This is a genomic window from Streptomyces sp. NPDC050418 (assembly GCF_044458745.1).
In the GTDB taxonomy this organism is placed as follows: Bacteria; Actinomycetota; Actinomycetes; order Streptomycetales; family Streptomycetaceae; genus Streptomyces.
In genome coordinates this window covers 57672-114688 of the sequence record NZ_JBITIG010000010.1, presented here as the reverse complement: position 1 = coordinate 114688, position 57017 = coordinate 57672, and the positions used below count along the sequence as shown (strand labels likewise).

49 protein-coding genes (1 of these 49 only partly in view) are annotated in these 57017 nt (G+C 71.6%); 30 read left to right on the top strand and 19 right to left on the bottom strand.

The window, feature by feature from the left end; all coding sequences use genetic code 11:
- The first annotated feature begins 117 nt into the window (after positions 1-117).
- Positions 118-714, top strand: a complete 597-nt coding sequence (locus ACIBI4_RS24605; protein WP_399206180.1) for a TetR/AcrR family transcriptional regulator — start codon at positions 118-120, stop codon at positions 712-714.
- A gap of 93 nt (positions 715-807) precedes the next feature.
- Here the strand turns inward: ACIBI4_RS24605 and ACIBI4_RS24600 are convergent, their stop codons facing one another.
- Positions 808-2166, bottom strand: a complete 1359-nt coding sequence (locus ACIBI4_RS24600) for an MFS transporter (protein ID WP_399206179.1) — start codon at positions 2164-2166, stop codon at positions 808-810.
- Between the two features lie 196 nt (positions 2167-2362).
- On the opposite strand from ACIBI4_RS24600, the gene ACIBI4_RS24595 reads away from it, so the two are divergent.
- The gene (locus ACIBI4_RS24595) at positions 2363-3550 is read left to right on the top strand and encodes a serine hydrolase domain-containing protein (protein WP_399206178.1); all 1188 of its coding nucleotides are present in this window, start codon (positions 2363-2365) and stop codon (positions 3548-3550) included.
- Positions 3551-3576: 26 nt separating this feature from the next.
- Here the strand turns inward: ACIBI4_RS24595 and ACIBI4_RS24590 are convergent, their stop codons facing one another.
- From ACIBI4_RS24590 to ACIBI4_RS24580, 3 genes are read right to left on the bottom strand one after another with little or no spacing between them, the layout of a single operon-like run.
- On the bottom strand, positions 3577-5070 hold the full coding sequence (locus ACIBI4_RS24590) for an amidase (protein ID WP_399206177.1): 1494 nt from the start codon (positions 5068-5070) through the stop codon (positions 3577-3579).
- 37 nt (positions 5071-5107) lie between these two features.
- Positions 5108-6379 carry an amidohydrolase gene (locus ACIBI4_RS24585; protein ID WP_399206176.1) on the bottom strand — a complete coding sequence of 424 codons (1272 nt, stop codon included), beginning with the start codon at positions 6377-6379 and terminating at the stop codon, positions 5108-5110.
- Complete coding sequence (locus tag ACIBI4_RS24580) at positions 6376-7662, bottom strand: MFS transporter (protein WP_399206175.1); 1287 nt, start codon at positions 7660-7662, stop codon at positions 6376-6378. The genes ACIBI4_RS24585 and ACIBI4_RS24580 overlap by 4 nt, the downstream gene beginning before the upstream one ends.
- Positions 7663-7726: 64 nt before the next feature.
- On the opposite strand from ACIBI4_RS24580, the gene ACIBI4_RS24575 reads away from it, so the two are divergent.
- Positions 7727-8815, top strand: coding sequence for an Lrp/AsnC family transcriptional regulator (locus ACIBI4_RS24575; RefSeq protein ID WP_399206174.1), 1089 nt, complete (start codon positions 7727-7729; stop codon positions 8813-8815).
- A 1-nt stretch (position 8816) separates the two neighbouring features.
- Here ACIBI4_RS24575 and ACIBI4_RS24570 read toward each other — a convergent pair whose 3' ends face one another.
- Together ACIBI4_RS24570 and ACIBI4_RS24565 are read right to left on the bottom strand one after the other, a co-directional pair.
- Positions 8817-10238, bottom strand: coding sequence for an amidase (locus tag ACIBI4_RS24570; RefSeq protein ID WP_399206173.1), 1422 nt, complete (start codon positions 10236-10238; stop codon positions 8817-8819).
- Between the two features lie 44 nt (positions 10239-10282).
- Positions 10283-11611, bottom strand: coding sequence for a D-arabinono-1,4-lactone oxidase (locus ACIBI4_RS24565; RefSeq protein ID WP_399206172.1), 1329 nt, complete (start codon positions 11609-11611; stop codon positions 10283-10285).
- A 281-nt stretch (positions 11612-11892) separates the two neighbouring features.
- Here ACIBI4_RS24565 and ACIBI4_RS24560 point away from each other — a divergent pair, with 281 nt between their 5' ends.
- From ACIBI4_RS24560 to ACIBI4_RS24550, 3 genes are all read left to right on the top strand, one after another.
- Complete coding sequence (locus ACIBI4_RS24560; protein ID WP_399206171.1) at positions 11893-13173, top strand: amino acid deaminase/aldolase; 1281 nt, start codon at positions 11893-11895, stop codon at positions 13171-13173.
- Positions 13174-13207: 34 nt separating this feature from the next.
- Complete coding sequence (locus tag ACIBI4_RS24555; RefSeq protein ID WP_399206170.1) at positions 13208-13801, top strand: TetR/AcrR family transcriptional regulator; 594 nt, start codon at positions 13208-13210, stop codon at positions 13799-13801.
- 130 nt (positions 13802-13931) lie between these two features.
- A complete protein-coding gene (locus tag ACIBI4_RS24550; protein ID WP_399206169.1) occupies positions 13932-15419 on the top strand; it encodes a SulP family inorganic anion transporter in 1488 nt (495 codons plus the stop codon).
- A gap of 26 nt (positions 15420-15445) precedes the next feature.
- Here the strand turns inward: ACIBI4_RS24550 and ACIBI4_RS24545 are convergent, their stop codons facing one another.
- From ACIBI4_RS24545 to ACIBI4_RS24530, 4 genes are all read right to left on the bottom strand, one after another.
- Positions 15446-16369 (bottom strand): NADP-dependent oxidoreductase, encoded by a 924-nt coding sequence (locus tag ACIBI4_RS24545; protein WP_399206168.1) that lies wholly within the window; start codon positions 16367-16369, stop codon positions 15446-15448.
- 241 nt (positions 16370-16610) lie between these two features.
- Positions 16611-18143, bottom strand: a complete 1533-nt coding sequence (locus ACIBI4_RS24540; RefSeq protein WP_399206167.1) for a potassium/proton antiporter — start codon at positions 18141-18143, stop codon at positions 16611-16613.
- A complete protein-coding gene (locus tag ACIBI4_RS24535; protein ID WP_399206166.1) occupies positions 18140-18442 on the bottom strand; it encodes a DUF3040 domain-containing protein in 303 nt (100 codons plus the stop codon). The genes ACIBI4_RS24540 and ACIBI4_RS24535 overlap by 4 nt, the downstream gene beginning before the upstream one ends.
- 68 nt (positions 18443-18510) lie before the next feature.
- Positions 18511-19809, bottom strand: coding sequence for an SLC13 family permease (locus tag ACIBI4_RS24530; protein ID WP_399206165.1), 1299 nt, complete (start codon positions 19807-19809; stop codon positions 18511-18513).
- Between the two features lie 202 nt (positions 19810-20011).
- Between ACIBI4_RS24530 and ACIBI4_RS24525 the strand changes: the two genes are divergently transcribed.
- The 6 genes from ACIBI4_RS24525 to ACIBI4_RS24500 all read left to right on the top strand — a co-directional run bounded on the left by ACIBI4_RS24525 (position 20012) and on the right by ACIBI4_RS24500 (position 25023).
- Complete coding sequence (locus ACIBI4_RS24525) at positions 20012-20671, top strand: response regulator (protein WP_399206164.1); 660 nt, start codon at positions 20012-20014, stop codon at positions 20669-20671.
- A gap of 199 nt (positions 20672-20870) precedes the next feature.
- A complete protein-coding gene (locus tag ACIBI4_RS24520; protein ID WP_399206163.1) occupies positions 20871-21341 on the top strand; it encodes a cation:proton antiporter regulatory subunit in 471 nt (156 codons plus the stop codon).
- A gap of 5 nt (positions 21342-21346) precedes the next feature.
- Complete coding sequence (locus ACIBI4_RS24515; protein ID WP_399206162.1) at positions 21347-22648, top strand: cation:proton antiporter; 1302 nt, start codon at positions 21347-21349, stop codon at positions 22646-22648.
- 135 nt (positions 22649-22783) lie between these two features.
- The gene (locus ACIBI4_RS24510) at positions 22784-23779 is read left to right on the top strand and encodes a histidine kinase (protein WP_399206160.1); all 996 of its coding nucleotides are present in this window, start codon (positions 22784-22786) and stop codon (positions 23777-23779) included.
- 1 nt (position 23780) lies between these two features.
- Positions 23781-24467 (top strand): response regulator, encoded by a 687-nt coding sequence (locus tag ACIBI4_RS24505; RefSeq protein WP_399206159.1) that lies wholly within the window; start codon positions 23781-23783, stop codon positions 24465-24467.
- 46 nt (positions 24468-24513) lie between these two features.
- Positions 24514-25023 carry a CBS domain-containing protein gene (locus tag ACIBI4_RS24500; RefSeq protein WP_399206157.1) on the top strand — a complete coding sequence of 170 codons (510 nt, stop codon included), beginning with the start codon at positions 24514-24516 and terminating at the stop codon, positions 25021-25023.
- Here ACIBI4_RS24500 and ACIBI4_RS24495 read toward each other — a convergent pair.
- Positions 24926-26248, bottom strand: coding sequence for an MFS transporter (locus tag ACIBI4_RS24495; RefSeq protein WP_399206384.1), 1323 nt, complete (start codon positions 26246-26248; stop codon positions 24926-24928). The genes ACIBI4_RS24500 and ACIBI4_RS24495 overlap by 98 nt on opposite strands.
- Before the next feature lie 134 nt (positions 26249-26382).
- On the opposite strand from ACIBI4_RS24495, the gene ACIBI4_RS24490 reads away from it, so the two are divergent.
- The gene (locus ACIBI4_RS24490) at positions 26383-27306 is read left to right on the top strand and encodes a LysR family transcriptional regulator (RefSeq protein ID WP_399206155.1); all 924 of its coding nucleotides are present in this window, start codon (positions 26383-26385) and stop codon (positions 27304-27306) included.
- Positions 27307-27335: 29 nt separating this feature from the next.
- On the opposite strand, the gene ACIBI4_RS24485 is transcribed toward ACIBI4_RS24490, so the two are convergent.
- Positions 27336-27959 (bottom strand): RraA family protein, encoded by a 624-nt coding sequence (locus tag ACIBI4_RS24485; protein ID WP_399206154.1) that lies wholly within the window; start codon positions 27957-27959, stop codon positions 27336-27338.
- A gap of 226 nt (positions 27960-28185) precedes the next feature.
- On the opposite strand from ACIBI4_RS24485, the gene ACIBI4_RS24480 reads away from it, so the two are divergent.
- The 3 genes from ACIBI4_RS24480 (at position 28186) to ACIBI4_RS24470 (ending at position 30302) form a co-directional block, all read left to right on the top strand.
- The gene (locus ACIBI4_RS24480; protein ID WP_399206153.1) at positions 28186-28563 is read left to right on the top strand and encodes a cell division protein SepF; all 378 of its coding nucleotides are present in this window, start codon (positions 28186-28188) and stop codon (positions 28561-28563) included.
- Between the two features lie 145 nt (positions 28564-28708).
- Positions 28709-29929 carry an AAA family ATPase gene (locus ACIBI4_RS24475; protein WP_399206152.1) on the top strand — a complete coding sequence of 407 codons (1221 nt, stop codon included), beginning with the start codon at positions 28709-28711 and terminating at the stop codon, positions 29927-29929.
- A complete protein-coding gene (locus tag ACIBI4_RS24470) occupies positions 29901-30302 on the top strand; it encodes a nucleotide pyrophosphohydrolase (RefSeq protein ID WP_399206151.1) in 402 nt (133 codons plus the stop codon). The genes ACIBI4_RS24475 and ACIBI4_RS24470 overlap by 29 nt, the downstream gene beginning before the upstream one ends.
- A gap of 59 nt (positions 30303-30361) precedes the next feature.
- Here the strand turns inward: ACIBI4_RS24470 and ACIBI4_RS24465 are convergent, their stop codons facing one another.
- Positions 30362-31285 carry an LLM class F420-dependent oxidoreductase gene (locus ACIBI4_RS24465; RefSeq protein WP_399206150.1) on the bottom strand — a complete coding sequence of 308 codons (924 nt, stop codon included), beginning with the start codon at positions 31283-31285 and terminating at the stop codon, positions 30362-30364.
- Positions 31286-31529: 244 nt separating this feature from the next.
- Here ACIBI4_RS24465 and ACIBI4_RS24460 point away from each other — a divergent pair, with 244 nt between their 5' ends.
- From ACIBI4_RS24460 to argF, 7 genes are all read left to right on the top strand, one after another.
- Entirely contained in the window at positions 31530-31742 is a 213-nt protein-coding gene (locus ACIBI4_RS24460; protein ID WP_399206149.1) for a hypothetical protein, read from the top strand.
- Between the two features lie 98 nt (positions 31743-31840).
- Positions 31841-32131: a hypothetical protein gene (locus tag ACIBI4_RS24455; protein WP_399206148.1), complete on the top strand. Its 291-nt coding sequence runs from the start codon at positions 31841-31843 to the stop codon at positions 32129-32131.
- Between the two features lie 124 nt (positions 32132-32255).
- A complete protein-coding gene (locus tag ACIBI4_RS24450) occupies positions 32256-32888 on the top strand; it encodes a hypothetical protein (protein WP_399206147.1) in 633 nt (210 codons plus the stop codon).
- Positions 32889-33063: 175 nt separating this feature from the next.
- Complete coding sequence (locus ACIBI4_RS24445; protein ID WP_399206383.1) at positions 33064-34533, top strand: 3' terminal RNA ribose 2'-O-methyltransferase Hen1; 1470 nt, start codon at positions 33064-33066, stop codon at positions 34531-34533.
- A complete protein-coding gene (locus tag ACIBI4_RS24440) occupies positions 34530-37082 on the top strand; it encodes a polynucleotide kinase-phosphatase (RefSeq protein WP_399206146.1) in 2553 nt (850 codons plus the stop codon). The genes ACIBI4_RS24445 and ACIBI4_RS24440 overlap by 4 nt, the downstream gene beginning before the upstream one ends.
- Before the next feature lie 131 nt (positions 37083-37213).
- Positions 37214-38449 (top strand): arginine deiminase, encoded by a 1236-nt coding sequence (locus ACIBI4_RS24435; RefSeq protein WP_399206145.1) that lies wholly within the window; start codon positions 37214-37216, stop codon positions 38447-38449.
- A 140-nt stretch (positions 38450-38589) separates the two neighbouring features.
- On the top strand, positions 38590-39588 hold the full coding sequence (gene argF / locus ACIBI4_RS24430; protein WP_399206144.1) for an ornithine carbamoyltransferase: 999 nt from the start codon (positions 38590-38592) through the stop codon (positions 39586-39588).
- Positions 39589-39612: 24 nt separating this feature from the next.
- On the opposite strand, the gene ACIBI4_RS24425 is transcribed toward argF, so the two are convergent.
- A complete protein-coding gene (locus ACIBI4_RS24425) occupies positions 39613-40053 on the bottom strand; it encodes an ATP-binding protein (protein WP_399206143.1) in 441 nt (146 codons plus the stop codon).
- Positions 40054-40285: 232 nt separating this feature from the next.
- Here ACIBI4_RS24425 and ACIBI4_RS24420 point away from each other — a divergent pair, with 232 nt between their 5' ends.
- Complete coding sequence (locus ACIBI4_RS24420; RefSeq protein WP_399206142.1) at positions 40286-41116, top strand: enoyl-CoA hydratase family protein; 831 nt, start codon at positions 40286-40288, stop codon at positions 41114-41116.
- A 17-nt stretch (positions 41117-41133) separates the two neighbouring features.
- Entirely contained in the window at positions 41134-43449 is a 2316-nt protein-coding gene (locus ACIBI4_RS24415) for a bifunctional salicylyl-CoA 5-hydroxylase/oxidoreductase (protein ID WP_399206382.1), read from the top strand.
- Between the two features lie 15 nt (positions 43450-43464).
- Here the strand turns inward: ACIBI4_RS24415 and ACIBI4_RS24410 are convergent, their stop codons facing one another.
- Entirely contained in the window at positions 43465-44280 is an 816-nt protein-coding gene (locus tag ACIBI4_RS24410; protein ID WP_399206141.1) for a PaaX family transcriptional regulator C-terminal domain-containing protein, read from the bottom strand.
- A gap of 4 nt (positions 44281-44284) precedes the next feature.
- Complete coding sequence (locus ACIBI4_RS24405) at positions 44285-45907, bottom strand: AMP-binding protein (protein ID WP_399206140.1); 1623 nt, start codon at positions 45905-45907, stop codon at positions 44285-44287.
- 100 nt (positions 45908-46007) lie between these two features.
- On the opposite strand from ACIBI4_RS24405, the gene ACIBI4_RS24400 reads away from it, so the two are divergent.
- Entirely contained in the window at positions 46008-47132 is a 1125-nt protein-coding gene (locus ACIBI4_RS24400; RefSeq protein WP_399206139.1) for an acyl-CoA dehydrogenase family protein, read from the top strand.
- Entirely contained in the window at positions 47129-47527 is a 399-nt protein-coding gene (locus tag ACIBI4_RS24395; protein WP_399206138.1) for a RidA family protein, read from the top strand. The genes ACIBI4_RS24400 and ACIBI4_RS24395 overlap by 4 nt, the downstream gene beginning before the upstream one ends.
- An 85-nt stretch (positions 47528-47612) precedes the next feature.
- Here ACIBI4_RS24395 and ACIBI4_RS24390 read toward each other — a convergent pair whose 3' ends face one another.
- Positions 47613-49142 (bottom strand): helix-turn-helix domain-containing protein, encoded by a 1530-nt coding sequence (locus ACIBI4_RS24390; protein ID WP_399206137.1) that lies wholly within the window; start codon positions 49140-49142, stop codon positions 47613-47615.
- Positions 49143-49327: 185 nt separating this feature from the next.
- Here ACIBI4_RS24390 and ACIBI4_RS24385 point away from each other — a divergent pair, with 185 nt between their 5' ends.
- The 3 genes from ACIBI4_RS24385 to acnA all read left to right on the top strand — a co-directional run bounded on the left by ACIBI4_RS24385 (position 49328) and on the right by acnA (position 55041).
- Positions 49328-50791: a hypothetical protein gene (locus tag ACIBI4_RS24385; protein ID WP_399206136.1), complete on the top strand. Its 1464-nt coding sequence runs from the start codon at positions 49328-49330 to the stop codon at positions 50789-50791.
- 80 nt (positions 50792-50871) lie between these two features.
- Entirely contained in the window at positions 50872-52098 is a 1227-nt protein-coding gene (locus ACIBI4_RS24380; protein WP_399206135.1) for a MalY/PatB family protein, read from the top strand.
- 228 nt (positions 52099-52326) lie between these two features.
- Positions 52327-55041, top strand: a complete 2715-nt coding sequence (gene acnA / locus ACIBI4_RS24375; RefSeq protein WP_399206134.1) for an aconitate hydratase AcnA — start codon at positions 52327-52329, stop codon at positions 55039-55041.
- A gap of 78 nt (positions 55042-55119) precedes the next feature.
- Here the strand turns inward: acnA and ACIBI4_RS24370 are convergent, their stop codons facing one another.
- Positions 55120-55512, bottom strand: coding sequence for a VOC family protein (locus ACIBI4_RS24370; protein WP_399206133.1), 393 nt, complete (start codon positions 55510-55512; stop codon positions 55120-55122).
- A 150-nt stretch (positions 55513-55662) separates the two neighbouring features.
- Positions 55663-57017, bottom strand: partial view of a VanW family protein gene (locus ACIBI4_RS24365; protein WP_399206132.1) — the 3' portion only. 445 nt of this gene lie beyond the right edge of the window; the window shows 1355 of its 1800 coding nt (coding positions 446-1800); its start codon lies beyond the right edge, outside the window; its stop codon occupies positions 55663-55665.

The following is a 57017-nucleotide window of genomic DNA, read 5'->3' as shown; positions in this document are numbered from 1 at the left end:
ACTGCTTGGAAACTGAACAGGTTGCTCAATTACAGACAGCTTGTTCAGTAACGTGTGAGGTGTCAAGAGTCCCTAGACTGGGCGCGCACGCCGAGCCGACGATCGAGGAGGGGGCCGATGGCCGAGGACAGAAGGACGAGACGGTCACGCCGTGCCCTGGGGGCCGCCTTGGTCGAGCTGGTCCTGGAGCGTGGTTTCACCGCGCTGACGGTGGAGGACATCACCGAGCGGGCGGACGTGGCGCGCGCCACCTTCTACGCCCACTTCCGCGACAAGGAGGACCTGTTCGCCCGGGTGACGGCCGACCTCCTGGACGAGCTCGGCGAGCGGCTCGCCCCCGCCGTGGCGGACAGCGTGATCGGTTTCACGGGCAAGCCGGTCCTGGAGATGCTGCGGCACGCGCGCGAGGAGCGTGACCTGTACCGGATCGTGCTGCGCGGCGACGGCGACGGCAGACCGCTGCAGATGTTCACGGACGCCTGCGCCAAGGCGACCGCGGACGAGTTCCGTGCCCGTGCGGAGCGCAACGCGGTCCAGCCGCGCATCGACCCCGACCTGCTCGCCCGGGTGTGGGTGGGTGAGCAGATCGCCGTACTGCGCTGGTGGGTCGAGCAGGAATCACCGTCCTTGCCCGCCGAGGACGTCGTGCGCATGCTGCTCGACCTGGCGCTGCACGGACGGTACTGGGCCAGCGGCTTCGAGCAGCCGGCCTGAGTCTGAGCCTGAGCCGGACGGCGGGCGGCGGGCGGCGGGCGGCGGGCGGCGGGCGGTGACGCCGACCCCGCCCCGCCGCGCCGCCCGCCCGTTTCAGCGCGAGGGTTCGGCCGGCACGGCCGTGACCAGTCGCCGGGCGTCGCGCTCCGGCCGGATGGCGACGAATGCCACCAGCCCGCATGCCGTCATGACGGCGGCGGACAGAAGGAACGACGCGGTGTACCCGGCGCTCTGCGAAGAGGCGGAGTCCAGGAGATGCCCGGTCAGATACGGGGCGATCAGCCCCGGCAGGGTCCCCGTGGCCGCCACGACGCCGAAGACCGCCCCCCGCTGGAGCGGAGGCACCACGGCGGAGGCCGTCATGTAGTGAAGGGGGAACGTGATCGCGTGCCCGCCGAAGGCCACCGTGAGCAGCACCAGCCGGGTGCCGCTGTCCGCGAAGGGGAAGGCGGCCATGGCGAGCCCCGCGACGGTGACCGCGATGCCCTGCGGGGCACCGCTCGACCACCGGCGTGAGAGGCCGCGCCGGTGCAGGCGGTCGAGGAGCGCAGGCACCGACAGCAGCAGCACGAGGCTGAACGCGGAGATGACGCTGATGAACGTGGCCGCCGTGCCGGGCGTCATGTGGAGTTGCGTCCGCAGGTAGGCGGGCAGCCAGGCGTGGCTCAGCGCCATCGCCCAGGAGGCGCCGAACGCGGCGGCGATGCTCCCGAGCACCGTTCCGTTCAGCAGCAGGCGCCGGTACGGGAGCCGTTGTCCGGCGGGACCCGCGTCCGCGGTGCCGGCGGGCGGGCGCGCGCCCCGGGCCCGGGTGTGTTCCGCTCCGTACGGGCCGTCGTGCCCCGTCCGCCACCACACCAGGCTCCAGGTCAGGCTGGCCGCCGCGAGGGCCGCGAACGCGGAGCGCCAGCCGAAGTCGGTGATCAGCCACGTCAGGACCGGTGCCGCGATCAGCATGCCCAGCGCGGCACCGCTGATCTGCAGGGCGGAGGGCAGGCCGCGCCGGTCCTCCGGGAACCACTTGTACAGGGCGTGCATCGACATCGACGCCGCCGGCCCTTCGGCCGCCCCGAGCAGCATGCGCCCCGCGATCAGGGCCGGCACCGACGCGACGAACAGGACCGGCAGCTGGGCCACCGCCCACAGGGCGGCCATGGTGAAGAGCAGGATCCTGCTGGAGACCCGCGCGGAAACGAAGCCGACGAGCAGTCCGGACAGGCTGAACAGCAGCGCGAACGAACTGGAGATCAGCCCGTAGGTGCTGTTGCTGATGCCCAGCTCGTCCATGATCGGGACGGCCGCGAGTCCCAGGACGGCCTTGTCCGCGTAGTTGACGAGCATGAAGGTCACGATCAGCGCGGTGATCAGCCAGGCCCGTCGCCGGTCGAACACCGGATGCGCTGGTGGTCCGGCGCTCTCGAGGGTCGGTGCGGGCAGAGACGGTTCGACCATGGGGAACTCCTGCGGCTCGGAGGGAAGGGCGCGGAGGCGGTGCGAACGGGCCGAACCGGTGGGACGGTCGACGGTTCACGCGGAAACGCGCATGGCAGGCGTACGGCGATCGACGTCGAGGTCTGTCGCCTGCTCCTGAACAGGTTGTACGTTAACGGCGTACTTGTTCAAGACCTCTGCGGTACGGAGTACTCACATGACCGACCTGATACGACTCGGTGATCTCTCGTGGACCCGCGGCTACACGGACCCCGCCTGGATCCGCCGCTTCACGTCCGCGGGCCGCGAGCTCACCCCGAGCCGCCGCGTGTGGCGAGGCCCCGAGCCCGCCCGGCCCCTGTCCGAGCGGCCGGCCGGCCTCGACGCACTCGACATCGAGCTCGGCGGGACCACGTTCAAGCTGGAGGACCTGTTCGCCGCGGCCCAGACGGACGCGCTCCTCGTGATGCACCGTGGCGCCGTCGTGTACGAGACGTACCGGCACGGCACCGAGGCGCACACGCCGCACTTCAACGCCTCGGCGGCCAAGTCCTATATCGGCCTGATGGCGGCGACCCTGGCGCACCAGGGGCTTCTGGACCGATCGGCCCCGGCATCCGCCCACGTCCCCGAGCTCACCGGTACCGCGTTCGGCGACGCCACGATCGAGGACCTGCTGCACATGGGCACCCAGGTCAGCTACTCGGGCCGGCCTTTCGACAAGGCGATCGAGGCCCAGCGGTACTTCGCGGTCATCGCCCCGCAACTGCGGCCGTACGGCTACAGCGGTCCCACGACCATCCGCGAACACCTCCTGACCGCCCGCGCCACCGGCCGCCCTGGCACCGAGTTCCGCTACGAGAACGGCAACGTCGAGACGCTGGCCGAGGTCCTGCGCCGGGTCACCGGCCTCACCACCTCCGCGCTGCTCAGCGAGATGATCTGGTCGAAGATCGGCGCCGAGGAGGACGCCTACTACATCCTCGACGGCGACGGCGTCGAGGCCGCGTGCGGCGGCTTCAGCGCAACAGCGCGCGACGTCGCCCGGCTCGGCGAGATGCTCCGCTGCGGCGGGGCCGTCGGCGACCGGCAGGTCGTACCCGAGGAGGTGGCGTCGACGATCGCCGGCGGTGTGCCCGACGGCTATCCCCGGCACGTACGGTTCCCCGCCGCACCGCCCGACTCGCCCGCCACGCTCTCGTACCACGACCTGTGGTGGATCCCGAACGACCCGTACGGCTCCTACCTCGCCAGCGGCATCCACGGCCAGCGGCTCTTCGTCTCACCCGGCCTGGACCTCGTCGCCGTCCACTTCGGCTCGCAGGTCATCTCCCCGGACGTGCCGGTCGCCCCGCTCGTCCAGGCGTTCCTGCGGATCGGGACCCATCTCCAAGGGGCCCGGTGAAGTTCCACTCCTGCTCCACCCGGACCTCACCGCAACCAGGCCCTCACCTCGTCATACGCCCACGGCCGCACCACCTCCAGAGCCTTCCCCACCCGAAAGACGGTCGGATCGTCGTAGGGATGCCCGACGATCTGGAGCCCTGTCGGGATGCCCCAACTCGACGTCCCCGACGGGACGTTGAGGACCGGGCAGCGGTTGTTGATGTTGAAGGGGAGGGTCATTGCGGACCAGAGGGGTTCCACCGTTTCCTCGCCGTGGACGATGGCCTTCTCGCCTGCCAGGTCGTCCCCGGCGTGCCAGCCGGGGATGGCGGTGGTGGGGCAGATGAGGGCGTCGTAGCCGGTCATGGCGGTGGCCAGTTGTTGCTGGAGGCGGTGTTCGGCGCGTAGTGCGTCGAGGTAACTCGCCTGCGTGCGGGCGTACTTCATGAGGTCCGCGTAGGCGAGGGTGTAGGAACTGAGCAGTTCGCGGTGGCGTTCCGCGGTCTCTTCGACGGCAGCCCCGAGGGTCGTGGAGAAGTGGCCGGCGATGGCGGTCAGCAAGTCGACGCGGGTCCACGGCAGGATGATCTCCTCGACCCGCGCGCCCGCGTCGGCGAGGGCCTGTGCGGCGGCCCGGGTGTTGGCCTCGACCTCGGGGTGGACCTCGTACTCGCCGAGCCGTACACAGAGCGCGACGCGCAGACCGGCCACGTCCTCGTAGGCCGTCGGCAGCGTCAACTTCGGCCCGATGGTGGTGTGGTCGCGGGGGTCGGGGCCGGCCAGGACGTTCTGGAAGGCGATGACGTCGTCGACGGTGCGGCCCAGCGGGCCGTCGCCGCGGTAGTGGTCGGCGGCGATGGGGCCGAGGCCCGGGTTGCGGCCGTACGGCGCCTTGAAGCCGACGGTTCCGGTGAACGCGGCCGGGATCCGGGTGGAGCCGCCGATGTCCGAGGCGGAGGCGAGCAGGGACGTGCCGGCGGCGAGGGAGGCGGCCGAGCCGCCGGAGGAACCGCCTGGGGTGAACTCGGGGTTCCAGGGGTTGCGGGTGATGCCCCACATGCGGGAGTGCGTGAAGGTGGCGATCGAGAACTCGGGTGTGGTCGTACGGGCGTGGATGATCCCGCCCGCATCGAGGATCCGGTCGACGACCGGGTGGTTCGCGTCGGCGACGGTGCCCTCGTTGGCGAGGGACCCTTCGGTGAGGGAGCGGCCGCGGAGGGCGTGCTTCTCCTTGGCCGCGACCGGGATGCCCTCCAGCGGGCGGGGACGGAGGCCGCCCTTGCCGAGGTAGCGGTCCTCCGCGTTCCGGGCCTGGTCCAGGGCCTCGTCGAACAGGCGCTCGCTGAAGGCGTTGACGGTCGGTTCGGTCTTCTCGGCGCGCTCGATGACCGCCCGCATCAGTTCGACCGGCGACAACTCCCGGGCGGCGAACAGGCGGAGGGCGTCGGTGGCGCTGAGGTAGCCGAGGTGACCGAGGCGACCGAGGCGACCGAGGTGGTCGAGGTCATCGGGTGAGGGCTGGGGCTCTGCGGTGTTCATGGGATTCCCCTTCTGGCGGGATTGCCTGGTCGTCCGGTCAGCGCAGCCAGTGCGCGGCCGCCGCCAGCAGCGTCGTGACGCCGATCCGGAGGGTCGGCTCGGGCATGGGGGCGTAGTGCGGCGAGTGGTTGGAGGCGACGCCTGCCGGGAGCCCTTGTTCCAGGAGGTCGGCGGGGCCGAGGCCCTCGAACAGGGCCGGGTCGGCGCCGCCGAAGTGCCACATCACGGAGGGCACGCCGAGTGCGGTGCCGAAGCAGCCGAAGTCCTCGCTGCCGGTGAGCGGTTCGGGCAGCGTGATCACCTGGTCCCGGCCGAGGACGTCCCCCAGGACAGCGGTCACGGCCGCAGTGGCCTCAGGGGTGTTGACCGTCACGGGGAACGAGGGCAGGCGGACGATCTCGGGTTCCTTCGGCGCGCCGGAGGTGGCGGCCTCGCCCCGGATGACGCGCTCGACGGCGGCGATGACCTTCTCCCGTACCGCGGGGGTGGTGCTGCGGATGTTGACCAGCAGCTCCGCGGTGTCGGGGATGATGTTCTCCTTCGTGCCGGCCTGGATCGAGCCGACCGTCACCACCGCGGTCTGCGTCGCGCCCACCTCGCGCGAGACGACGGTCTGCAGCCGCATGACGACCGCCGCGGCCATGACGACCGGGTCCACGGTCGTCTCCGGGGCGGAACCGTGCCCGCCGCGCCCGTGCAGCCGGACCCGGAGGCTGTCGGACGCGGACATGAACGGCCCCGGGCGGGTCACGGCGAAACCGACGGGGGCGGGGAACACATGCTGGCCCAGGCAGACCTCGGCCCGCGGGAAGCGGTCCAGGAAACCGTCCTCGATCATGGCCGGAGCCCCGCCGACCTCCTCCGCGGGCTGGAAGACGGCGACGACGGTGCCGCTCCAGTCGTCCGGGTGGGCCGCGAGCTGGGCGGTGGCGCCGAGCAGGCAGGCGACGTGCAGGTCGTGACCGCAGGCGTGCATCACCGGGACCTCGTTGCCGTCGCGGTCGACGGCCGTGCGCGTGGAGGCGTACGGCAGGCCGGTCTGCTCCTTGACGGGCAGGCCGTCCATGTCGGCGCGGAGCAGGACGACGGGCCCGTCACCGTTGGCGAGGACGCCGACGACACCCGTGCCGCCGACGCGCTCGGTCACCTCCCAGCCCTGCTCACGCAGCCGGGCGGCGACGATGCCCGCGGTGCGGACCTCCTGGAAGGAGAGTTCGGGGTGGGCGTGCAGATCCTCGTACAGGGCGCGCAGGCCGGGGAGTTGCTCGTCGAGGCCGCTGGTCAGCGGGGTGTGGGGTGTGGTGGTCATGACGGCTCCGGGGTGGTGGTCGGGCTCGGGTGCAGGGGCATGCCGAGTGCGGCGCGGAAGGAGTCGGAGTCCTGCGGCGTGAGCAGGGACATCACCAGGGCGATGACGGCTCCGAGGACGAGGAAGGCGAACGCGGCCTCGAAGGACAGGGCGTCGGCGATCATCCCCATGACGGGCGGGGCGACCATGCCGGCCACCTGGCCGCCGAGGAGGAGGACGGCGCTGCCCATGCCGACGTAGGCCGACGGCAGCGCGCGCATCGGCACGGCGAAGATCGGCATGTAGCACAGCGAGGCGCAGAAGATGGCGACCGTGCCGAAGGCCACGAACCCGGTGAACGAGGCGGAGTTGGCTGCCAGGGGCAACGTGATGGCGACGACGGCCATGCTGGGCACGATCACCTTGCGGTGGTGGCCCTCGAAGCGGTCGGACAGCCGTCCGCCGATGACGGTCGCGCTCGCGGCGGCCAGACCCGGCAGGGCCAGTACCGGGCCGAGCGAGGTGATCGGCAGACCGCGTTCGTCCTCGAGGTAGGACGGGATCCATGTGTTGAGGCCCCAGATGATGGTGCTGTAGCCGAACATCATCGCGGCGAAGCGCCACAGCACACCGATGCGCAGGACCTCGCCGAGACGGGGCGGTGCCTCACGGCTCCCGGGCTCGCTGCCAGGTGCGGGATCCGGCAGCCACAGCCGTACCGCCACGACGACGAACACACCGAGTGCGGCGGTCGAGTAGAACACCGAGCGCCAGCCGAACGCGGCGAGCAGCGGGACGGCGAGGAGCGGGGTGAGGACGGCCGCGAGGGCGGTGGAGCTCATCACCACGCCGTTGGCGCTCGCGCGCTCGGCGGGGGCGGTGCGCTCGGCCAGTGCCTTCATGGAGGCCGGCGGGAAGATGCCCTCGGCCGCGCCGAACGCGAACCGCAGCAGGAGCAGGGCCGCGAAGGACCAGGCGAAGCCGGTCAGGGCGGTGAACAGGGACCAGGCGAGCAGCGCCCACAGGGTGACCCGGCGGGCTCCGAAGCGGTCGGCGAGCAGGCCGCCCGGGATCTGGCACAGGGCGTACGCGAGGAAGAACGCGGAGACGATCAGGCCCTGTTCACCGCGGCTCAGGTCGAATTCCCTGCCGATGTCCGGCAGGACGAGATTGATGATCAGACGGTCGGCGTAGTCGATCAGCCAGGCGGCGAAGAGCAGGGCGACCGTGGTCCTGACGACACGTTTGTGCCGGGCCGCCCGGCCGGTGTCGGCCGGGGGCGCGTGCGGGGGCGGAGCAGGCATGGCACTCCTCTCACCAGGGGCCACGACGATGCGGTGGCCGGGAAGTGCCCCTAAGATCCGGCCTGTGGCGGACGAACTCGTGATTTCGCAGGAAACTCACTCCAGCTCGCGGATACCGCAGGATTCCCGCGACCGGGAGTCGGTGCGTTTCACCGAGCAGGACCTCGCGCTCGTCGACGCGCTGCAGTCGGCCCCGCGCGCCCCGTGGGCCGGTATCGGCCGGGCGCTCGGCATGGACGCGACGACGGCGGCGCGCCGCTGGGAGCGGCTGCGGGCGAGCGGACTCGCCTGGGTGACCGCGTACGACTCGGCGCGCACGGCCGCCGTGGCCTTCGTCGAGGTGGGCAGCAGGCCCGGAGCGCACGAGGAGGTGCGGGAGCGGGTGTGCGCGCTGCCGTGGGTGTTCAGCGTGGACGAGACGACCGGCGACCACGATCTGTTCCTCTCGGTCGCCGCGTCAGGACCGTCGCAGCTCGGCGGGGCCGTGCAGCGGGTCATCGGCGGCATTCCGGGGGTGCGTTCGCTGCGGATGCATCTGGGCATCACGTTGTACGGCGAGGGCGGTGACTGGCGCATCCGGGCCCTGGAACCGGCCCGGCGCGCGGAGTTGGGCGCCTCCGCGCTGCCGAGCCGCACCGCGTACGCCACCCGCGACAACCCCCGTACCTCGACGGAGGACCAGGCGCTCCTGACGGCCCTGGGCGCCGACGGACGCCTGGGCTACACGGCGCTCGGCGCGGCCGCGGGGGTGAGCGAGCACGTGGCCCGGCGCAGGGTGCAGAAGATGCTGCGCGAAGGGGACGTGACCCTGCGCTGCGACTTCGCGCACCCGCTCGCCGGGCTGGGGACGACCGTCATCTACCGCGCGTCCGTTCCCCACAGCCTCCTCGGACGGACCGGCGCCGAACTGGCCCGCCTCGGCCAGGTCCGGCTGAGCGTCTCGGTCACCGGACCGCACAACCTCCTCGTACAGGTCCTTCTGCACGGCCTGCCGGCCATCGACCCGTTCGAGGCGCAGCTCGCCGCCGCGTTCCCCGCCCTGGAGGTCAAGGACCGCACGGTCGTGCTGCACACGCCCAAGCGGATGGGCTGGCTGCTCGGCGCCGACGGGCGCGCCGTGGGCCGGGTCCCTCTGGCGCCGCCCGCGGGATAGCTCAGAACGGGCGCCGCTCCCCGTGCCGGGTGGCCTGCTCGAAGGCGAAGCCGGCGCGCAGCAGCGACAGTTCGGCGCGGTGCGGTCCGACCAGCTGGACACCGAGCGGGAGCCCGTCGGCGGTGAAGCCGGCGGGGACCGCGAGCGAAGGGCTGCCGGTGGCGGAGACGAAGTACGCGGACTTCATCCAGTCCAGGTAGTCGCCCATGGCGGTGCCCGCGATCTCGGTCGGGTACTCCCACTCCACCGGGAACGGCGGCAGCTGGCTGACCGGCAGGACGAGGACGTCGTACCGCCCGAAGAACTCCCGCATCCGGTGGAAGAGTTCACCGTGCGCCAGCTCGGCCCGGCCCAGATCGGCACCGGTGAGCTGCTGTCCGTACGCGATGTTGGCGGCCAGCGACGGCTTGACCTTGTCGCGGTGGGCGTCGAGGGCGGGGCCGAGCACGGTGGCCATCTGCCAGGCGCGCAGGACGCGGAAGACGTCGTCGGCGCCGGAGAAGTCCGGGCAGTCCTGGACGACCGTGCAGCCCAGGCCGGTGAAGACGCCCGCCGCCGCCTCGACGGCCTCCGCCACGGACGGCTCGACCGGCAGCGCACCGCCGAGATCCGGCGACCAGGCCACGCGCAGGGAGCGTACGTCGCTGTCGAGCGGCCCGGCGAACACGGACGGGTCCTGGTCGATGGAGACGGGGGAGCGGGGATCGGGTCCTGCCATCACCGAGAGCAGCAGCGCCACGTCGGTGACCGTCCGCGCCAGCGGCCCCTGGACGACCTGGGTGGCCCACGGCGTGAAGTCCGGCCACAGGGGCACCCGGCCCGGCGTCGGCCGCAGCCCCACCACGTTGCAGAAGGAGGCCGGGTTGCGGATCGAGCCGCCCATGTCGCTGCCGTCGCCGAGGGTCTGGAGCCCGGCGGCCAGGGCGGCGCCGGTGCCTCCGCTGCTGCCGCCCGCCGAGCGCGTGGTGTCGTACGGGTTGTGCGTGGGGCCGAACAGCGGGTTGAACGTGTGCGAACCGGCCCCGAATTCGGGCACGTTGGTCTTTCCGAGGGTGATCGCACCGGCCGCGCGGATTCGCTCGACGCTGATGTCGTCGTGCTCGGGCACGTACTCGGCAAGAACGGGGGAGCCGTGGGTGGTGCGGATGCCCGCCGTGTTGTGGGTGTCCTTGTGCGCGACGGGCAGCCCGTGCAGCGGGCCCACGGGTTCGCCGCGCACGAGGCGCTCATCGGCTTCGGCCGCCTGCTCGAGCGCCGCGTCGGCGGTGAGGGTGACGATGGCGTTGAGCTCGGGGTTGAGCTGGTCGATGCGTTCCAGATGCGCGGTGACGACCTCACGCGCCGACAGGTCGCGGGCGCGGATGCGCCGGGCGAGATCGGTTGCCGACGCGTCGCAGATCTCCGGGTGCACGGGCCGGGACATGGGGACCTCCAGGCGTGGTGTCCGCTTCAAGTGCGGTGTCCGCTTCAGACGGCTACGGCGGTCGCTTCGGGCGCGAGCCCCAGGACCCGGTCGAGGTAGGGGTTGGCGAAGAGCCCGGCCGGGTCGAGGCGGTCGCGCAGGGCCACGAAGTCGTCGAAGCGGTCGTAGCGCGGGCGCAGGGCGTCGGCGTCGAGGGTGTGCATCTTGCCCCAGTGCGGGCGGCCGCCGTAGGAGCCGAGGATGTCCTCGCACGCCTTGAAGTACCGCTCGTACGGCATCCGGTGGTACTGGTGGAAGGCGATGTAGCAGCTCTCCCGCCCCTGCGCGGTGGAGAGCCAGATGTCGTCGGGCGCGGCGAACCGGACCTCCAGCGGGAACGAGACCCGCTCACCTGTCCTGTCGACCCACCGCTCGATCTCACGCAGCGCCTCCACGGCATGCTCGCGCGGGATCGCGAACTCGCCCTCGTGGAACCGGACTTCGCGCGGCGAGGCGAAGACCTTCGGCGACAGGTCGGTGAACTCCCGCGCGGACATCGCCTTCGCCGCGAAGCGGGCGATCGGCGGTACGAGCGCGGGGACGGCCGTGCCGAGGCGGCACAGGGCGCCGAATCCGACGTCGCCGACGGTCTCGTCGATACGGCGGGAAAGTGCGCCGACCGGCTTCAGCGGCGCGTCCCCGGGCAGGCGGCGAAAACGCCGGGTCAGCGCGGTCCGGCTGTGCTGGAACCAGAAGAACTCGAAGTGGTCGTTGGCGTCGGTCAGTTCACCGACGCGGTCGAGGACTTCCGCGACCGGCATCGCGGTGTCCTGGGCGTGCAGCACGAACTGCGGCACGCATTGCAGCGTCACCGCCGTGATGACACCGAGCGCCCCGAGGCCGACCCGCGCGGCGGCGAACAGCTCCGGCCGCTCTTCGGCGGAGCAGCTCACGACGGATCCGTCGGCGAGGACGAGCTCCAGGCCCCGTACCTGGGTGGCGATACCGCCGAAGCGCAGGCCGGAGCCGTGGGTGCCGGTGGAGATGGCGCCGGAGACCGTCTGCCGGTCGATGTCGCCCATGATCTCCAGGGCCAGACCGTGCTCGGCGAGCAGCGGCCCGAGCCGCCACAGCGGCATCCCGGCCTCGACCGTGACGAGCCCGCTGTCCGGGTCCACGGACCGCAGTGCGGTCAGCCGGTCCAGGCGGAGCTGGACCCCGGGTGCGACGGCGGCGCCGCTGAACGAGTGTCCGGAGCCGATCGCCTTGACCCGCAGTCCCCGGGCCGCCGCGTCCTCGACGGCGGCGGCCACCTCCCGCGTGCCGTCCGGCCGCACGATCAGGGCGGGCCGTACCCGCTCGCTCCCCGACCAGTTGCGCCACACCTCGGTCATGCCCGGACGTCCTCTCGACGGGATCGGTGCCACCGGCGTCCGGCCGTGCAGGGGTGACCGTTCGGCCGTGCGGCGATGAAGGGGAGCCTGAACTTGGTCGCTTGTCCAAGTCAAGAGGTGCGGACCCTTGACTTGGACAAGTGACCAAGAGACGGTGGGCGCCACCCGAGCCCGCCCGGCGCCCCGCCCCGGCGTCGCTCCCGGCCGGCCGCGGCACGCCGGCGGCCCGCCACAGCCCAGGCCCAGGCCACGGTCCCGGTCCCGAGAAAGGCCCGTACGCCATGACGCGCGACATGCTCACGACGGACGCACCACCCGAGGCCGTCGACACCCCGCCCGCGGCCGACGACGCCCCACCCGCAGTCATCGACGCGACACCCGCGACCTTCCCGGACCTCCAGCGCGCCACGGCCGCGCTCCAGCCGCCCTTCGCCGTCGTCGACCTCGGCGCGCTGCGGGCGAACGCCGCGCAGATGTCCCGCCGCACCGGCGGCAAACCGATCCGCCTGGCCAGCAAGTCCCTGCGCTGCCGCCGGCTCATCGACGACATCCTGCGCCTGCCCGGATTCGCGGGCATCCTCGCCTTCACGCTTCCCGAGGCCCTGTGGCTGGCGGCCGGCCACGAGGACGTCCTGGTCGGCTACCCGTCGACGGACGTGCCCGCCCTGCGCCGCCTCGCGTCCGACACCGCGCTCGCCGAGCGCGTCACGCTCATGACCGACTCCGTGGAGCACCTGGACTTCATCACCTCCGCCGTCGGGCCCGACGGCCCGCCGCTGCGCGTCTGCCTCGACCTCGACGCCTCCCTCCGCCTGGCCGGCGGACGCCTCCACCTCGGGATGCGCCGCTCACCCCTGCACACGGCCGAGCAGGCCCGCGACCTCGCGCGCGCGGTGCTCGACCGGCCGCGTCTGCGCCTCGTCGGCGTCATGGCGTACGAGGGGCAGATCGCCGGAGTCGGCGACGACCAGCCGGGACCGGCACTGGCCCGTGCCGCGGTCCGCCTCATGCAGCGCGCCTCCGCACGGGAACTGCGCGCGCGCCGCGCGGCGGCGGTGCAGGCCGTGCGCGAGCTCGTACCGCTGGAATTCGTCAACGGCGGCGGGACGGGCAGCCTCGACACCACCTCCGCCGAACCCGCCGTGACCGAACTCGGCGCGGGCTCCGGCCTGTACGCCCCCGCCCTCTTCGACCACTACCGCAGCTTCAGCCCGCTGCCCGCCGCGCACTTCGTTCTGCCGGTCGTCCGCAGGCCCGCGCCGGGCCACGTGACCGTCCTCGGCGGCGGCTGGACCGCCTCCGGACCGGCCGGCGCCGACCGGCTGCCGCTCCCGGTGCGGCCGGCCGGGCTGCGGATGCTGCCCCGCGAGGGCGCCGGCGAGGTTCAGACCCCGCTCACCGGCGCCGCCGCCGACGTGCTCGGCCTGGGCGACCAGGTGTGGTTCCGGCACGCAAAGGCGGGCGAACTGTGCGAACGCGTCAACGAGTTGCACCTCGTCGAGGGCGACCGGATCATCGACGTGGTCCCGACGTACCGGGGCGAGGGCCACGCCTTCCTGTAGCCCGGTCACGCAAGCGAGAGCCCGAGGAGAACGCATGGCCCGGCAGTCCGCCGACGCGCGGCGCGAGCAACTGGTCGAGGCCGCCATCCGCGTCATGATCCGCGACGGCGTCGCCAAGGCCACCACCCGCGCCATCGTCGGCGAGGCAGGACTTCCGCTCGGGGCGTTCCACTACTGCTTCCGCTCCAAGCAGGAACTCCTGCACAGCGTCATCGAACGCATCATGCTCGGTTCGGTCGCGATCCCGCTGGGGCCGGTCGAGGAGGGCGCGGCCGCCCCCGACCTCATCCGCTCCACCCTGTACACGTACTGGGACCTGATCCGCGAGCGTCCCGAGGAGCACCAGCTCACGTACGAACTCGCCCAGTTCGCGCTGCGTGAGCCGGGCCTCGCCGACGTCGCCCGCCGCCAGTACCGGCACTACCTCCAGGTCAACGTCGACCACCTCCAGGCCGTCGCCGAGCGCGCGGGCATCCGCTGGGCCACGGACATCACCGTCCTGGCGCGCTTCGGCCTCAACTTCCTGGACGGCCTCACCCTCAACTGGCTCATCGACCGCGACGACGCCCAGGCCCTGAGCGCTCTCGACGCGTACGCCGAGTATCTGGACGGGCAGATCGCGCGCTGAGGGTCGCGGACCGGTTCGAACGGACGCCTTGCGATGCCGCATCATGGGGAACGCGTGGCTCACCCGCACGCCACCGCCCTGCCCACCCTTCACGACAGGTCCCCCTCCCTTGCCCTCCGCTGTCCCCGCCGTGTCCCCAGGCTCCCCCCTGCGCCGATTGAAGCCCGACTGGATCTCCGATCCGAAGGTCTGGCGTACCGAGGTGCTCGCCGGTCTCGTCGTCGCGCTGGCGTTGATTCCCGAGGCGATCTCGTTCTCCGTGATCGCCGGGGTGGATCCCGCGCTCGGGCTGTTCGCCTCGTTCACGATGGCCGTCGTCATCTCCGTCGTCGGCGGGCGGCGCGCGATGATCTCGGCCGCGACCGGGGCCGTCGCGCTGGTCATCGCGCCGCTCAACCGTGAGCACGGGCTCGGGTATCTGATCGCGGCCGTGATGCTCGCCGGGGTGTTCCAGATCGTGCTCGGCGCGCTCGGAGTGGCGAAGCTGATGCGGTTCATCCCGCGGTCCGTGATGGTCGGCTTCGTCAACTCCCTCGCCGTGCTGATCTTCATGGCGCAGATCCCGGAGATGCGGGATGTGCCCTGGCCCGTCTATCCACTGATCCTCGGCGGGCTCGCGCTGATGGTGCTGTTCCCGAGGATCACCACCGTCGTCCCGGCGCCACTCGTCTCGATCGTGATCCTCACGGTCCTCACGGTCGGGGCCGGGATCGCCGTGCCGACCGTCGGCGACAAGGGCGAGCTGCCCTCGGCGCTGCCCGTGCCGGGCCTGCCCGACGTGCCCTTCACGCTCGACACCCTGACGACCATCGCGCCGTACGCCTTCGCCATGGCGCTGGTCGGTCTGATGGAGTCGCTGATGACCGCGAAGCTCGTCGACGACATCACCGACACCCCGTCGAACAAGACCCGCGAGTCCGTGGGCCAGGGCGTCGCCAACATCGTCACCGGCTTCTTCGGCGGCATGGGCGGCTGCGCCATGATCGGCCAGACGATGATCAACGTGAAGGTCTCCGGCGCCCGTACGCGCCTGTCGACCTTCCTCGCCGGTGCGTTCCTGATGGTCCTGTGCATCGTGTTCGGGCCTGTCGTCTCCGACATCCCGATGGCCGCGCTGGTCGCCGTGATGGTCATGGTGTCCTGGGCGACCTTCGACTGGCACTCGGTCGCGCCCGCGACCCTGCGGCGGATGCCCGCCGGGGAGATCACGGTCATGCTCGTGACCGTCGCGGCGGTCGTCGCCACGCACAACCTCGCGATCGGTGTCGTCCTCGGCTCGCTCACCGCCATGGTGATCTTCGCCAAGCGCGTCGCCCACCGGGCCGGTCTCACGTCCGTCACCGACCCCGACGGCACGACCGTCGTCCACCAGGTCACCGGAGAGCTCTTCTTCGCCTCGGCCAACGACCTGGTGGGACGGTTCGACTACGCGGGCGACCCGGAGCACGTCGTCATCGATCTCTCGGCCGCGCGCATCTGGGACGCCTCGTCCGTCGCCGCGCTCGACTCCGTCGCGGCGAAGTACGCGCAGCGCGGCAAGACCGTGCAGATCACCGGCCTCGACACCCCGAGCGCCGAACTGCACGAGAAGCTCAGCGGGGAGCTCGCGGCGCACTGAGCGCGGCCCGCAGAGGGCAAGGGGCGTTACGGGGCTTCGCTGACCTGGATGATCGTCTTGCCCGGGGTGCGCCGCTCGGGGGCGAAGGCGGCGGCTGCCTCCGCGAGGGGGCGGACCGCGCCGACGATCGGCTTGAGGCGGCCGTCGCGCAGGCGCCGGGCGAGGTCGGCAAGGCGGGCGCGGTCGGGTTCGACGACGAAGAAGACCGCCCGGCCGTCCGCGGGGTGGACCGTGACGGGCTCGGCGATGGTGACCAGCGTGCCGCCGGCGCGGACCAGGTCCGTGGAGCGCCGCAGGATGTCACCGCCGATGACGTCGAAGACGACGTCGACCTCGCCGACGTCCTCCAGGCGTTCGGCCTGCAGATCCACGAAGGCGTCCACGCCGAGGCCGAGCGCGGTCTCCCGGTCGGCGGCCCGTCCGGTGCCGACGACGCGGGCGCCCGCCTCGCGTGCGAGCTGCACGCCGATGGAGCCGACGCCGCCCGCGGCGCCGTGGATGAGCACGGTCTGCCCGACGGTGAGGCGGCCGTGGTCGAAGAGGGCCTGCCACGCGGTCAGCCCGGAGATCGGCAGCGCGGCTGCCGTGACGTGGTCGACGTCGGCCGGGAGCGGGGCGAGGTTGCGTGCCTCGACCGCCGTGTACTCGGCGAGGGAGCCGTTGCGCGTCCAGTCGGTGAGCCCGAAGACGCGCTGGCCGACGGTCAGGCCGGTCGTGCCGTAGCCGAGCCCGGTGACGACGCCGGACAGCTCGTGGCCGGGCACGGACGGGGTGCGGTCCCGGCCGGCCCGGTCGGTCCACGTACCGGGCCAGGTGAGCTCGCCCGGTGTGAAACCGGCGGCGTGCACCCGCACGATCACGTCGTTCTCGGCGGCGTGCGGGTGGGGGAGATCGGTGAGGGTGAGACCGCTGACTCCGGCCTCGCGGTCCTGGACGGTGATGGCGCGCATGGGTTCCTCGGGCGGGTTGGTGGGAGGGGCTCGGTGGCGGGGCGGGTGCTCGATGCCGTGTGTCCGGTGTCGGGTGCGCTGTGTCGGGTGTCGGGTGCACTGCGGCGGGGGAGCGCAATTCCGACGGTATGCGCGATACACCCCGGATGGCTGGTCCAATGCGGCGCTGTGATGGTGGTCCACTTGAGCCGGAAGTCCGGTCGCCGGAAGTTCAGACGCCGGAAGTCCGGTCGCCGGAAGTTCAGTCGGTGGAGTCCGCCGGACCTCGACGACCTGCCCGGACACCCCCGAACTCCCCGTGCCACCGCGCCAGCTTCCCTCTCCGCCCGACCGCCCGCAGCCGCCGCTCCGCCCTGTCCTTCACCTCCGGGGTGGTGATCAGCAGGAGTTCGTCGCCCGAGCGCAGGACGGTGTCGCGGTCCGGGACCAAGGTGGTGCCCTCGCGGACGATGAGGGTGACCGCCGTGGGGGACGGGAGACGGAGTTCGGCGATGGTGACTCCCATGAGGCGGGAGCCCGGCGGGACGGCTGTCGTGAGGAGGTCCGCGTCGAGGACGTCCAGGGGGGCCGACTCGACCTGGATGTCCTGGAGCGTGTCCGTCTCGACCAGGCCGAGGCGGCGGGCCACCGCGGGCAGGGTCGGGCCCTGGACCAGGGTGAAGATCACGACCAGGACGAAGACGATGTTGAGGAGATGGCGGGCGTCCGTGACCCCGGCGACCACCGGGAACGTCGCGAGCACGATCGGGACGGCGCCGCGCAGGCCCGCCCAGGAGATGAAGGCCTGCTCTCGCCAGGGCGTACGGAACGGCAGCAGGCAGAGCGCCACCGACAACGGGCGGGCGAGGAGCAGCAGGATCAGACCGGCGCCCAGGGCGGGCAGCACCGCCGACCCCAGCTCGCTGGGGTCGACCAGGAGCCCCAGCATCACGAACAGCCCGATCTGCGCGAGCCACCCCGTTCCCTCGGCGAAGGAGCGGGTGGCAGCGCGGTGCGGGAGCCGGGAGTTGCCCAGGACGAGGCCCGAGAGGTAGGCGGCGATGATGCCGCTCGCGCCCGCCGCGCCGCCCGCCGCGAAGGCGAGGATGCCGAAGCCGACCGTGGCCAGGGGGTACAGGCCGGTGGCCGGCAGCGCGATGTGGCGCAGCGCGGCCGCGCCGATACGGCCGATGAGGAGGCCGAGGGCACCGCCGACGGCGAGCTGGTAGAGGACGTTGCCCGCGATGGCGGTGGGGGAGGGCAGTTCGGCGAGCGAGGTGCTGAAGACCAGGACGAGGATGATCGTCGGGGCGTCGTTGAAACCGGACTCGGCCTCCAGGAGTCCGGTGATCCGCTTCGGCAGGGGCAGCGCCCGCAGCACCGCGAAGACGGCGGCCGCGTCCGTCGAGGAGATGATGGCGCCGAGCAGCAGCGCGAGATGCCAGTCGAGGCCGAGCAGATAGTGCGCCCCGGCGGCGGTGGCCGCGACGGAGAGCGCCACGCCCGCGGTGGCGAGGACGCTCGCGGGCGCCAGTAGTCGCCGTACGTCCGGCCATCGGGTGGTCAGACCGCCCTCGACGAGGATCACGGCCAGCGCGAGCGTGCCGAGGTTCTGCGCGAGCCGGGCATCGTCGAAGTCCACCCCGATGACGTCCTCGCCGACCAGGACCCCCACCGCGAGGAACAGCAGCAGACTCGGCAGCCCGAGCCGGTTGGCCGTCCGCGCGGCCGCGATGGACGCGAGCAGCACGCCACCGCCGATGAGGACGGCCACGTACAGCTGCTGCAGGGTCATGGCGGTGTCCCCGTCCCGTGCGGGCCATGACCGCGGTGACGCGGTGGATCGAAGAGGTGGGTGGCGGCGCCCGCGATGACGAGGCCCGCGGCGATCAGGAGCCCGTGGCCGATCACGATGCCCGTCCCCAGGCAGCCCGCCGCCGCACCCACCATCAGCCAGGCCCGCAGCCGCCGGCGTTCGCGCGGGCGGCACGGTCCGCGCGGCCGTCCCGTGGCCAGGGCACGGGCGAACTCCGGGTCGTCACGTTCCAGCTGGGCCTCCAGGGCCCGCAGCCGTTCGTCCTCGAAGGCGGACATGTGCTCTCTCTCCTCTCTTCTGGGCCTGCGGCGCCCGCAGGTCCACGCCACGCGCACCACCCCGCGCCTCACGCCAGTGCGAAGTACCGCAGCCACACGTACAACCCCGCTATCGCGACCGTGACCGCCGTGACGATCAGGCCGTAGCGGCTGAACTGCCAGAACGAGATGTGATGGCCCTCGCGCTCCGCGATGCCGATCACGACGACGTTGGCGGAGGAGGCGATGATCGTGGCGTTGCCGCCGAGGTCCGCGCCGAGCGCGAACGCCCACCAGAGCATGCCCGCCTCCTCCATCCCGCCCGCCGCCGAGACGATCTCGGAGACGATGGGGCTCACGGAGGCCACGAACGGGATGTTGTCGATCACGGCGGACGGGATCACCGAACCGAAGGTCAGCGCCATCGACGTGCCGAGCAGCTCACCCTCGGTGGCCCTGGCCGCGGCCTCGCCCAGGTCCCCGATCACTCCCGTCTGCACGAGGGCGCCGACCATGACGAACAGTCCGGCGAAGAAGGCGAGGGTCTCCCACTCGACGTCCTTGACCACTTCTGCGGCGCTCAGCCGGGACACGGCGAGCAGCAGCAGACCGCCGGAGATCGCCACGACCGAGGGCTCCAGGTGGAGCACCGTATGCAGGACGAAGGCGGTCATCACCAGCAGGACCACGACACCGCTGACGATCAGCAGCCGTACGTCCTTGATGGCATCGCGCTCCCTCAGGTCCATCAAGGCGTCGACCTTCTCGGGGTCGTACCTGAACGCCTTGCGGAACATGATCCGGGCCATCAGGACGAGGACGCCCATCAGCACGATGACGATCGGCGCCATGTGGAGCAGGAAGTCGTTGAAGGACAGCCCGGCCCGCGAGCCGATCATGATGTTCGGCGGATCGCCGATCAGGGTCGCCGCACCACCGATATTGCAGGCCGTCACCTCTGCGATCAGGTACGGGACCACGGGCAGCGCGAGCCTGCGGCAGACGAGGATCGTGACGGGGGCGATGAGCAGCACCGTCGTGACGTTGTCGAGCCACGCCGACAGGAAGCCGGTGGCCAGGATCAGCAGCACCATCAGGCGGTACGGACGGCCGCGGGCGCGTTGCGCCGCCCGGATCGCGATGTACTCGAAGACGCCGGTGCGCTGCAGCACCGCCACGATCAGCATCATGCCGAGCAGCAGGACGAGGACGTTCCAGTCGATGCCGGCGTCCGCGGAGAAGAAGGCGTGCTCGGGGCTCGTGGCGCCGAGCAGGAGCATCACCACCGCGCCGCCGAGCGCCGCCGCCACGCGGTGCACCAGCTCCGTGGCGATCAGGACGTAGACCACGGCGAACACGGCCACGGCTGCCCAGGAGGTCCATGCCATGGGCTGCCTCCTCGGGGCCGAGCTGAGGTCCGGGGCCACCACTGTCACCGCGGGCGGTATCCGGCCACCATCCGGGCCCCCACCCAACCCGCATGGGCCGCGACCTGCGACGGCGTACGGGAATGGGTGCCGTCCCCGATGGACGCGGCGGGTCCGCGCGGCGGAGTGTGGCTCGTACGGGAGCCAGGCGGACGGAGCAGCGATGGTGCAGGCGGACACGGCGCGGATCCTGCTCGCCGACGACCATGCGCTCGTACGGCGCGGGGTCCGGCTGATCCTCGACAGCGAGCCGGACCTGACCGTGGTCGCCGAGGCCGGCGACGGCGCGGAGGCCGTCGAGAAGGTCCGCGCCGAGCAGCCCGATCTGGCCATCCTCGACATCGCGATGCCGCGCCTGACCGGCCTCCAGGCCGCCCGCGAACTCTCCCGGATCCGCCCGGACCTGCGCATTCTCATGCTGACGATGTACGACAACGAGCAGTATTTCTTCGAGGCGCTCAAGGCGGGCGCCTGCGGCTACGTCCTCAAGTCCGTCGCCGACCGCGACCTCGTCGAGGCCTGCCGTGCCGCGATGCGCGACGAACCCTTCATCTACCCGGGCGCGGTCAACGCGTTGATCCGCAACTTCCTCGACCACGCCGAGGACGGCGGCGGCGCGGGGACGCGTACGATCACCGACCGCGAGGAGGAGATCCTCAAACTCGTGGCCGAGGGGCACAGTTCGCAGGAGATCGCCGGCCTGCTCTTCCTCAGCACCAAGACCGTGGAACGCCACCGCGCGAACCTGCTGCAGAAACTCGCCCTGCGCGACCGGCTCGAACTCACGCGATATGCCATCAGAGTTGGACTAATCGAACCGTAGGCTGGTTCGCGCCCTCCCCTGTCCATCCGTGTCAGCCCCCATGCGTCCGCCCCGTCACGGATGGCAGGATGGCTGATTTGTGGCGGGTCGACGTGTCGACATCGTTCTGCAGTCGACGCCGATACGGACAACGGACCCGCCGCAGTCATGAGTTCTGAGCAGCTGCGATGAGGAGGGACGGGCTGTGCCCGCTCCACGGATGAGTACGACCCCCCTGCCGGGGATCGGTGTCCAGTACGACCTGACGACCCGTGAACACCGCCATCTGTCGGTGGTCGCCCACCGCGACGGCACCCGCACGGTGAACGTCTACCGGGGTGACGACCCCGACGCCTGCGCCCAGTCACTGCATCTGACGGGAGCCGAGACCGCGGCCCTCATCGATGCCCTGATGCCGGCCCACCACAGCCCGAACCTGCTGCACACCACCGACCTCGGCCTGCTCGCCGAGCGCATGGAGGTGTCGGCGCACTCGCACTGGAACGGGCGGCTGCTCGGCGAGACCCGGCTGCGCACCGAGACGGGGGTGTCCGTGGTCGCCGTGCTCCGCAGGGCCGAGGCGATACCCTCGCCGACCCCGGACTTCCGGCTCGCCGGCGGAGACACCCTGATCATCATCGGTACGCGCGAAGGTGTGGAAGCCGCCGCCTCGATCCTCGGACGTGAGTGAGCCCCATGCACTCTGCCGTCTTCCTCATCGAGTTCGGTGCGATCATCCTCGGCCTGGGTCTGCTCGGCAGACTCGCGGGCCGGCTGCACTTCTCGCCCATCCCGCTCTACCTCCTGGCCGGTCTCGCCTTCGGCGAGGGCGGACTGCTGCCGCTCGGCGCCAGTGAGGAGTTCGTCGCGATCGGCGCCGAGATCGGCGTCATCCTGCTCCTGCTCATGCTCGGCCTGGAGTACACGGCCAGCGATCTGGTCTCCAACCTGAAGACCCAGTACCCGGCCGGGCTCGTCGACTTCTCGCTCAACGCACTGCCGGGCGCCATCGCCGCGCTGCTGCTCGGCTGGGGTCCGGTGGCCGCCGTGGTGCTCGCCGGTGTCACCTGGATCTCCTCGTCCGGGGTGATCGCGAAGGTGCTCGGCGACCTCGGCCGCCTCGGCAACCGCGAGACCCCGGTGATCCTCAGCATTCTCGTCCTCGAGGACCTGGCGATGGCGGTCTACCTGCCCATCATCACCGCCCTCCTCGCGGGCGTGAGCCTCGCCGCCGGAGCGGTCACCCTGGCGATCGCGCTCGGTGTCGCGGGCGGCGTGCTCTTCGTCGCGCTGCGCTACGGGCGGGTCATCTCCCGCTTCGTGTCGAGCGACGACCCCGAGAAGCTGCTCCTGGTCGTGCTCGGTCTGACCCTCCTGGTCGCGGGCATCGCCCAGCAGCTCCAGGTGTCCGCCGCGGTCGGCGCGTTCCTCGTCGGCATCGCGCTCTCCGGAGAGGTCGCCGAGGGCACGCATGTGCTGCTCTCGCCGCTGCGGGACCTGTTCGCCGCGGTGTTCTTCGTCTTCTTCGGACTGCACACCGACCCGGCGAGCATCCCGCCCGTCCTGCTTCCCGCGCTCGTGCTCGCCGTCATCACGGCCTGTACGAAGATCGCGACAGGCTACTGGGCGGCCCGACGCGCGGGCATCGGAGTCAAGGGACGCTGGCGGGCGGGCGGCACGCTCGTGGCCCGCGGCGAGTTCTCCATCGTCATCGCCGGACTCGCGGTCACGGCCGGGATCGAGCCCGCGCTCGGCCCGCTCGCCACCGCGTACGTCCTGATCCTCGTCGTGATCGGCCCGCTCACCGCGCGGTACGCGGAACCGCTGGCGCTGCGGCTGACGAAGCACCGTACGCCGGTGATCCCCGCGCAGCCGCAGGTGCCCGTAGCCGTCTCCGCGACCGAGGCGGCCCAGGCGACCCATGCGACCGAGACGGCCGACGCGACCGGGACGGCGGGCGCCGCGGAGCCTGCGCCGGACGCCAACGGCCGCGGCTGAGTGTCCCGCTGCACGGAGGTGCCCGCACCGCGGAATGGGTGCGGGCACCGATGGACAAACCCCGACCGAGCGGACACGATCACAGCGGGAGAGCTTCGTGCCGAGGGGCACCGACCCCGAGGAGGCCGCAGGTTCGTGTCGTTGTTCTGGCGGATCTTCCTGCTCAACGCCGTGGTCCTGGTCGCGGCCACGACGGTGCTCCTGCTCGGCCCGGCCACGGTCTCCACACCGGTACTGCTCACCGAGGTCGTGATAGCGGCCGGCGGGGTCGGGGTGATGCTCGCCGCCAACGCGGTCCTGTTCCGGCTGAGCCTCGCCCCGCTGCAGCGCCTCACCCGCTCGATGACCACCACGGATCTGCTGCGGCCCGGGCGGCGCCTGGAGGTCGCCGGCCAGGGCGAGATCGCGGATCTCATCGCCACGTACAACACGATGCTGGACCGTCTGGAGGCCGAGCGCGCGGCGAGCAGCGCGCTCGCGCTGTCCGCACAGGAGGCCGAACGGCGCCGTATCGCCCAGGAGTTGCACGACGAGGTCGGCCAGACCCTCACCGTGGTGCTGCTCGACCTGAAGCGCGTCGCCGACCAGGTGCCCGCGCCGCTGCGCGAGGACCTGCACCGCGTGCAGGAGACCACTCGCGCCGGACTCGACGAGATCCGCTGGATCGCCCGCAGACTGCGCCCCGGCGTCCTCGACGAGCTCGGTCTCACCAGCGCGCTGACCGCGCTCGCCCACGAGGTGTCCGCGCACGCGGGGCTCACCATCCGCCGCGAATACGCCCCCGGCCTGCCCGAACTCGGTGAGCAGGCCGAGCTTGTCCTCTACCGCGTCGCGCAGGAGAGCCTCACGAACGCGGCCCGGCACGCAGAGGCGGGCAAGGTCGACATCCGGCTGCGGCGCTGTCCGGTCGGCGTCGAACTGCTCGTCGACGACGACGGACGCGGCACCGGCGGCGCCCCCGAGGGCTCCGGCATCCGCGGCATGCGCGAACGCGCCCTGCTCATCGGGGCCGAGCTGTCGGTCGGCCCCGGCCCGGACGGCGGGACGCGCGTCCGGATGACGGTGCCCTTGCCGCCCGGGCCGCCCGGGCCGCCCGCGCCGCACTCCGACCGTACGAAGGGGGACATCTGACATGCCGGACCAGCAGCCGCGGCCCGCCGCGGGCCAGGGCGCACCGATCCGTGTGCTCCTCGCCGACGACCACGCGCTCGTACGCCGCGGAGTGCGGCTCATCCTCGACGGCGAGCCCGACCTGGAGGTCGTCGCCGAGGCCGACAACGGCGCCGAGGCCGTGGCACTGGCCCGCACCCACCGCCCCGACCTCGCGGTCCTCGACATCGCGATGCCGCGGATGACCGGACTGCAGGCGGCCCGCGAACTGGCCAGGATCCAGCCGGACCTGTGCATCCTCATGCTGACGATGTACGACAACGAGCAGTTCTTCTTCGAGGCGCTCAAGGCCGGGGCCAGCGGCTACGTACCGAAGTCCGTCGCCGACCGCGATCTCGTCGACGCCTGCCGCGCGGCGATGCGCGGCGAGCCCTTCCTCTACCCGGGGACGATGACGGCGCTGATCCGCAACTACCTGGACCGCGCGCACAATGGGGATCCACTTCCCGACCGGCCCGTCACCGAGCGCGAGGAGGAGGTGCTCAAGCTGGTCGCCGAGGGGCACACCTCGAAGGAGATCGCCGATCTGCTCTACATCAGCGTGAAGACCGTCGAACGCCACCGCGCCAACATGCTGCAGAAACTGGGCCTGCGCGACCGGCTCGACCTCACCCGTTACGCGATCAGGACCGGCCTGATCGAGCCGTGAAGGACCGCCGAGCAGTGCCGAGCTGCCGAGCAGTAGGGAGCGTGTCATGCGTGCTCACGAACTCGTCGAACCGTATCCGTCCGTCTCCGCCGACGACGACGCGATCGAGGCCGCCCGGCTCTTCGCCGAGCGCGGACTGCCCGCGCTCCTGGTACTCGACCGCGACGGCAGACCGTACGCGATCGTGGCCGGATCACAGCTCCTGAAGATCCTCGTGCCGGACTTCCTGCTGCGCGACCCCTCGCTCGCCGGCATCCTCACGGACACCGAACTCCAGGAGCTCGCCGAACAGTTGGCGGGCCTCACGGTCGCCCAGTGGATCCCGCGGCGGGCCCTGCCCACGGTCGTCGGCCCCGATGCCTCCGCCCTGGAGATCGCCGCGCTGATGGCGAGCACGCACACGCCGCTGGTCGCCGTCGTCGAGTCCGAGGGCGACCGCACCCGCACGCTGGGCGCCATCACCGCGGCGACGCTGATGGGACGGCTGCTCGCGCCGGACGGTAGCCACGGAACACCAGCACCGTCCCCACCAGAACCGCGGCCCCCACGACTCTGAACGCCGCGCCCATCCCGTCCGCGACACCGGACCCGGCGGACGCGAGCACGGTCCCGGCGACCGCGACCCCGAGCGCCGCCCCCACCTCCCGGGAAGAGGTGCCGAGCCCGGACCCGAGACCCGCCTGCTCGCGCGGCAGCGAGGTGAGGACGCCGAGCGTCAGGGCGGGCATACAGCTGCCCATGCCGAAGGAGACGATCAGCAGCCACACCACGTAGAGGGCGTACGGGGTGTGCGCACCGGCCGTCGACAGACCGAGGAGTCCCAGGCCGATCAGGGCGAGCCCGGCCGTGACGACCGGGCGCGGGGTGTCGTGCAGCCGGGCCGTGAGCCTGGGCGCGAGCGCCATGCCCACGCTGATCGGCAGCAGCGCGATCCCGGCGAGCGCCGGACCGTATCCCTTGCTGCCCTGCAGGAACTGCGAGTTGACGAAGAAAAGCGCGAACAGGCCGAAGAACCCGGTGGCGAGCCCGAGTGTCGCGGCCCGCAGCCGCCGTGAGCGCAGCAGCCGCGGGTCGAACAGCGGGGCCTTCGCGCGCAGCGCGTGCCGGGCGAAGGCCGCCGTGAACAGGACGGCCAGTGCGAACGCGGTGAGGATGCGCGGCGAGAGCCAGCCGTACGAAGGGCCTTCGATGATGCCGAAGAGCAGTGCGACAAGGGCCGCCGTGAGGAGCACGGTGCCGAGCGGATCCGTACGGCCGCCGGTGCGGGCGGTGCGTGGAACCAGCCGGGCGGTGGCCGCCGCGAGCAGCGCGGCCGGCGGCACCATCGACCAGAACAGCGCGCGCCACGTGAGGAATTGACCCGCGAGCCCGCCAAGCAGATTGCCGAACGCGCCGCCCAGGCCGATGGCCAGGGCCCAGGCCGCCGTCGCCCGGGCGCGTGCCTCGGCGGTGGGTGCGAGCTGCGTGAGAACGGACAAGGTGGCCGGGGTGATCAGCGCCGCGCCGAGGCCGCAGACCGCACGGCCCGCGATGAGCACGGCGGGCGTGCCCGCGAGCGCACTGACCACGGCACCTGTCGCGAACAGACCGAGCCCGACGAGCAGCGCGCCCTTGCGGCCGTAGCGGTCGGCGGCCGCGCCCGCCGGTATCAGAAGGGCCGCGAACACGATCACGTACGCGTCCACCGTCCACATCAGCTCGGCCGCCGACGGACGCAACGCGGACGAACTCAGCTGCGGCAGCAGCAGGTTGACCGCCGCAACCATGCTCTGCGCGACCATGACGCAGGCGCAGAGCGTGAGCAGGGTGGAGCGACGCACGGGCTTCTCCGTCCGCGAGGGTGGTGGGGGCCCGTTCACCGTAGGCTCGGCTCCGTCCTGACCTCCAGTGCAAGTTATGCAGGGAGTCCTTGCGTATGGCGCAATCCACCGGACGCGACACCACCGCCGCGGGCCTCGACCTGAATCTCCTCGCCGCCCTCGACGTGCTCCTTGAGGAGCAGAGCGTGCGCGGCGCCGCGCGGCGGCTGCATCTGTCCGAGCCCGCGATGAGCCGCACCCTCGGCCGGATCCGCAAGGCGCTCGGCGACCCGGTCCTGGTGCGCGCGGGCCGCCGCATGGTGCCGACGCCGTACGCGCTGTCGGTGCGCGCCGAGGTCGGCGCGGTCGTCGAGCGGGCGCGGGCGCTGTTCGCCGCGCACGGCGCCGAGGACCTGCGGAGCGTCGAGCGCACCTTCACCGTGCACGGCCAGGACTCGGTCGCCGCGCTCCTGGGCCCGCGCCTGGTCACACGCGTACAGGCGGAGGCGCCGGGGCTGCGGCTGCGTTTCCTCGGCGAGAGTCATCTTGACCCGCCCGTCCTGCGCGAGGGCACCGCCGACCTGGAGGTCGGCGTGATCGGCGCATCGGCGCCCGAGGTACGGACCGAGCCGCTGCGCGAGGACCGGATGCTCGGGGTCGTACGCGCCGGACACCCGCTCCTGCGGGGCCGGTTGACCGCGCGACGGTTCGCGGGGGCGGCCGAGCATCTGACGGTGTCCCGGCGCGGAAGGCTGCACGGACCGGTCGACGAGGCGCTCGCCGAACGCGGCCTCACGCGAAGAGTGGTGGCGACGGCGGCCTCGTTCCCCGCCTCGCTCTTCCTCGTACGCGACACCGATCTGATCGGCCTCGTGCCCGGCTGGTCCGCGCCGATGACCGAGTCACTCGGCCTCGTCACCTTCCCCGTCCCCCTGGAACTCCCGCCCCTGCGCCTCGCGATGGCCTGGCACCCGCGGCTGGACGCGGATCCGGCGCATACGTGGCTGCGGGGGTGTGTACGGGAGTTGATGGCCGCGTAGGCCATGCGCCGTGTGGGGGGCTTCGGGGATCAGCCCTCGAAGCCCGCCTCCTTCAGCGACTTGTCGATACGGGCCCGGTGGTCCGCCTCCCACGCGTCCAGCGTGAGCGCGTCCTCCTTGGCCGCCTTGGCGCGCGCGGTGGCAAGGACCTCGTCCGCGCGGCCCCGCGGCACGACCACGACGCCCTCCTCGTCCGCCACGACGATGTCGCCCGCGTGCACGATCACACCGCCGACGCGCACCGGCTCATTGAAGGGCTCGACCGTCCGCTTGTTCCCCGGGATCGGCACGACACCCTTCGCGTACACGGGAAAGCCGCTCGCGCGGACCTCGGCGATGTCGCGGATCGCCCCGTTCATCACGAAGCCGGCGATGCCGCGGCGCTGCGCGATGGCGCAGACGTTGCCGCCGGCCAGCGCGTACTGCGCGTCGGCCGCCTCGACGACGAGCACGGAACCCGGCGCGGCACGGTAGATGGCCGCGTGTAGCCCGAGCTGGTCGCCCGCCGGGCAGCGCACGGTGAACGCCGGTCCGGCGATCCGGGGCGCGGGCCCCCACAGCGGACGGACGTCGAGGTTCATGACCTGGGCGCGGCCGACGGCCTCGGCGAGGGTCGTGGGGGAGAGGTCACGGAAGGCTTCGTGGTCCGTCATATCGCGTACGTCCTCGCTCGGTTCGGGTCTGCGCGACGCCCTCCCGGCCTGCCGCGGCGCCCTCCCGACTTGATCACGGGTGGGGCCGGAGTGACAAGAGGCGACGGACCGCATCGGAGGGTGCCCCGTGTCGCTGTTGGGCCGAACGGGTGAGTCTGCGCAAGAATCGGCTGGTGCAGACAATGAGTGCGAACCGAATGAGCCGACGGACGGGACAGGTGGGGCAGTGAACCGGCACCGCGACGTCACGGACGAACAGTGGGAGGGGCTCGCCGAGGTCGTACCCCTGCGCAGCCGCGACGCCTGGCCTTCCTGGCCGGGCCACCGCGCCCTGCCGGAAGCGGAGACGGAGACACGCCGCCGCTTCACGGTGCTGCGCGTCGATGTCTTCGCCGACGCGAGGGACGTCGCGCAGTCCCTCATGGGCGGCATCCCCGTGCTGCTCGACCTGAGCGGCGCGGAGACCCAAGTCGCCAAGCGCGTCCTCGACTTCAGCAGCGGCGTGGTCTTCGGTCTCGGCTGCGGCATGACCCGCGTGGACCGCAATGTCTTCCTGCTGACGCCGGCGGACACGGAAGTCCAGGGGTTCCAGGCCCTGCTGTGAAGTGAACCGCCCGGGCCCGGCGCGGGAGCCCGCCGCAGCACGTCAACAGGCCGGTGTCGCCCCGTTCCCCGCCGCGTCCTTCGATCGTAGGAAGGCCCGACGGGCGGAACGGTTCAGCGTCGTGCGGCGTGCATAGCCTCCGGGCATGACCTTGCTCCACGCAGGCCAGGCCCCCGACGTGGGCCAGACTCCCGCCGCCGCGCCCGTTCCCCCGGACGCGGCGGCGCCCGGCCGCCCCGCCGTACGGGCCCTGCGCCTCTCCGCCTTCGCCGGACAGCGCGCCCGCACCCTGCCGCTCGGCCCGTACACCCTGATCACCGGCCCCAGCGGCAGCGGCAAGTCCAGCGCGCTGCGGGCGTACGAGATCCTCGCCCGGCTCGCGTCCGGCGCACCGCTCGCCGACGCCGTGCCCGCGCCGCAGGACTGCGTGCCGGAGTGGGCGCAGTCCGACCGGCAGGGGCGGCGCGGTTTCCGGATCGGATGCGCCGTCGAGGGTCCCGCGGGGCGGGTGCGGCTCGACCTCGCCGTGCAGGTCGAGCCCGAACTGCGGATCGCGGGCGAGCGGTTGAGCCTGGGCGACGTCGTCCTGATGGAGTCCGCCCTGCGCGACCCCGCCCGCCGCGTCGTCCAGGCCGCCTGGCACACCGCGGGCAACGCGGCGGTCACCCGCGCACCCCTGCCCGACGACCGCCTCGCCACCGCGCTGCTCCCGCTGCGGGTCGCCGGTGCGACCGACGGGCAGCGCAGCGTCCTGGCCGCCGCCGAACAGGTCGTGCTCGCGCTGCGCTCCTCGTACGCCTGCGACCCGCGCCCCTCCCGTATGCGCGCAGCCGTCGCACCCGGTGCGGGCCGGCTCCTGCGCGGCTGCGAGAACCTGGCCGACGTCCTGCGGCGCACGCGCGCCGAGTGCGGCAAGCGGCACGCGCTCCTGATCGCGGCGGCCCGCGCGGGCTGCGCCGGGACGGTCACGGACGTACGGGTGGACGATGCGGCGGACGGCACGCTCCGCGCGGTCCTCGACCGCGGCACCGCGAGCGCCACACCCCTGGAGCGCCTCGGCGACGGCGAACTGCGCTACCTCGCCCTGTCGTTGGCCCTGCTCACCGGCCCCGGCGTGCTCGCCGTCGACCAGGTCGGCGAGGTCCCCTCCGCGCTGCAGCCCCTGACCGTTCTCGCCGACGGGCTCGACCGCGGACTCGACCGCCACCAGCGCGCCGAACTGCTCGGCCTCGCGGCCCGGATGTGCGCCCGCGGCCACATCCGGCTGCTCGCCGCGGTGGGCGAGGACGCGGCGGCTCAGGGACCGGCCGCCGGGGCGACGGTGGTAGACCTGGGGTGTGACAGAGAAGCAGCGCAAGCCGGATGACCTCGACGTACGGGCCCTCCAGGAGCGTCTCGCCGCCTTCGCGGCCGCGCGCGACTGGGGCCCGTACCACACCCCGAAGAACCTCACCTCGGCGCTCAGCGTGGAAGCCGCCGAACTGGTGGAGATCTTCCAGTGGCTGACGCCCGAGCAGTCCGCCCATGTGATGGAGGACCCGGACTTCGCCCACCGGGTGCGGGACGAGGTCGCCGATGTCCTCGCGTATCTGCTGCAGCTGTGCGAGGTGCTCGGCGTGGACGCGCTGGAAGCCCTCGCCGCCAAGATCGACCGCAACGAGCAGCGTTACCCGGTCGGGGCGAAGGGTCCCGCGGCCCCCGGCCGCATCAAGTCGACGCCGGACGGCCCCGGCCGCTGAGCGGGGGGCGGGGTGGTACGGGGGAGGCCGTCCGGACCGCCCCCGTACCGCACTCCGCCTCAGCCCAACTGCCCCTGCACCTGCGCCGAGATCAGTTCCAGATGATCAAGATCGTCGAGGTCGAGCATCTGCAGATACACGCGTTGCGCACCGATCTCCGCGTACCGCCCGATCTTGTCGACCACCTCGGCCGGGGAGCCCGCGAGCCCGTTGGCCTTCAGCTCGTCCACGTCACGGCCGATCACCGCGGCCCGCCGCGCCACCTCGGCGTCGTCCTTGCCGACACAGGCCACCAGGGCGTTGGAGTAGACGAGGTCGTCGGCGCTGCGGCCCGCCTCCTCGGCGGCCGCGCGGACCCGCGCGAACTGCCGCTTGCTGTCGTCGACCGAGGCGAACGGAATGTTGAACTCGTCCGCGTACTGTGCCGCGAGCCGCGGCGTACGCGTCGCACCATGTCCGCCGATCAGGACCGGCACCTTGCCCTGGGCGGGCTTGGGCAGTGCGGGCGAGTCGGCGAGCTGGTAGTGCTTCCCTTCGTACGAGAAGGTCTTGCCCACCTCCGTCCCCCACAGGCCCGTCACGATGGCCAGCTGCTCCTCCAGGCGTGCGAACTTCTCCTTGGGGAACGGGATGCCGTACGCCTTGTGCTCCTCCTCGAACCAGCCCGCGCCCAGACCGAGTTCGACCCTCCCGCCCGACATCGCGTCGACCTGCGCCACCTGGATCGCGAGGACACCGGGCAGGCGGAAGGTGCCCGCCGTCATCAACGTCCCGAGCCGGATGCGCCGCGTCTCGCGGGCCAGTCCCGCGAGCGTGATCCAGGCGTCGGTCGGGCCCGGCAGACCGTCCACCGAGCCCATCTTCAGATAGTGGTCGGAGCGGAAGAAGGCATCGAATCCGAGGTCTTCCGTGGCCTTGGCGACCGTCAGCAACGTGTCATAAGTGGCCCCCTGCTGGGGCTCGGTGAAGATGCGAAGATCCATGCACTCCATCCTGCACGCTCGAACGGCCGTCAACCGGGCAGACCCTGCCCGTCCGCCGCCTTCCCGGTCGGGTGAAACTCCGTCAACCCGGCACCGCGGGCGGTGACCGGCAGTGACCGGTCACCGTGGGTGATCGTTGGCTCGGGCGGAGCCGGACCGCCCGGCACCGGCGCACGCCGCCCGGGCGTCGCCCGCACGAATCCGCTCCGTCCCACTGGCCGGAGCGCAGGCCGAGGAGGCCGTCATGTCCCAGGAAGCCGCAGCGGACCGGACCGCACCGGATCAGTCGACGCCGGAGCAGTCCACCGACTCGATCCCCGCGCAGGGCGGCCGTCCGAAGGGTCTCCTCCAGCAGATGGAGGAGCTGATGGCCGCGCTCAACGCGGACCTCTCGCAGCTCGACGCCGAGCTCCAGACCGCGCCCCGCACCCCGGCGGAGGACACCTCCCGGGACTGACACCGCCGTCCGCTAGGGTGTCGGCCCGAACACGGGCCCGAACAAGGGCCCGAACCGGGGACCGGAGCGGGGCTCGGCGGACGTACGGGGTGGGGAAGATGGCGCAGACAGGCAGTGGCAGCGGCAGCAGCGTGACGGGCTGGATCCACGCGACGGCCAGCGTCCTGGTCGGCGCGGCCGCGCTCCTCATGCTCGGCGTCCGCTTCTTCTCCGCCACCACGGCCGGCGCGGTGGCCATCGGTGTCGCGCTCGTCGGCCTCGTGATCGAGGCGAAGAACGGCGACACCTCTCCGCGCCGCACCTTCCATCTCGCCGGTCTGGTCCTCGGCATCGCGGCGGCCGTCCTGGCGCAGATCGTGCCCTCGTTGTTCTACTTCGCGTCGATGTAGCGCCCGCTTCGCGACGAAGCAGCGCCCGCAGGAACCCCACCGAGCTGCACTGCCCGGATCGGCCCGCTCCTGCCCGTATCGCTCCGAGTCCCCCTTGTGACCTCCGGTTTTGCATAATGCTCGGATGGCACAGGGGCTTCAGCGCAGGCGCGCACAGGGAAGGAGCGCCGAACGGACCGTTCTCCCGCCGCCCCTGTGGCTGCGGTGCGAGGGCGTCGCCGTCGGGCTGCTCGGCGCTGCCGTGATCGTGGTCTGCGGCGCGGTCGGCGCGCTGGCCGGACTGCCCGGCACCCAGGCCGTCGCCGGCGGGATCGTCGCGGCGCTCGCCCTCACGCTCTACCTCGTCGTCACGCGCGCGGGCCGGGTGATCTGCGCCGCTGTCGCCGCGCTCGGGGTCGCCCTCGCGCTGCTCGTCCCGCAGATCGCCTCCGAGGTGACGCTCGCCGGGCGCGGCCAGAGGGTGCAGGTCGTGGTGACCGCCGTCGCGGCGGGCGGCGAGAACGGCCGCTATCTGTGCTCCGTGCGCTACGGGGACGGGACGCCCGTGAAGCGGCGCCTCTCCCGCGGCTGTTCGGCCGCTGTGACGCCGGGCTCGTCGATCGGGATGATGTACGACCCGTTGGGCCGGCTCGCCCCGCGCGGCATCGGCGCGAAGGGCGCCACATGGCGGCTGGCCGCCCAGGGCGCCGCGCTCGCCGGGACACTCGCCGTCCTGTCGTATCTCGCGGTCGTACGGTCGATCCGGCGCCGGGTCTGAGCGGCGGGCGTCCGAGCGGCGGGCGTCCGAGCGGCGGGGCGTCCGGCGGGCCGGGACCTTCGCCGGTCGTACGAGCCGAAAATCCCTGCAGGTCGCGGCGGTGACCGGGGTACTTTGTGCGGACGCCCGCATCCGGGCGTACCCCACCATCCGCCCCCTCAGTGAGGCACTCACCGTGTTCCTGACGATCACCACGACCGGCACGCCGGACCGCCCTGCCACCGACCTCGGCTACCTGCTCCACAAGCATCCCGACAACGCGCAGGTGTTCAGCACCGCGCAGGGCCGGGCGCATGTGCTGTATCCCGAGGCGGATGACCAGCGGTGCACGGCGGCGCTGCTCCTGGAGATCGATCCCGTCGCGCTCGTGCGCAAGGGGAGGGGCAAGGGCCGCGGCGGAGCACCCGACGCGGCACTCGCGCAGTACGTGAACGACCGGCCGTACGCCGCCTCGTCGCTGCTCGCGGTGGCCCTGAGCGGTGTGTTCAAGTCCGCGCTGCGCGGAGTGTGCCCCGCGCGTCCCGAGCTCGTCGGGCAGGCGCTGCCGCTGCGGATCGAGGTGCCCGCACTGCCCGCACGCGGCGGCGCGGCACTCGTCACCAAGCTCTTCGAGCCGCTCGGCTGGACCGTCACCGCGGAGCCCGTCGCGCTCGACGGCGCCTTCCCCGAGTGGGGCGCCTCGCGCTACGTACGCCTTGTTCTGGAGGGCGAGAAGGTCCTGGCGGAAGCGCTGCGGCACCTGTACGTCCTGCTGCCGGTACTCGACGACGCCAAGCACTACTGGGTCTCGCCCGACGAGGTCGACAAGCTGCTGCGCGCCGGTGAGGGCTGGCTCGCCGAGCACCCCGAGCACAAACTGATCACCAGCCGCTACCTGGCGCGGCGCTGGGCGCTGACGCGCGAGGCGATGGAGCGGCTCGAACTGGTCCGGCTCGCCGACCTCGACGAACTCGCCGTCGAGGAGGTCGACAACGCCGTCGACGAGGCGACCGACACCGAGGAGAAGCCGGTCCCGCTGGCCGTACAGCGACGCGACGCGATCATCGACGCGCTCAAGTCGTCCGGCGCGCACCGCGTGCTCGACCTGGGCTGCGGCCAGGGCCAGTTGGTGCAGGCGCTGCTCAAGGACGTGACGTTCACCGAGATCGTCGGCACCGATGTGTCGATGCGCGCCCTCACCATCGCGTCCCGGCGGCTCAAGCTGGAGCGCATGGGGGAGCGGCAGGCCGCGCGCGTGAAGCTCTTCCAGGGCTCGCTCGCGTACACCGACAAGCGGCTCAAGGGGTACGACGCCGCCGTGCTCAGTGAGGTCATCGAGCACCTCGACCTGCCGCGGCTGCCCGCCCTGGAGTACGCGGTCTTCGGCGCGGCCCGCCCCACGACCGTGATCGTGACCACGCCGAACGTCGAGTACAACGTCCGCTGGGAATCGCTCCCCGCCGGCCACGTCCGCCACGGCGACCACCGCTTCGAGTGGACGCGCGCGGAGTTCGCGGACTGGGCGGGCAAGGTCGCCGGACGGCACGGCTACACCGTCGAGTTCAGGCCCGTCGGGCCGGACGACCCCGAGGTGGGGCCGCCCACGCAGATGGCAGTTTTCACGAAAGCGGCGAACGACAACACGAAGGGAGAGCAGGCCGCATGACACACACAACCGAGGAGCGCCCCACCGGCCGCGTCCTGCCCGTCACCGATCTGTCCCTCGTGGTCCTGATCGGATCCACCGGATCGGGCAAGTCCAGCTTCGCCCGCAAGCACTTCAAGCCCACCGAGGTGCTCTCCAGCGACTTCTTCCGCGGCCTCGTCGCCGACGACGAGAACGACCAGAGCGCCAGCGGCGACGCCTTCGACGTCCTGCACTACATCGCGGGCAAGCGCCTGGCCGCGGGCCGGCTCACCGTCGTGGACGCCACGAACGTGCAGAGCGAGTCCCGGCGTCAGCTCGTGCAGATCGCGCGCGAGCACGACGTCCTGCCCATCGCGATCGTCCTCGACGTCCCCGAGGAGGTCTGCGCCGCGCGCAACGCGACGCGCGCCGACCGCGCCGGGATGCCCCGCCGCGTCATCCAGCGCCACCAGCGCGAACTGCGCCGCTCCCTGCGGCACCTGGAGCGCGAGGGCTTCCGCAAGGTGCACATCCTGCGCGGCGTCGAGGACATCGAGCACGCCACGATCTCCCTGGAGAAGCGCTACAACGACCTCGCCCACCTCACCGGCCCCTTCGACATCATCGGCGACATCCACGGCTGCCGCTCCGAACTCGACACCCTGCTCGGCAAGCTGGGGTACGACGACGGGGTGCACCCCGAGGGCCGTACGGCCGTCTTCGTGGGCGACCTCGTCGACCGCGGACCGGACAGCCCGGGCGTGCTGCGGCGCGTGATGTCGATGGTCAAGGCGGGACACGCGATCTGCGTGCCCGGCAACCACGAGAACAAGTTCGGCCGCTACCTCAAGGGCCGAGGCGTCCAGCACACCCACGGGCTCGCCGAGACCATCGAGCAGATGGAGGGCGAGAGCGAGGAATTCCGGGCGGAGGTGAGGGAGTTCATCGACGGGCTGGTCAGCCACTACGTGCTCGACGAGGGCAAGCTCGTCGTCTGCCACGCCGGCCTGCCCGAGAAGTACCACGGCCGCACCTCGGGCCGGGTCCGCAGCCACGCGCTGTACGGCGACACCACCGGCGAGACCGACGAGTTCGGCCTGCCCGTGCGCTACCCGTGGGCCGAGGACTACCGCGGCCGCGCCGCCGTGGTCTACGGCCACACCCCGGTGCCGTCCGCGAGCTGGGTCAACAACACGATCTGCCTCGACACGGGCGCCGTCTTCGGCGGCAGGCTCACCGCGCTGCGCTGGCCGGAGCGCGAACTGGTCGACGTACCGGCCGAGAAGGTCTGGTACGAGCCGGTCAAGCCGCTCGCGCCCGAGGCACCGGGCGGCCACGAGGGCCGTCCGCTCGACCTCGCGGACGTGCAGGGCCGGCGGATCGTGGAGACCGGCGAGCACGGGCGGATCTCGGTGCGCGAGGAGAACGCGGCGGCGGCGCTGGAGGTCATGAGCCGCTTCGCGGTGGACCCGCGCCTGGTCCCGTACCTGCCGCCGACCATGGCGCCGACGGCGACATCGAAGGTCGAGGGCTACCTGGAGCACCCGGCCGAGGCCTTCGCGCAGTACGCGGCGGACGGTGTCGAGCGCGTCGTGTGCGAGGAGAAGCACATGGGCTCGCGGGCCGTGGCACTGGTGTGCCGCGACGCGGAAGCCGCGCGCGAGCGCTTCGGCGTCGAGGGCGTCACGGGCTCCCTCTACACCCGCACCGGACGTCCCTTCTTCGCCGACACCGCGGTCACCGAGGAGGTACTCGGCCGCGTGCGGTCGGCGGTCTCCGAGGCCGGTCTCTGGGACGAACTCGGCACGGACTGGCTTCTCCTGGACGCCGAACTGCTGCCGTGGTCGCTGAAGGCCGGCGGACTGCTGCGCTCGCAGTACGCGGCGGTGGGTGCGGCGGCCGGGGCGGTGTTCCCGGGTGCGCTCGCCGCGCTCGAAGCGGCGGTCGCGCGCGGAGTCGAGGCGGGGGAGCTGCTGACCCGGCAGCGGGAACGGGCCGCGGACGCCTCGGCGTTCACGGACGCGTACCGGCGCTACTGCTGGACCACCGACGGCCTCGAGGGCGTTCGGCTCGCCCCCTTCCAGATCCTCGCCGTCCAGGGCCGCAGCATGGCGGCCGTCCCGCACGACGAACAGCTGGCCCTGCTCGACCGGCTGGTCGCCTCGGACTCCACCGGCCTGCTGCGGACGACACGCCGTTTGTACGTGGACACGGGCTCGCCCGAGTCCGTGGCCGCGGGCATCGACTGGTGGCTGGAGATGACCGGGCGCGGCGGCGAGGGCATGGTCGTCAAGCCGGTCGCGGCGCTGGCGCGCTCCGGCAAGGGGCAGCTCGTCCAGCCCGGCATCAAGTGCCGTGGCCGCGAGTACCTGCGGATCATCTACGGCCCCGAGTACACGCGCCCGGAGAACCTGGACCGCCTCCGTCAGCGCTTCCTCGCCCACAAGCGGTCGCTGGCTCTGCGTGAGTACGCGCTGGGGCTGGAGTCCCTCGGCCGGCTGGCCGCGGGTGAGCCGTTGTGGCGCGTCCACGAGGCGGTGTTCGCGGTCCTCGCGCTGGAGTCGGAGCCGGTGGACCCGCGGTTGTAGTCAGCCTGGCCGGCGTTTGAGGCCATCCGGACGAAGTCCGGATTCGGGGTCTGGGGCGCAGCCCCAGTTCCGGGAAGGGGCGGGTAGGGGAAAAGCGTCCCCACCCGCCCCGCCTGGGGAAGGATGCCGACATGGGATTCCACGTCGACTCAGAGACCGGGCGCCTGCGCCGCGTCATCCTGCACCGGCCCGACCTGGAGCTGAAGCGCCTGACGCCCAGCAACAAGGACGCCCTCCTCTTCGACGACGTCCTGTGGGTCCGCAGGGCCCGTCAGGAGCACGACGGCTTCGCCGATGTCCTCAGGGACCGCGGCGTGGCCGTCCACCTCTTCGGCGACCTGCTGGAGGAGACCCTCACCCGGGCCGCGGCCCGGGCCCTCATCCTCGACCGCGTCTTCGACGAGAAGGCCTACGGCCCGCTGGCCACCCCCACCTTGCGGGAGGCCTTCGCCACGATGTCCGCGCCGGACCTCACCACCGCCCTCGTCGGCGGCATGACCAAGCGTGAGTACCTGGCCCGCCACCCGGAGCCGACCTCCGTCCGCTTCCACGCCATGGAGCTCGACGACTTCCTGCTGGGCCCGCTCCCCAACCACCTCTTCACACGCGACACCTCCGCCTGGATCTACGACGGCGTCTCGATCAACGCGATGCGCTGGCCCGCCCGCCAGCGCGAGACGGTCCACTTCGAGGCGATCTACCGCCACCACCCGCTCTTCCGGGGCGAGCAGGCCGGCGCGTTCCACCACTGGTCCGAGGGCCAGTCCGACTACCCGTCGACGATCGAGGGCGGCGACGTCCTCGTCATCGGCAACGGTGCCGTCCTCATCGGCATGAGCGAGCGCACCACCCCGCAGGCCGTCGAGATGCTGGCGCACAAGCTCTTCGCGGCCGGTTCGGCCCGCAGCATCGTGGCGCTCGACATGCCCAAGCGCCGCGCCTTCATGCACCTCGACACCGTGATGACGATGGTCGACGGCGACACCTTCACCCAGTACGCGGGCCTGGGCATGCTCCCCTCGTACACCATCGAACCGGGCGTCGGGGAGCAGGAGTTGAAGGTCACCGACCATCCGCCGGAGCACATGCACCGCGCCATCGCCGCGGCCCTCGGCCTCGACGCGATCCGCGTTCTGACCGCGACGCAGGACGTCCACTCCGCCGAGCGCGAGCAGTGGGACGACGGCTGCAACGTGCTGGCCGTCGAGCCGGGCGTCGTCATCGCCTACGAGCGGAACGCGACCACGAACACGTATCTGCGCAAGGAAGGCATCGAGGTCATCGAGATCCGCGGCAGCGAGCTGGGCCGGGGCCGCGGCGGTCCGCGCTGCATGAGCTGTCCGGTCGAGCGGGACGCGGTCGTCTGAGCGAGGGTGGACGCAGGGGCGCCCGACGATGTGCGGCCGCTCACAGCGGCTGTATACATTTGCTGATGCTCGTATAGACTTGCAGGCACGATGACCTGCTCGTACGATCCCGCACACCCTCACCCCCTTGGAGACCGCGCATGGCCGCCGACCTGACCGGGCGTTCCTTCCTCAAGGAGCTCGACTTCACCGCCGAGGAATTCACCGGCCTGATCGAGCTGGCCGCCGAGCTCAAGGCGGCGAAGAAGGCCGGGACCGAGACCAAGCGGCTGAGCGGCAGGAACATTGCGCTGATCTTCGAGAAGACCTCCACCCGTACGCGCTGTGCGTTCGAGGTCGCGGCCGCCGACCAGGGCGCCTCCACCACGTATCTCGACCCGTCCGGCTCGCAGATAGGCCACAAGGAGTCGGTGAAGGACACCGCGCGCGTCCTCGGCCGGATGTTCGACGGCATCGAGTTCCGCGGGGACAGCCAGGCCGGCGTCGAGGAGCTCGCCGCGTACTCCGGCGTGCCCGTCTGGAACGGTCTGACCGACGACTGGCACCCGACGCAGATGCTCGCCGACGTGCTCACGATGACCGAGCACAGCACGAAGCCGCTCACCGGGATCGCCTTCGCCTACCTGGGCGACGCCCGCTTCAACATGGGCAACTCGTACCTGGTGACGGGCGCTCTGCTCGGCATGGACGTACGGATCGTCGCGCCCCGCGCGTACTGGCCGGCCGAGGAGATCGTCGCCGAGGCGCGCGCCCTCGCCGAGAAGAGCGGCGCGCGGATCACGCTCACAGAGGAGCTCGAAGAGGGCGTGCGCGGCGCGGACTTCGTCGCCACCGACGTCTGGGTCTCGATGGGCGAGCCGAAGGAGGTCTGGGCCGAACGGATCGCGGCGCTGACCCCGTACGCCGTGACGATGGACGTGCTGCGCGCGACCGGCAACGCGGATGTGAAGTTCCTGCACTGCCTGCCGGCCTTCCACGACCTCGGCACGAAGGTCGGCCGGGAGATCCACGAGCAGTACGGGCTCGACTCGCTCGAAGTCACCGACGAGGTCTTCGAGTCGGCGCACTCGGTCGTCTTCGACGAGGCGGAGAACCGGCTGCACACCATCAAGGCCGTGATGGTGGCGACCCTGGGCTGAGGCCGGACGGGTGGACCGGCGGACTCAGACCGCCGGCCGCGCCGAAAGCGTGAACCACACCGCCTTGCCGGACTCGGTGAGGCGGTGTCCGCATGCCTGGCTCAGGGTGCGGATCAGAAGCAGCCCGCGGCCGTGTTCCTGCCAGGGGTCCGGCTCGTCGAGCGGGGCGGGGCGGGTGAGGTCGCCGGGCGGCTGCGGGGACGGGTCGTGCACCTCGACCTGGCAGCCCGTGGGCAGCAGCTCCACGACCAGTTCGATGGGGGCGTCGCCGGAGGTGTGCTCGACGGCGTTCGCGACAAGTTCCGCCGTGAGCAGTTCCGCCGTGTCGCAGTCCGCCGCGCTCGACGGGTCGATGTCCTGCAGCGCCGTACGGACCAGGGCGCGGGCGACGGGCACGGCCGCAACGGTGTGCGGAAGTGCGATACGCCAGGAGGCGGGGGGTTCGTGCAAGGCGGGTCCGTTCACATGCAGGCTGTCCTGCTTTCAACCATAGGAAGCGTAACCCCAAGGTCTGTAGAGCCGCCGGGCCGGGGCCAGGTGGGACGAACGCCACACCGACAGGGACTTTCGGCCGGGCACGGGCCTGCGCGCGCCACGGACCGGCATCGGGGTAGCGCGGGTATCGCGCCCTCGTGACGACAGTCACATCAGGGTGATAACTTCGAAGGGCCGCCCAGCGCCCAGGAGGTCCGTGCCCATGAGCCCGTTCACCGGTTCCGCGTCCCGCACCCCCGAGTGGCGGCACCTCGATGTGGCCGTGGACGACAGCGGCGTCGCCACCGTCACGCTCGCCCGCCCCGAGAAGCTGAACGCGCTGACCTTCGGCGCCTACGCCGACCTGCGCGATCTGCTCGCCGAGCTCTCCCGCGAACGCTCCGTCAGGGCGCTCGTCCTGGCCGGAGAAGGCCGCGGCTTCTGCTCCGGCGGCGACGTCGACGACATCATCGGCGCCACGCTAGCCATGGACACCGCCCAGCTGCTCGACTTCAACCGGATGACCGGCCAGGTCGTCCGCGCGATCCGCGAGTGCCCCTTCCCGGTGATCGCCGCGCTGCACGGGGTCGCCGCGGGCGCCGGGGCGGTGCTCGCGCTCGCCGCGGACTTCCGGGTCGCCGACCCCACGGCACGCTTCGCGTTCCTCTTCACCAAGGTCGGTCTCTCCGGCGGCGACATGGGCGCGGCCTATCTGCTGCCCCGCGTCGTCGGCCTCGGACACGCCACACGGCTCCTGATGCTCGGCGACACGGTGCGCGCCCCCGAGGCCGAACGGATCGGGCTGATCAGCGAACTGACCGGGGAAGGCGGCGCCGACGAGGCCGCGCAGCACCTCGCCCACCGGCTCGCGGACGGTCCGGCCCTCGCGTACGCGCAGACGAAGGCGCTGCTCACGGCCGAGCTCGACATGCCGCTCGCGGCCGCCGTCGAGATGGACGCGGCGACCCAGGCGCTCCTGATGAACGGTGAGGACTACGCGGAGTTCCACGCCGCCTTCACCGCGAAGCGCCCGCCGAAGTGGCAGGGCAAGTGACCGGCGGCGGCGCGAGCATGGAGGCGGCGATGGACGGCACCCCCGTACCGCAGGGCTCCCCGGCACCTCTCCGCGTCGCCGTGATCGGCGGCGGACCCGGCGGTCTGTACGCGGCCGCGCTGCTCAAGCGGCTCGACCCGGCCCGCGAGATCACCGTCTGGGAGCGCAACGCACCGGACGACACCTTCGGCTTCGGCGTCGTTCTCTCCGACGAGACGCTCGGCGGGATCGAGCACGCCGACCCGGTCGTGTACGCGGCGATGCAGCGCGAGTTCGTGCGCTGGGACGACATCGACATCGTGCACCGCGGCCGGCGTTCCACCTCCGGCGGCCATGGCTTCGCCGCCCTCGGCCGCAAGCGGCTGCTGCAGATCCTGCACGAGCGCTGCGCGGCGCTCGGCGTGGAGCTCCGCTTCCGCACCGAGGCACCGCCCGCGGCCGAGCTGAGCGGCGCGTACGACCTGGTGATCGCCGCCGACGGCGTGCACAGCCTGACCCGCGCCGCCCAGGAGGAGGCGTTCGGCCCGCGCATCGAGGAGCACCGCTGCCGCTACATCTGGCTCTCCGCCGACTTCGCCTTCGACGCCTTCCGCTTCGAGATCGCCGAGACCGAGCACGGCGTGATGCAGCTGCACGGCTACCCGTACAGCGACAGCGCGTCCACGGTGATCGTCGAGATGCGCGAGGAGGTCTGGCAGGCCGCCGGATTCGAGGGGCTCGACGAGCGCGAGTCCGTGGAGCGCTGCGCGAAGCTTTTCGCCGACGCACTCGACGGCCGCCCGCTCACCTCCAACAACTCCTCGTGGATCCGCTTCCGTACCGTCGTCAACGACCGCTGGTCGCACGGCAATACGGTGCTGCTCGGCGACGCCGCCCACACCGCGCACTTCTCCATCGGCTCCGGCACCAAGCTCGCCGTCGAGGACGCCCTCGCGCTCGCGGCCTGTCTGCAGGAGCAGCCCACGATCGAGCAGGCCCTCCACGCGTACGAGGAGGAGCGGCGCCCCGTCGTCACCTCCACGCAGCGTGCGGCCCGGGCGAGCCTGGAGTGGTTCGAGGAGCTGAGTCGCTATGTCGACCAGCCGCCCGGGCAGTTCGCGTTCAACCTGCTCACCCGCAGCCGCCGGGTCACCCACGAGAATCTGCGGCTGCGCGACCCCGGGTTCACGGCGGACGTGGAGCGCGAGTTCGGCTGCCCGCCGGACACCCCGCCCATGTTCACCCCGTACACGATCGGCGGGCTGACGCTCAGGAACCGGGTGGTCGTCTCGCCGATGGACATGTACTCGGCGGTCGACGGACTTCCCGGCGACTTCCATCTCGTCCACCTCGGGGCGCGCGCGCTCGGCGGCGCGGGACTGGTGATGACCGAGATGGTCTGCGTCAGCCCCGAGGGCCGGATCACCCCGGGCTGCGCGGGCCTGTGGACCGCCGAACAGGCCGCCGCCTGGACCCGGATCACCGGCTTCGTGCACGCCCAGGCGCCCGGCACCGCGATCGGGCTGCAGCTCGGCCACTCCGGCCGCAAGGGCTCCACGAAGCTGATGTGGGAGGGCATCGACGAGCCCCTCGACGAGGGCAACTGGCCGCTCGTGGCCCCGTCCCCGCTGCCGTACAAGGAGAAGAACCAGACCCCGCACGAGCTCACCCACGACGAACTCACCACGATCCGCGAGCAGTTCGCCTCCTCCGCGTGGCGAGGCGCGCGCTGCGGCTTCGACCTGCTCGAACTGCACTGCGCGCACGGCTATCTGCTCTCCGGCTTCCTCTCCCCGCTGACCAACCGGCGCACGGACGAGTACGGCGGCTCGCTGCCGAACCGTCTGCGCTACCCCCTGGAGGTCTTCGACGCGGTCCGCGCCATCTGGCCCGCCGACCGCCCCATGACGGTCCGCATCTCCGCGACGGACTGGGCCGAGGGCGGCACCGACGGGGACGACGCGGTGGAGATCGCGCGGGCCTTCGCGGCGCACGGCGCGGACGCCGTCGATGTGTCGACCGGGCAGGTGGTGGCCGACGAACGGCCCGCGTACGGACGCTCGTACCAGACGCCGTTCGCCGACCGGATCCGCCAGGAGACCGGCATCCCGGTCATCGCCGTCGGCGCGATCTCCTCCTGGGACGACGTCAACTCACTGATCCTGGCGGGCCGCACCGACCTGTGCGCCCTGGCCCGCCCGCACCTCTACGACCCGCACTGGACCCTGCACGCGGCCGCCGAACAGGGCTATACGGGACCGGGCATCAGCTGGCCGCTCCCGTACCGGGCGGGCAGCCGCCGCCCGCAGACCGGCCGCACGGATGCGCCCAAGCAGCGCCTCACGCTCAACTAGGGCGCGCGGCGGCCATCAGGGGGCGCCGAGCTCCACGAACGCGGCCCCCGCATCGCGCAGCCGCGCGTGCAGCCGTCCGAACACCTCCGCCGATCTGCTGCCGGGCCAGTGACCGGGCAGCAGTTCGGCGGGCAGGACCGGGTCCGCGTACGGGAGGTGGCGCCAGGAGTCGAGCGCCATCAGGTAGTCGCGGTACGCGGCCTCGGCCGGGGTGTCCTCACGTGCCTCCCAGGCCGCGAGCACCGGCTCGTGGCGGTGCAGGAACTCCAGGTGCAGCTTGGCGAGCGCGTCCAGGTCCCACCAGCGGGCCACCGCGTCCGCGGTCGCCGCGAAGCCGAGGTGGGTGCCGCGGAACAGGTCGACGTACGCGTCGAGCCCGAGCCGCTCCAGGGTGTGCCGGGTCTCCTCGTACAGCCGGGCGGGCGCGATCCACACGCCGGGCGCCGCCGTGCCGAAGCCGAGCCGCGCCAGCTGCGAGCGCAGGACGTGCCGCTTGCTGCGCTCGGCCTCCGGCACCGAGAACACCGCGAGCACCCAGCCCTCCTCGGACGCGGGCGGACCGGCGGCGTAGATCCGCCGGTCCCCGTCGTCGAGCAGCCGGCGCGCCTCGCCGGAGAGGGCGTAGCCCGCGGTGCCCCGGCCGGTGCGCTCGGGCACGAGCAGGCCGCGCCGCTTGAGCCGCGACACGGACGAGCGCACCGCCGGTGCGTCGACACCGACCGCGGCGAGCAGCCGGATCAGCTCGGCGACCGGTACGGACCCTTCGGTCCGCCGCCCGTAGGCCCCGTAGAAGCTGACGATCAGTGATCGCGGAGTCTGCTGCTCTGCCACGCGATCACTCTAGAACGCGCAGTTTGAAGCGCTGCAGCTTCCCCGTCGGTGTGCGCGGCAGGGCCTCGGGGAACTCGATCAGGCGCGGGCACTTGTACGGCACCAGCTCGCCCTTCACGAACTCCCGCAGCACCTCGGCGGTCGTCTCCGACTTCGGCACCCCGTCCCGCAGCACGACGTACGCGGCGACGACCTGGCCGCGCAGCTCGTCGGGCTGCCCGACGACCGCGGCCTCCAGGACGTCCGGATGCCGCAGCAGGGCGTCCTCGACCTCGGGACCCGCGATGTTGTACCCGGCCGAGATGATCATGTCGTCCGCGCGGGCCACATAGCGGAAGTAGCCGTCCGGCTCACGGACATAGGTGTCGCCCGTGATGTTCCAGCCGTCGCGTACGTACTCCAGCTGCCGCGGATCCGACAGATAGCGGCAGCCGACCGGACCGCGCACCGCGAGCAGCCCCGGCTCCCCGTCGGCCACCGGCTTGCCCTCGCCGTCCACCACGCGCGCGGACCAGCCGGGGACGGGGGTGCCCGTCATGCCGGGACGGATCGCGTCGTCGGCGGCGGAGATGAAGATGTGCAGGAGCTCGGTCGCCCCGATCCCGTTGATGATTTTCAGGCCGGTCCGCTCGTACCAGCTCTGCCAGGTCGCGGACGGCAGGTTCTCCCCGGCGGACACACAGCGGCGCAGGGACCGTACGTCCGCGCCGCGGTTGTCGATCTCCTCCAGCATCGCGCGGTAGGCGGTCGGCGCGGTGAACACCACGGACACGCCGTGCTCGGAGATCGCGGGCAACAACTGCTTGGGACCGGCCTGTTCGAGCAGCAGCGCACTCGCGCCCGCCCGCATCGGGAAGATCACCAGTCCGCCGAGGCCGAAGGTGAAGCCGAGCGGGGGACTGCCCGCGAAGACATCGTCCGGCCCGGGCCCGAGGACATGCCGCGAAAAGGTGTCGGCGATGGCGAGCACATCACGGTGGAAGTGGATGCAGCCCTTCGGCCGCCCCGTCGTCCCGCTCGTGAACGCGATCAGGGCGACATCGTCCGCGGCCGTCTCCACCGGCGCGAACACCTCCGGCTGCTCCTCGGCGAGCCGCAGCAGATCGTCGGGTCCGGACCCGCCGAAGGCGGTCACCCGCAGACCGGGCACATCCTTGAGGTCGCCGAGGAAACGCGCGTCGCACAGCGCGTGACCCACCCGGGCGATCTCGCACATTGTGGCCAGCTCGTGCGCGCGGTGCTGGGCGAGCACGGTGACGGCGACCGCACCCGCCTTCATCACCGCGAGCCAGCAGGCCGCGAGCCAGGGGGTGGTCGGGCCGCGCAGCAGGACCCGGTTGCCCGGGACGACCCCGAGCTCCGAGGTCAGTACATGCGCGATCCGGTCGACCTGTCCTTGCAGTTGTCCGTACGTCCACACCTCGCCGGTGTCCGTACGGAACACGGTCCGTCCGGCGCCGAAGCGCTCGACGGTCGTATCGAGCAGTTCCGCCCCGCAGTTGAGGCGGTCGGGGTAGTGCAGCTCGGGCAGATCGAAGGTGAGATCCGGCCACTGGTCGGCGGGCGGCAGATGGTCCCGCGTGAAGGTGTCCGCGTGGGCGGACGGGGTGAGCGGTGTCGGCTCCATATTGGCTGCCCCTTCGCTGTGGTGGGGTCGCGCAACGAGCGTATCGTGATGGTGACGACAGTCAACGGTGCGCGATACACCCGATGGAGGGAGAGCCACGGTGCCGGAGTTCGCCCTGGACCCCAAGGCGGCCGCGTGGTGCGAGGAGCTGCGCACCCTGGCCGCACAGCGTCTGCGTCCGCTCGCGGAGGCAGGTGAACCGGGAGCGGTCAACCGACCGTTGGTCGCGGCCCTCGGCGAACTCGGGCTGCTCGCCCGCCTGTTCACCGCAGGCTCGCTCGACCTGTGCCTGATGCGCGAGTCCCTCGCGTACGGCTGTACGGAGGCGGAGACGGCCCTCGCGCTGCAGGGGCTCGGCGCGTATCCCGTGCACTACCACGGCACCGACGCCCAGCGCGCGCGCTGGCTGCCGGAGGTCTCCGCCGGCCGGGCGGTCGCGGCCTTCGCGCTGAGCGAGCCGGGCGCGGGCTCGGACGCGGCGGCGCTGGCGCTCGAAGCCGCCCCGGACGGCGAGGGGTGGCGCCTCACCGGCGAGAAGTGCTGGATCTCGAACGCGCCCGGCGCCGACTTCTACACGGTCTTCGCCCGGACGACGGCGGACGCGGGCGCGCGCGGCGTGACCGCGTTCCTCGTGCCGGCCGACCGGCCGGGGCTGTCCGGCGAACCCCTGGAAATGCTCTCGCCGCACCCGATCGGCTCGCTGGCCTTCGACGGCGTACGGGTGGACGCCTCCGACGTCCTCGGCGAGGTGGACCGGGGCTTCCGCGTCGCGATGACGACCCTGAACCTCTTCCGGCCGAGCGTGGGCGCCTTCGCCGTCGGCATGGCGCAGGCGGCGCTGGACGCGACGCTCGCGCACACCGCCGGGCGCGAGGCGTTCGGCGGGCGTCTGAAGGACCTCCAGACCGTCGCCCATCAGATCGCCGAACTGGCCACCCGCACCGAGGCGGCCCGGCTGCTCGTCTACGCGGCGGCGGCCGCGTACGACCGCGGTGAGGCGGATGTGCCGCGGCGGGCGGCGATGGCGAAACTACTCGCGACCGAGACGGCGCAGCAGGTCGTCGACGCGGCCGTGCAGCTCCACGGCGCCCGCGCGCTGCGGCGCGGCCATCTGCTCGAACATCTCTACCGGGAGGTCCGGGCGCCCCGGATCTACGAGGGGGCCACCGAGGTGCAGCGCGAGATCATCGCGAAGGAGCTCTACAAGGAAGCGGGCCTGTCATGACCCTGGAACGCATCAACCCCGCCGAACTCTCGCCGCCCACCGGCTTCTCGCACGCGGTCACCGTGACCGGCTCGCGGCTTGTCTTCCTGGCGGGCCAGACCGCCCTGGACAAGGACGGCAAGGTGGTCGGCACGACGCTCACCGAGCAGTTCGAGCTGGCCCTGACCAACCTCCTCACCGCCCTCGCGGCGGCTGGCGGCGCCCCACAGGATCTGGCCCGCGTCACCGTCTACGCCACGGACGTCGCCGACTACCGCGACAAGGCCCATGAACTCGGCCGCATCTGGCGCCGGTTGGCGGGCCGCGACTATCCGGCGATGGCGGTGATCGGGACCGTACGCCTGTGGGACGAGCAATGCCTGGTGGAGCTGGAGGGGGTGGCGGCGGTGGGCTGAACCCGGCGCGCACCCTGCCCGAGCGGCACGAAGGCCCCCGCCCGGACGAACCGGGCGGGGGCCTCGCACTTCTCGCATGCCGTTGCTAGATGTCCCGGAACGTCTCGATCTGAGCACCCACCGAATTGAGCCGCTCGGCGAGATCCTCGTAACCGCGGTTGATGACGTACACGTTGCGCAGCACCGAGGTGCCGTCCGCCGCCATCATCGCGAGCAGGACGACGACCGCGGGACGCAGGGCGGGCGGGCACATCATCTCGGCCGCGCGCCAGCGGGTCGGGCCCTCGACCAGGACGCGGTGCGGGTCCAGGAGCTGGAGGCGGCCGCCGAGGCGGTTGAGGTCCGTGAGGTAGATCGCGCGGTTGTCGTAGACCCAGTCGTGGATCAGGGTCTTGCCCTGGGCCGCCGCCGAGATCGCCGCGAAGAACGGGACGTTGTCGATGTTCAGGCCCGGGAACGGCATCGGGTGGATCTTGTCGATCGGCGCCTCCAGCTTGGAGGGCCGGACCGTCAGGTCCACCAGCCGCGTACGGCCGTTGTCCGCCGCGTACTCCGCCGAGCGGTCGTGGTCGAGACCCATCTCCTCCAGGACCGCGAGCTCGATCTCCATGAACTCGATCGGCACACGGCGGATGGTGAGCTCGGACTCCGTCACGACGGCCGCGGCGACCAGGCTCATCGCCTCGACCGGGTCCTCGGAGGGGGAGTAGTCGACGTCGACGTCGATCTGCGGGACGCCGTGCACGGTGAGCGTGGTGGTGCCGATGCCCTCGACCTTGACGCCGAGCGCCTCCAGGAAGAAGCACAGGTCCTGGACCATGTAGTTGGACGAGGCGTTGCGGATCACGGTGACGCCGTCGTTGCGGGCGGCCGCGAGCAATGCGTTCTCCGTCACGGTGTCGCCGCGCTCGGTCAGCACGATCGGCCGGTCCGGCCTGATCGAGTGGTCGACCTCGGCGTGGTAGATGCCCTCGGTCGCCGCGATGTCCAGACCGAAGCGGCGCAGCGCGATCATGTGCGGCTCGATCGTGCGCGTCCCGAGGTCGCAACCGCCCGCGTACGGCAGCTTGAAGCGGTCCATACGGTGCAGGAGCGGGCCGAGGAACATGATGATCGAACGGGTGCGGATGGCCGCGGCCGAGTCGATCGCGTCCATGTCGAGCGTGGCCGGCGGGACGATCTCGAGGTCCTTGCCGTCGTTGATCCAGCGCGCGCGGACCCCGATGGAGTTCAGGACCTCGAGAAGGCGGTAGACCTCCTCGATCCGCGCGACCCGGCGCAGCACGGTACGGCCCTTGTTGAGCAGTGAGGCGCAAAGCAGCGCGACACAGGCGTTCTTGCTTGTCTTGACGTCGATGGAGCCGGAGAGCCGGCGTCCGCCCACGACCCTGAGGTGCATGGGTCCCGCGTACCCCAGAGAGACGATCTCACTGTCGAGAGCTTCACCGATTCGGGCGATCATCTCAAGGCTGATGTTCTGGTTCCCGCGCTCGATGCGGTTCACAGCGCTCTGGCTGGTACCGAGTGCCTCGGCGAGCTGTGACTGTGTCCAGCCCCGATGTTGACGGGCGTCACGGATGAGCTTGCCGATGCGTACGAGGTAGTCGTCTGCCATGGCGCGACCGTATACCGGATGTGAGATAGAGGAAAAGCGGAGCGCGTCCGTCCGTGTAACCGACCATCCGTCACCCGCCTCACACCTCGCACCGGTTGCACATGCTTTGCCCGTAATGCGCACTCTGCTCACTCTTGCGACCCGCGGCAGGAGTGTCACGTCAGGCGCCCTGTACCGTCGCCGCCGTGACCGATCACGCCCTCGGCGTACTGCGCCGGCACCCCCGCCTGGCGGCGCTCGCCGCCTTCCCGTTCGACTTCGATCTGGACCGCGCCGCGCACGGCCATGTCGAGGCCGTCCGTCTCGCTTCGGGCGGACCGCTGGAGGTCATCGCGGGTGACGACACCGGCGGTACGTTCTTCCGCTGCGGCGACGGCAGCGTCCTGTACGCCTCGTCGGAGGGCGCTGCGGGCATCATCGGGTCCAGTGTCGACGAGGCCCTGGACATCCTGACCGGACTGCCCGGCTGGGCGGACTACATCGACTTGGCTCCGCAGGACGGCGAAGAGGCGATACACGAAGCCGTGGCGGAGACGGAGGACAGTCTGCGCGAGTCGTACGGGATCGACGAGGAGCGCGCCGAACTCCGCGCGGCCCTGGGCTTTCCCGAACGCTCCCCGATGGAACTCATCGGCCTGCTGCACGCGGCGCTGCTGCGCACCGAGCCCGGGTTCGTCCTTCTGAACGCGGACGAGGGCCGCGCGTACCGCCTCCTCGACCGGCATCCGCGCCCCGGCCTCTGGGAGCCGGTGCTCGCGTCGGGCCGCGCCGGCCTCGCGGCGCTGCGCGACGGCGAGGACGAGGCGTGGCGCGCGACGGAGCAGGATCCCGTACGTCGCCGTCTCGTGCTGCGCGCGGCGCAGTTCGACCGCCGGGACGCGGATCTCCCCCTGTTGCGCCGACTGCTGCGGCAGGAGGCCGGATCGTCGATGACGGACGAACTGCGGCTGGCCGCCGTGCTCGTCGGCCTGGGCGGAAGGCCCGAGGACCTGCCGCTGCTCAACGAGGTGCGCGAGACCGACTTCGACACGGCGTGCGGTCTGGGCGGGATGCCCGCGCCGGACGCCGACGGCCCGGCCCTGCTCGCGTGGGCGCGCGAGCTGGACGAGTCGATGTTCGGCACCGACCCGGCGGACGAACCGCTCGGCACCTGGACCGGTCTGGCGGCGGACCAGGGCCTGACGGAGTACGCGCGCGTCCCGCTCATCCGCCGCCTCGACGAGATCGAGCTGAACCAGGGCCTGCTGCGTGACCCGCGCGATCCGGACCGGCTGAACCCCGGTCCGCTCCGCTCCCTCGCGTACGACTTCGACCGGCTCGGCGACCTGCCCCAGGCGCTGCGCGCCCAGCGTCTGTGCAGTGCGCTGCAGGACACCGCCTGGGACCGGGTGTCATCCCTGCGTGACCTGGCCGAGCTGGAACGCAGGTCCGGCGAGCCGGCGGCGGCGGCCCGCACGCTCGCCCGGCTGCGCGCCGTTCTCGACGCGCCCGACGACACGCTCGCGTACTGGCACCGGGTGAACCTCGGCCGTTTCATCGTCCGCGAACACGAGAGCGTGGCCGAGGCGCTGCGGGACGCCGGCGAGTCCGGGCTCGCGGCGGACCTGTCCGAGGCGGCGAACGGGGTGAGGGCGCGGTTGAGCTCGTAGGCCCGCACGGGCGGCGCGAGGTGAGGGCCCTGCGGCCGCAACCCGTTGACCCGCACCCCGGCTTGGGATGTCCTGGCGCGATGGCAACCGACCTCGCTGCAGAAGCCCTCCGCACCGACCCCCTCGTCCAGCTCACGCTGGACCAGCTCCGCCGCCGCACCAGCGTCAAATGGCGCACCCACCCCGAGGACGTCCTCCCCCTGTGGGTGGCCGAGATGGACGTGCCCCTCGCGCCCGCCGTCGCGGACGCGCTGCGGGCCGCGATCGAGATCGGGGACACCGGTTACGCGCACGGGGACGGATACGCGTTGGCGCTGGCGGATTTCGCGGTCGAGCGGTGGGGCTGGGAGGGGATCGCCGTCGAGCGCACCGCGGTCGTGCCCGATGTGATGCTCGGGATCGTGGAGGTGCTCCGGCTCGTCACGCGGCCCGGCGACGCGGTGGTCGTCTGCTCGCCCGTGTATCCGCCGTTCTACGCGTTCGTACGGCATGACGCGCGCGAGATCGTCGAGGCGCCGCTCGGCGCGGACGGGCGGATCGACCCCGCGGCCCTGGAGGACGCGTTCCGGCGGGCGCGCCAGGGCGGCCGGGGCGCCGCGTTCCTCATGAGCAACCCGCACAATCCGACTGGAGTAGTGCATACCAGGGCGGAACTGGAGACCGTTGCCGAGCTCGCCCGGCGGTACGGGGTGCGGGTGGTCGCGGATGAGATCCACGCGCCGCTGGTGCTGCCCGGTGCCGTCTTCACGCCGTATCTGAGCGTGCCCGGGGCCGAGGACGCCTTCGCGCTGACCTCGGCCTCCAAGGCATGGAACCTCGCGGGGCTCAAGGCGGCGCTCGCCGTCGCGGGCCCGCAGGCCGCCGCCGATCTGGCCCGGCTGCCGGAGGAGGTGAGCCACGGCCCCAGCCATCTCGGGGTCATCGCCCACACCGCCGCGTTCCGCGACGGCACCGGCTGGCTCGACGAACTGCTCACCGGACTCGACGCGAACCGGGATCTCCTGGGCACACTTGTCGCACAGGAACTGCCGGGCGTGCGCTGGCTCCGCCCCGAGGGTACGTATCTCGCCTGGCTCGACTGCACCGCGCTCGGGCTGCACGAGGAGGGTGACGGCCCGGGCATCGTCAGCGAACTGGCCGGACCCGCGAGGATGTTCCTCGACGACGCACGCGTCGCCCTCAGCTCGGGTCATGTCTTCGGGGCCGGCGGCGCGGGCTGCGTGCGGCTCAACTTCGCCACATCACCCGCGGTGCTCCGCGAGGCGCTGGCCAGGATGGGCCGCGCGGTACGGGGCACACGTACGTGAGCGCCATCCGGGCACACGTACGTGACCAGCGCAACAAGCCTGGGCATGACCAAGCCCCGGCGATGTACTAGAGTTATCTCGACATCGAGATATCTGCCAGGCGTGCCGCAGCCGCCACCCCGGTCGAGCCGGTAAGGGTTACCTAACTTAGCCCTACCTTAGCGGACCGGACTCAGGTCGTGGCGGCAGGATGCGGTGGGAACGCGCACATATATGAAGGAGACTGTCGTGTCGGCGAACAGCTTCGACGCCCGCAGCACGCTGCGCGTGGGCGACGAGTCGTACGAGATCTTCAGGCTGGACAAGGTCGAGGGCTCCGCACGCCTTCCCTACAGCCTCAAGGTTCTCCTGGAGAACCTGCTCCGGACCGAGGACGGCGCGAACATCACCGCCGACCACATCCGCGCCCTCGGCACCTGGGACTCGCAGGCTCAGCCGAGCCAGGAGATCCAGTTCACGCCCGCCCGCGTGATCATGCAGGACTTCACCGGCGTGCCCTGTGTCGTCGACCTCGCCACCATGCGCGAGGCCGTCAAGGAGCTCGGCGGCGACCCGAACAAGATCAACCCGCTCTCCCCGGCCGAGATGGTCATCGACCACTCCGTCATCGCCGACAAGTTCGGCACCAACGACGCGTTCGCGCAGAACGTCGAGCTGGAGTACGGCCGCAACAAGGAGCGCTACCAGTTCCTGCGCTGGGGCCAGACCGCCTTCGACGACTTCAAGGTCGTCCCGCCGGGCACCGGCATCGTGCACCAGGTCAACATCGAGCACCTGGCCCGTACGGTCATGGTCCGTAACGGCCAGGCGTACCCCGACACCCTCGTCGGCACCGACTCGCACACCACGATGGTCAACGGCCTGGGCGTCCTGGGCTGGGGCGTCGGCGGCATCGAGGCCGAGGCCGCGATGCTCGGCCAGCCGGTCTCGATGCTCATCCCGCGCGTCGTCGGCTTCAAGCTGACCGGTGAGCTCAAGCCGGGCACCACCGCCACCGACCTCGTGCTCACGATCACCGAGATGCTGCGCAAGCACGGCGTCGTCGGCAAGTTCGTCGAGTTCTACGGCGAGGGTGTGGCCGCCACCTCGCTGGCGAACCGCGCCACCATCGGCAACATGTCGCCGGAGTTCGGCTCCACCGCCGCGATCTTCCCGATCGACGGCGAGACCCTGAACTACCTGAAGCTGACCGGCCGCTCCGAGCAGCAGGTCGCGCTCGTCGAGGCGTACGCCAAGGAGCAGGGCCTCTGGCTCGACCCGGCCGCCGAGCCCGACTTCTCCGAGAAGCTGGAGCTCGACCTCTCCACGGTCGTCCCCTCGATCGCCGGCCCGAAGCGCCCGCAGGACCGCATCGTCCTCGCGAACGCCGCCGAGCAGTTCAAGACGGACGTCCTGAACTACGTCGACACCGCCGACGAGGCGGGCAAGGAGTCCTTCCCGGCCTCCGACGCCCCGGCCTCCTCCAACGGCGTCCCGTCGAACCCGGTCACCGTGACCGCCCCCGACGGCTCGACGTACGAGATCGACCACGGCGCCGTCACCGTCGCCGCGATCACCTCCTGCACCAACACCTCGAACCCGTACGTGATGGTCGCCGCCGCGCTCGTCGCGAAGAAGGCCGTCGAGAAGGGCCTGACCCGCAAGCCGTGGGTCAAGACCACCCTCGCCCCGGGCTCGAAGGTCGTCACCGACTACTTCGACAAGGCGGGCCTGACCCCGTACCTCGACAAGGTCGGCTTCAACCTGGTCGGTTACGGCTGCACCACCTGCATCGGCAACTCGGGCCCGCTGCCCGAGGAGGTCTCGAAGGCCGTCAACGACCACGACCTGGCCGTGACCTCGGTGCTCTCCGGCAACCGCAACTTCGAGGGCCGGATCAACCCCGACGTCAAGATGAACTACCTGGCGTCCCCGCCGCTGGTCGTCGCATATGCCCTCGCCGGCTCCATGAAGGTGGACATCACCACCGAGGCGCTCGGCACCGACCAGGACGGCAAGCCGGTCTTCCTGGCCGACATCTGGCCGACCGAGGCCGAGGTCAACGACGTCGTCGCGAACGCGATCGGCGAGGACATGTTCTCGAAGTCCTACGAGGACGTGTTCGCCGGTGACGCCCAGTGGCAGGCGCTGTCCATCCCGACGGGCAACACCTTCGAGTGGGACGCCGAGTCCACCTACGTCCGCAAGCCCCCTTACTTCGAGGGCATGACGATGGAGACCACCCCGGTCTCCGACATCGCGGGCGCGCGCGTCCTGGCCAAGCTGGGCGACTCGGTCACCACCGACCACATCTCCCCGGCCGGTGCGATCAAGGCCGACACCCCCGCCGGCCAGTACCTCACCGAGCACGGTGTGGCCCGTCGTGACTTCAACTCCTACGGCTCGCGCCGAGGCAACCACGAGGTCATGATCCGCGGCACGTTCGCCAACATCCGCCTGCGCAACCAGATCGCGCCGGGCACCGAGGGCGGCTTCACCCGCGACTTCACCAAGGCCGACAAGCCGGTGTCGTTCATCTACGACGCCTCGCAGAACTACCAGGCCGCCGGCACCCCGCTGGTCATCCTGGGCGGCAAGGAGTACGGCTCCGGCTCGTCCCGCGACTGGGCCGCCAAGGGCACCGCGCTCCTGGGCGTCAAGGCCGTCATCACCGAGTCGTACGAGCGCATCCACCGCTCGAACCTCATCGGCATGGGCGTCCTGCCGCTGCAGTTCCCGGCCGGCCAGAACGCCGACTCCCTCGGCCTGACCGGTGAGGAGACCTTCTCCATCACCGGCATCACCGAGCTCAACGAGGGCACGACCCCGGCGACCGTCAAGGTCACCACGGACACGGGCGTCGAGTTCGACGCGGTCGTCCGTATCGACACCCCCGGCGAGGCGGACTACTACCGCAACGGCGGCATCATGCAGTACGTGCTGCGCAACCTGATCCGCAACTGAGCGATCCGGTAACGCAGTCGGGCCCCCTCTCCCAGCTGGGAGAGGGGGCCCGACCTGCTTACTGCTCCGGCTCGTTGCCTACTGCTTCGGCCAGCCGCCGTACGGCACGGTCAGGATCTCCATCGCGTGCCCCGACGGATCGAGGAAGTAGACACCCTTCCCGCCGTCGTTGGTGTTGTACTCACCAGGGTGGCGCCGATGCGGATCCGCCCAGTGCTCCAGCTTCCGCTCCGCGATCTTCTTGTACGCGGAGTCGAAGACGTCTTCCGAGACGAGGAAGGCGTAGTGCTGCAGCGGGGTGTTCCCGTCGGGGGCGGTGGCGAAGTCCAGCGTCACCCCGTTCTCGAGAACGACGGGGATGAACGGCCCCCACTGGGCGCCGACTTCGAGACCGAGGAGCTCCGCGAAGAACTCCGCGGACACGCGTGCGTCCTGCGACGCGATGATGGTGTGGTTGAACTGCACTGACAAGGTGAATGCCTCCAGAGGCAATCTCCGGCACCTCCATGTCTCACCCAGCCGGTGACCGACACGCGATGCTGCCCAAGATCGTAGGCGGGACCGGCACGCGCTGTCGAGGCAGTTATCGGCCGCCGGACGGCAGGGTCTCGGCCCGCGGTCTCAGCCCGTCGGCGACGGCAGCGGATCCGGGTCGACGTCCGGGGCGTCGGGAGTGTCCGGCTCGCAGACGACCTCGTCACGCGGCGTGTAGTGCGTACGGAACGTCTTGCGGCCGACCTCCTCGCCGCCCTTCACGAGGATCCGGTCGACCTCCACGTCGAAGCCCTCGTACGGCGTCTGCGGCTCGCACTTGTCGCCCTTGCCCTCGACCTTCTTGGGCTCGGTGACGTTGGTGCGCGGCCCCTTCACCGACTTCACCTCGTCGTACTTCTTCGTGCCGAGGAAGGTGATGGTGACGTCGTGGTCGGTGGCGGAGGCCTGGATGTAGATCGCGTGGCCCGAGTCGTTCTGCCAGCGCAGATCGAGCGTGCCCCAGGCCACGGTGGCCTCGCGGCCCTCCGGATAGCGCTCGATGTAGAACGAGTGCGCGCCGTACTCGACGGGCTTGACCCCCGCGAAGAACATCGCGTTGAACATGGTCGTCGCCACCGTCGAGACGCCGCCGCCGGGCGCGCTGTAGTAGCGGCCGTCGAGGATCATCGTGCCGTCGGTGAAGCCGTTCTCCTTGGTGCGCTCGCCGACCGTGCGGTTGAAGGACCACTCCTCGCCGTCCTTCACCACCGTGCCGTTGATCAGTTCGGCGGCCCGCCCGATGTTGATCGTGCGGTACGCGGCCGTCGGGAACTCCACGGTGTACGTGGACACCTTCTCCTTGATCCCCATGTCCTTGATGCCCGCGGCGGTCAGCGCCGGCTGGACCTCCTGGGCCGCGACCTTCCCCGTGCGCGCAGCGCCCTTCTCGGTGAGCAGCGGGAACACGGCGGCCTGAAGGGACTTGGCGTCGATCTTCCGCCCTGGCGTGCCGTCCTGGGTCACCACGACCTGGTCGCCTTCGAGCCGCAGCTTCGCGTCCACGGGTGCGCCGATGGTCTGCTGCAAAGGACGGGACACGTCCGGGTCCTCCAGCAGCCCTTCACCATCCAACTCGGGCTTGAGCGCGCCCTGTTCATCGGCCTTGAGGTCCAGATGCCGTCCGATCACCGCCGGTGCCAGCTTCAGCTCGCTGTCCCCGACCGTGAGCGTGACCGGCCCGGACATCGCGGGCTCTGCGAACTCGTCGACGGCGCGCCGCACTTCGGCCGCGTTCACCTTCGGCCTGGTCTCCTTCGCCGGGAGCTCCACTGCGCTCTGCGCCGGATACCCGGAGCGCAAGGCGCTCAGCGTGCCCTTCTGGTCGAGGGCGATCCCCGTGCGCGGCTCGGTGACCTCCGGCTTGCCGGCCTTGAAGGCGACGGCCCCGTTGCGCTCCTCGCGGTCGTGCTCCTTCGCGAGCGCCCCGATCGCTTCCTTCGCCT

Bases quoted from the DNA above. Each gene is read 5' to 3' on its own strand.
- ACIBI4_RS24390 (WP_399206137.1), bottom strand. From the start codon at position 49,142: ATGGCAGACGACTACCTCGTACGCATCGGCAAGCTCATCCGTGACGCC.
- ACIBI4_RS24520 (WP_399206163.1), top strand. From the start codon at position 20,871: ATGAGTACGACCCCCCTGCCGGGGATCGGTGTCCAGTACGACCTGACG.
- ACIBI4_RS24405 (WP_399206140.1), bottom strand. From the start codon at position 45,907: ATGGAGCCGACACCGCTCACCCCGTCCGCCCACGCGGACACCTTCACG.
- ACIBI4_RS24555 (WP_399206170.1), top strand. From the start codon at position 13,208: ATGGCCCGGCAGTCCGCCGACGCGCGGCGCGAGCAACTGGTCGAGGCC.
- ACIBI4_RS24455 (WP_399206148.1), top strand. From the start codon at position 31,841: ATGGCGCAGACAGGCAGTGGCAGCGGCAGCAGCGTGACGGGCTGGATC.
- ACIBI4_RS24485 (WP_399206154.1), bottom strand. From the start codon at position 27,959: ATGACGGACCACGAAGCCTTCCGTGACCTCTCCCCCACGACCCTCGCC.
- ACIBI4_RS24600 (WP_399206179.1), bottom strand. From the start codon at position 2,166: ATGGTCGAACCGTCTCTGCCCGCACCGACCCTCGAGAGCGCCGGACCA.
- ACIBI4_RS24540 (WP_399206167.1), bottom strand. From the start codon at position 18,143: ATGACCCTGCAGCAGCTGTACGTGGCCGTCCTCATCGGCGGTGGCGTG.
- ACIBI4_RS24415 (WP_399206382.1), top strand. From the start codon at position 41,134: ATGGAGGCGGCGATGGACGGCACCCCCGTACCGCAGGGCTCCCCGGCA.
- ACIBI4_RS24505 (WP_399206159.1), top strand. From the start codon at position 23,781: ATGCCGGACCAGCAGCCGCGGCCCGCCGCGGGCCAGGGCGCACCGATC.
- ACIBI4_RS24560 (WP_399206171.1), top strand. From the start codon at position 11,893: ATGACGCGCGACATGCTCACGACGGACGCACCACCCGAGGCCGTCGAC.
- ACIBI4_RS24545 (WP_399206168.1), bottom strand. From the start codon at position 16,369: ATGCGCGCCATCACCGTCCAGGACCGCGAGGCCGGAGTCAGCGGTCTC.
- ACIBI4_RS24440 (WP_399206146.1), top strand. From the start codon at position 34,530: ATGACACACACAACCGAGGAGCGCCCCACCGGCCGCGTCCTGCCCGTC.
- ACIBI4_RS24420 (WP_399206142.1), top strand. From the start codon at position 40,286: ATGAGCCCGTTCACCGGTTCCGCGTCCCGCACCCCCGAGTGGCGGCAC.
- ACIBI4_RS24435 (WP_399206145.1), top strand. From the start codon at position 37,214: ATGGGATTCCACGTCGACTCAGAGACCGGGCGCCTGCGCCGCGTCATC.
- ACIBI4_RS24595 (WP_399206178.1), top strand. From the start codon at position 2,363: ATGACCGACCTGATACGACTCGGTGATCTCTCGTGGACCCGCGGCTAC.
- ACIBI4_RS24490 (WP_399206155.1), top strand. From the start codon at position 26,383: ATGGCGCAATCCACCGGACGCGACACCACCGCCGCGGGCCTCGACCTG.
- ACIBI4_RS24535 (WP_399206166.1), bottom strand. From the start codon at position 18,442: ATGTCCGCCTTCGAGGACGAACGGCTGCGGGCCCTGGAGGCCCAGCTG.
- ACIBI4_RS24525 (WP_399206164.1), top strand. From the start codon at position 20,012: ATGGTGCAGGCGGACACGGCGCGGATCCTGCTCGCCGACGACCATGCG.
- ACIBI4_RS24605 (WP_399206180.1), top strand. From the start codon at position 118: ATGGCCGAGGACAGAAGGACGAGACGGTCACGCCGTGCCCTGGGGGCC.
- ACIBI4_RS24530 (WP_399206165.1), bottom strand. From the start codon at position 19,809: ATGGCATGGACCTCCTGGGCAGCCGTGGCCGTGTTCGCCGTGGTCTAC.
- argF (WP_399206144.1), top strand. From the start codon at position 38,590: ATGGCCGCCGACCTGACCGGGCGTTCCTTCCTCAAGGAGCTCGACTTC.
- ACIBI4_RS24570 (WP_399206173.1), bottom strand. From the start codon at position 10,238: ATGTCCCGGCCCGTGCACCCGGAGATCTGCGACGCGTCGGCAACCGAT.
- ACIBI4_RS24590 (WP_399206177.1), bottom strand. From the start codon at position 5,070: ATGAACACCGCAGAGCCCCAGCCCTCACCCGATGACCTCGACCACCTC.
- ACIBI4_RS24475 (WP_399206152.1), top strand. From the start codon at position 28,709: ATGACCTTGCTCCACGCAGGCCAGGCCCCCGACGTGGGCCAGACTCCC.
- ACIBI4_RS24380 (WP_399206135.1), top strand. From the start codon at position 50,872: ATGGCAACCGACCTCGCTGCAGAAGCCCTCCGCACCGACCCCCTCGTC.
- ACIBI4_RS24585 (WP_399206176.1), bottom strand. From the start codon at position 6,379: ATGACCACCACACCCCACACCCCGCTGACCAGCGGCCTCGACGAGCAA.
- ACIBI4_RS24395 (WP_399206138.1), top strand. From the start codon at position 47,129: ATGACCCTGGAACGCATCAACCCCGCCGAACTCTCGCCGCCCACCGGC.
- ACIBI4_RS24515 (WP_399206162.1), top strand. From the start codon at position 21,347: ATGCACTCTGCCGTCTTCCTCATCGAGTTCGGTGCGATCATCCTCGGC.
- ACIBI4_RS24500 (WP_399206157.1), top strand. From the start codon at position 24,514: ATGCGTGCTCACGAACTCGTCGAACCGTATCCGTCCGTCTCCGCCGAC.
- ACIBI4_RS24580 (WP_399206175.1), bottom strand. From the start codon at position 7,662: ATGCCTGCTCCGCCCCCGCACGCGCCCCCGGCCGACACCGGCCGGGCG.
- ACIBI4_RS24450 (WP_399206147.1), top strand. From the start codon at position 32,256: ATGGCACAGGGGCTTCAGCGCAGGCGCGCACAGGGAAGGAGCGCCGAA.
- ACIBI4_RS24495 (WP_399206384.1), bottom strand. From the start codon at position 26,248: ATGGTCGCGCAGAGCATGGTTGCGGCGGTCAACCTGCTGCTGCCGCAG.
- ACIBI4_RS24460 (WP_399206149.1), top strand. From the start codon at position 31,530: ATGTCCCAGGAAGCCGCAGCGGACCGGACCGCACCGGATCAGTCGACG.
- ACIBI4_RS24465 (WP_399206150.1), bottom strand. From the start codon at position 31,285: ATGGATCTTCGCATCTTCACCGAGCCCCAGCAGGGGGCCACTTATGAC.
- ACIBI4_RS24565 (WP_399206172.1), bottom strand. From the start codon at position 11,611: ATGACCGAGGTGTGGCGCAACTGGTCGGGGAGCGAGCGGGTACGGCCC.